The organism is Streptomyces sp. NPDC043680 (genome assembly GCF_056436685.1).
Genome location: NZ_JBWKCE010000022.1, coordinates 56,722 through 107,223, shown reverse-complemented (window position 1 = coordinate 107,223; position 50,502 = coordinate 56,722). Strand labels below are relative to the sequence as shown.

The 50,502-nt window shown below is 69.9% G+C and carries 45 protein-coding genes and 3 pseudogenes; 32 read left to right on the top strand and 16 right to left on the bottom strand.

Features of this window, described 5'->3' with window-relative positions:
- Positions 1-63: 63 nt before the first annotated feature.
- The gene (locus AC0666_RS30170) at positions 64-426 is read left to right on the top strand and encodes a hypothetical protein (protein WP_478708762.1); all 363 of its coding nucleotides are present in this window, start codon (positions 64-66) and stop codon (positions 424-426) included.
- 28 nt (positions 427-454) lie between these two features.
- A pseudogene (locus tag AC0666_RS30165) lies at positions 455-619 on the top strand (transposase); the annotation flags it as partial.
- Between the two features lie 276 nt (positions 620-895).
- Here the strand turns inward: AC0666_RS30165 and AC0666_RS30160 are convergent.
- Positions 896-1,393 (bottom strand): hypothetical protein, encoded by a 498-nt coding sequence (locus tag AC0666_RS30160; protein ID WP_468974599.1) that lies wholly within the window; start codon positions 1,391-1,393, stop codon positions 896-898.
- 435 nt (positions 1,394-1,828) lie between these two features.
- Here AC0666_RS30160 and AC0666_RS30155 point away from each other — a divergent pair, with 435 nt between their 5' ends.
- From AC0666_RS30155 to AC0666_RS30135, 5 genes are all read left to right on the top strand, one after another.
- A complete protein-coding gene (locus AC0666_RS30155; RefSeq protein ID WP_478708761.1) occupies positions 1,829-2,296 on the top strand; it encodes a hypothetical protein in 468 nt (155 codons plus the stop codon).
- Positions 2,297-2,401: 105 nt separating this feature from the next.
- Complete coding sequence (locus tag AC0666_RS30150) at positions 2,402-3,187, top strand: phosphoribosylaminoimidazolesuccinocarboxamide synthase (protein ID WP_478708760.1); 786 nt, start codon at positions 2,402-2,404, stop codon at positions 3,185-3,187.
- A 94-nt stretch (positions 3,188-3,281) separates the two neighbouring features.
- Positions 3,282-3,944 (top strand): 3'-5' exonuclease, encoded by a 663-nt coding sequence (locus AC0666_RS30145; protein WP_468973954.1) that lies wholly within the window; start codon positions 3,282-3,284, stop codon positions 3,942-3,944.
- Positions 3,945-3,994: 50 nt separating this feature from the next.
- The gene (locus AC0666_RS30140) at positions 3,995-4,636 is read left to right on the top strand and encodes a mycothiol-dependent nitroreductase Rv2466c family protein (RefSeq protein ID WP_468973956.1); all 642 of its coding nucleotides are present in this window, start codon (positions 3,995-3,997) and stop codon (positions 4,634-4,636) included.
- Between the two features lie 134 nt (positions 4,637-4,770).
- A complete protein-coding gene (locus tag AC0666_RS30135; RefSeq protein ID WP_468973958.1) occupies positions 4,771-5,604 on the top strand; it encodes a class I SAM-dependent methyltransferase in 834 nt (277 codons plus the stop codon).
- Positions 5,605-5,684: 80 nt separating this feature from the next.
- On the opposite strand, the gene AC0666_RS30130 is transcribed toward AC0666_RS30135, so the two are convergent.
- A complete protein-coding gene (locus AC0666_RS30130; protein ID WP_478708759.1) occupies positions 5,685-6,245 on the bottom strand; it encodes an NUDIX hydrolase in 561 nt (186 codons plus the stop codon).
- A 406-nt stretch (positions 6,246-6,651) separates the two neighbouring features.
- On the opposite strand from AC0666_RS30130, the gene AC0666_RS30125 reads away from it, so the two are divergent.
- The 8 genes from AC0666_RS30125 to AC0666_RS30090 all read left to right on the top strand — a co-directional run bounded on the left by AC0666_RS30125 (position 6,652) and on the right by AC0666_RS30090 (position 16,534).
- Positions 6,652-8,121, top strand: coding sequence for an NUDIX domain-containing protein (locus AC0666_RS30125; protein ID WP_478708758.1), 1,470 nt, complete (start codon positions 6,652-6,654; stop codon positions 8,119-8,121).
- Positions 8,122-8,197: 76 nt separating this feature from the next.
- The gene (locus tag AC0666_RS30120; RefSeq protein ID WP_468973964.1) at positions 8,198-9,238 is read left to right on the top strand and encodes a phosphotransferase enzyme family protein; all 1,041 of its coding nucleotides are present in this window, start codon (positions 8,198-8,200) and stop codon (positions 9,236-9,238) included.
- Entirely contained in the window at positions 9,222-10,628 is a 1,407-nt protein-coding gene (locus AC0666_RS30115; RefSeq protein WP_478708757.1) for an MFS transporter, read from the top strand. Before AC0666_RS30120 ends, AC0666_RS30115 begins: the two co-directional genes overlap by 17 nt.
- A 134-nt stretch (positions 10,629-10,762) precedes the next feature.
- Positions 10,763-11,974 (top strand): methyltransferase domain-containing protein, encoded by a 1,212-nt coding sequence (locus tag AC0666_RS30110; protein WP_478708756.1) that lies wholly within the window; start codon positions 10,763-10,765, stop codon positions 11,972-11,974.
- A 59-nt stretch (positions 11,975-12,033) separates the two neighbouring features.
- Positions 12,034-12,567: an HIT family protein gene (locus AC0666_RS30105; protein ID WP_478708755.1), complete on the top strand. Its 534-nt coding sequence runs from the start codon at positions 12,034-12,036 to the stop codon at positions 12,565-12,567.
- Entirely contained in the window at positions 12,564-13,946 is a 1,383-nt protein-coding gene (locus AC0666_RS30100) for a phosphotransferase (RefSeq protein WP_478708754.1), read from the top strand. Before AC0666_RS30105 ends, AC0666_RS30100 begins: the two co-directional genes overlap by 4 nt.
- Positions 13,947-13,979: 33 nt before the next feature.
- Positions 13,980-16,352: a methyltransferase, FxLD system gene (gene fxlM, locus AC0666_RS30095; protein WP_478708753.1), complete on the top strand. Its 2,373-nt coding sequence runs from the start codon at positions 13,980-13,982 to the stop codon at positions 16,350-16,352.
- Positions 16,349-16,534 (top strand): hypothetical protein, encoded by a 186-nt coding sequence (locus AC0666_RS30090; RefSeq protein ID WP_478708752.1) that lies wholly within the window; start codon positions 16,349-16,351, stop codon positions 16,532-16,534. Before fxlM ends, AC0666_RS30090 begins: the two co-directional genes overlap by 4 nt.
- A gap of 401 nt (positions 16,535-16,935) precedes the next feature.
- Here AC0666_RS30090 and AC0666_RS30085 read toward each other — a convergent pair whose 3' ends face one another.
- A complete protein-coding gene (locus tag AC0666_RS30085; RefSeq protein WP_478708751.1) occupies positions 16,936-18,567 on the bottom strand; it encodes a hypothetical protein in 1,632 nt (543 codons plus the stop codon).
- A gap of 80 nt (positions 18,568-18,647) precedes the next feature.
- Positions 18,648-19,075 (bottom strand): annotated as a pseudogene (locus AC0666_RS30080) (transposase family protein); the annotation flags it as partial.
- 224 nt (positions 19,076-19,299) lie between these two features.
- On the opposite strand from AC0666_RS30080, the gene AC0666_RS30075 reads away from it, so the two are divergent.
- The gene (locus tag AC0666_RS30075; protein WP_478708750.1) at positions 19,300-20,994 is read left to right on the top strand and encodes a hypothetical protein; all 1,695 of its coding nucleotides are present in this window, start codon (positions 19,300-19,302) and stop codon (positions 20,992-20,994) included.
- Positions 20,995-21,140: 146 nt separating this feature from the next.
- The gene (locus AC0666_RS30070; RefSeq protein ID WP_468973982.1) at positions 21,141-21,458 is read left to right on the top strand and encodes a hypothetical protein; all 318 of its coding nucleotides are present in this window, start codon (positions 21,141-21,143) and stop codon (positions 21,456-21,458) included.
- 333 nt (positions 21,459-21,791) lie between these two features.
- Here AC0666_RS30070 and AC0666_RS30065 read toward each other — a convergent pair whose 3' ends face one another.
- The 3 genes from AC0666_RS30065 to AC0666_RS30055 form a co-directional block, all read right to left on the bottom strand.
- Complete coding sequence (locus AC0666_RS30065; RefSeq protein WP_468973984.1) at positions 21,792-22,502, bottom strand: ricin-type beta-trefoil lectin domain protein; 711 nt, start codon at positions 22,500-22,502, stop codon at positions 21,792-21,794.
- Between the two features lie 331 nt (positions 22,503-22,833).
- The gene (locus AC0666_RS30060) at positions 22,834-23,916 is read right to left on the bottom strand and encodes a hypothetical protein (RefSeq protein WP_478708749.1); all 1,083 of its coding nucleotides are present in this window, start codon (positions 23,914-23,916) and stop codon (positions 22,834-22,836) included.
- Positions 23,917-24,470: 554 nt separating this feature from the next.
- Complete coding sequence (locus AC0666_RS30055; protein ID WP_478708748.1) at positions 24,471-24,650, bottom strand: hypothetical protein; 180 nt, start codon at positions 24,648-24,650, stop codon at positions 24,471-24,473.
- Positions 24,651-24,680: 30 nt separating this feature from the next.
- Here AC0666_RS30055 and AC0666_RS30050 point away from each other — a divergent pair, with 30 nt between their 5' ends.
- The 8 genes from AC0666_RS30050 (at position 24,681) to AC0666_RS30015 (ending at position 33,634) form a co-directional block, all read left to right on the top strand.
- Positions 24,681-24,860 carry a hypothetical protein gene (locus AC0666_RS30050; protein WP_478708747.1) on the top strand — a complete coding sequence of 60 codons (180 nt, stop codon included), beginning with the start codon at positions 24,681-24,683 and terminating at the stop codon, positions 24,858-24,860.
- 36 nt (positions 24,861-24,896) lie between these two features.
- Positions 24,897-25,442, top strand: a complete 546-nt coding sequence (locus tag AC0666_RS30045) for a hypothetical protein (protein ID WP_478708746.1) — start codon at positions 24,897-24,899, stop codon at positions 25,440-25,442.
- Positions 25,430-25,720 (top strand): AAA domain-containing protein, encoded by a 291-nt coding sequence (locus tag AC0666_RS30040; protein ID WP_478708745.1) that lies wholly within the window; start codon positions 25,430-25,432, stop codon positions 25,718-25,720. The genes AC0666_RS30045 and AC0666_RS30040 overlap by 13 nt, the downstream gene beginning before the upstream one ends.
- 884 nt (positions 25,721-26,604) lie before the next feature.
- Positions 26,605-27,027 (top strand): hypothetical protein, encoded by a 423-nt coding sequence (locus AC0666_RS30035; RefSeq protein WP_478708744.1) that lies wholly within the window; start codon positions 26,605-26,607, stop codon positions 27,025-27,027.
- Entirely contained in the window at positions 27,027-27,590 is a 564-nt protein-coding gene (locus tag AC0666_RS30030) for a hypothetical protein (RefSeq protein WP_478708743.1), read from the top strand. Before AC0666_RS30035 ends, AC0666_RS30030 begins: the two co-directional genes overlap by 1 nt.
- Positions 27,590-32,248 carry a putative T7SS-secreted protein gene (locus AC0666_RS30025; protein ID WP_478708742.1) on the top strand — a complete coding sequence of 1,553 codons (4,659 nt, stop codon included), beginning with the start codon at positions 27,590-27,592 and terminating at the stop codon, positions 32,246-32,248. Before AC0666_RS30030 ends, AC0666_RS30025 begins: the two co-directional genes overlap by 1 nt.
- 26 nt (positions 32,249-32,274) lie before the next feature.
- Positions 32,275-32,514 (top strand): hypothetical protein, encoded by a 240-nt coding sequence (locus AC0666_RS30020; protein ID WP_478708741.1) that lies wholly within the window; start codon positions 32,275-32,277, stop codon positions 32,512-32,514.
- Positions 32,515-33,163: 649 nt separating this feature from the next.
- On the top strand, positions 33,164-33,634 hold the full coding sequence (locus tag AC0666_RS30015; RefSeq protein WP_478708740.1) for an AfsR/SARP family transcriptional regulator: 471 nt from the start codon (positions 33,164-33,166) through the stop codon (positions 33,632-33,634).
- Positions 33,635-34,073: 439 nt separating this feature from the next.
- Here AC0666_RS30015 and AC0666_RS30010 read toward each other — a convergent pair whose 3' ends face one another.
- A complete protein-coding gene (locus tag AC0666_RS30010) occupies positions 34,074-34,562 on the bottom strand; it encodes a CDI toxin immunity protein (RefSeq protein WP_478708739.1) in 489 nt (162 codons plus the stop codon).
- On the bottom strand, positions 34,559-38,542 hold the full coding sequence (locus AC0666_RS30005) for a polymorphic toxin-type HINT domain-containing protein (RefSeq protein WP_478708738.1): 3,984 nt from the start codon (positions 38,540-38,542) through the stop codon (positions 34,559-34,561). The genes AC0666_RS30010 and AC0666_RS30005 overlap by 4 nt, the downstream gene beginning before the upstream one ends.
- A 456-nt stretch (positions 38,543-38,998) precedes the next feature.
- On the opposite strand from AC0666_RS30005, the gene AC0666_RS30000 reads away from it, so the two are divergent.
- Positions 38,999-40,555, top strand: coding sequence for a trypsin-like serine protease (locus AC0666_RS30000; RefSeq protein ID WP_478708737.1), 1,557 nt, complete (start codon positions 38,999-39,001; stop codon positions 40,553-40,555).
- A 206-nt stretch (positions 40,556-40,761) separates the two neighbouring features.
- On the opposite strand, the gene AC0666_RS29995 is transcribed toward AC0666_RS30000, so the two are convergent.
- A complete protein-coding gene (locus tag AC0666_RS29995; protein ID WP_478708736.1) occupies positions 40,762-40,995 on the bottom strand; it encodes a hypothetical protein in 234 nt (77 codons plus the stop codon).
- Positions 40,996-41,258: 263 nt separating this feature from the next.
- Here AC0666_RS29995 and AC0666_RS29990 point away from each other — a divergent pair, with 263 nt between their 5' ends.
- Entirely contained in the window at positions 41,259-41,474 is a 216-nt protein-coding gene (locus AC0666_RS29990; RefSeq protein WP_478708735.1) for a DUF6207 family protein, read from the top strand.
- Between the two features lie 180 nt (positions 41,475-41,654).
- Here AC0666_RS29990 and AC0666_RS29985 read toward each other — a convergent pair whose 3' ends face one another.
- A complete protein-coding gene (locus AC0666_RS29985; RefSeq protein WP_478708734.1) occupies positions 41,655-41,780 on the bottom strand; it encodes a hypothetical protein in 126 nt (41 codons plus the stop codon).
- A 132-nt stretch (positions 41,781-41,912) separates the two neighbouring features.
- Positions 41,913-44,645 carry a PKD domain-containing protein gene (locus AC0666_RS29980; RefSeq protein WP_478708733.1) on the bottom strand — a complete coding sequence of 911 codons (2,733 nt, stop codon included), beginning with the start codon at positions 44,643-44,645 and terminating at the stop codon, positions 41,913-41,915.
- A gap of 29 nt (positions 44,646-44,674) precedes the next feature.
- On the opposite strand from AC0666_RS29980, the gene AC0666_RS29975 reads away from it, so the two are divergent.
- A complete protein-coding gene (locus AC0666_RS29975) occupies positions 44,675-44,980 on the top strand; it encodes a hypothetical protein (protein ID WP_478708732.1) in 306 nt (101 codons plus the stop codon).
- Positions 44,981-45,117: 137 nt separating this feature from the next.
- Here AC0666_RS29975 and AC0666_RS29970 read toward each other — a convergent pair whose 3' ends face one another.
- Positions 45,118-45,768 carry a hypothetical protein gene (locus tag AC0666_RS29970; protein ID WP_478708731.1) on the bottom strand — a complete coding sequence of 217 codons (651 nt, stop codon included), beginning with the start codon at positions 45,766-45,768 and terminating at the stop codon, positions 45,118-45,120.
- Between the two features lie 618 nt (positions 45,769-46,386).
- Between AC0666_RS29970 and AC0666_RS29965 the strand changes: the two genes are divergently transcribed.
- Together AC0666_RS29965 and AC0666_RS29960 are read left to right on the top strand one after the other, a co-directional pair.
- Entirely contained in the window at positions 46,387-46,626 is a 240-nt protein-coding gene (locus AC0666_RS29965) for a hypothetical protein (protein ID WP_478708730.1), read from the top strand.
- Between the two features lie 153 nt (positions 46,627-46,779).
- On the top strand, positions 46,780-46,962 hold the full coding sequence (locus tag AC0666_RS29960; RefSeq protein WP_478708729.1) for a hypothetical protein: 183 nt from the start codon (positions 46,780-46,782) through the stop codon (positions 46,960-46,962).
- A 55-nt stretch (positions 46,963-47,017) separates the two neighbouring features.
- On the opposite strand, the gene AC0666_RS29955 is transcribed toward AC0666_RS29960, so the two are convergent.
- Together AC0666_RS29955 and AC0666_RS29950 are read right to left on the bottom strand one after the other, a co-directional pair.
- Complete coding sequence (locus AC0666_RS29955; protein ID WP_478708728.1) at positions 47,018-48,091, bottom strand: ATP-dependent DNA ligase; 1,074 nt, start codon at positions 48,089-48,091, stop codon at positions 47,018-47,020.
- Positions 48,092-48,504: 413 nt separating this feature from the next.
- Positions 48,505-48,717 (bottom strand): cold-shock protein, encoded by a 213-nt coding sequence (locus tag AC0666_RS29950; RefSeq protein ID WP_478708727.1) that lies wholly within the window; start codon positions 48,715-48,717, stop codon positions 48,505-48,507.
- A 421-nt stretch (positions 48,718-49,138) separates the two neighbouring features.
- Between AC0666_RS29950 and AC0666_RS29945 the strand changes: the two genes are divergently transcribed.
- Positions 49,139-49,384: a hypothetical protein gene (locus tag AC0666_RS29945; RefSeq protein ID WP_478708726.1), complete on the top strand. Its 246-nt coding sequence runs from the start codon at positions 49,139-49,141 to the stop codon at positions 49,382-49,384.
- 218 nt (positions 49,385-49,602) lie between these two features.
- The gene (locus AC0666_RS29940) at positions 49,603-50,061 is read left to right on the top strand and encodes a hypothetical protein (RefSeq protein WP_478708725.1); all 459 of its coding nucleotides are present in this window, start codon (positions 49,603-49,605) and stop codon (positions 50,059-50,061) included.
- Between the two features lie 186 nt (positions 50,062-50,247).
- Here the strand turns inward: AC0666_RS29940 and AC0666_RS29935 are convergent.
- Positions 50,248-50,376: pseudogene (locus AC0666_RS29935) on the bottom strand (IS630 family transposase); the annotation flags it as partial.
- Positions 50,377-50,502: the final 126 nt, after the last annotated feature.

Below are 50,502 nucleotides of genomic sequence, written 5' to 3'. Positions count from 1 at the left end.
CTGAGGTGTCGCGGTGCGTTCTCCTCTGGCAGGATCACCCCATGACGTTCTACAGAAAGGCCCATGCCGCGTAGACGGCCTGGGCAGGTCCGCGCTGGTCAGCACCTGCGGGACCAGCTCACCTACCGACCGTTCATCGCCGGCCTGTCTTCGTCAGCTGTTGCCGAAGTCGCCAGGGTCGAGACAAGCCGGAACTACCTGAATGTAGGCGTCACAGCCGACGCCGTCAGGATGTGGCGCGAACTCGTGCAGAACCCGTACCGCAGGCTCTGGGTCGAATACGAGCATGGCGGCTGCGGTGTGTGGGAATGCTGCGGCAGCCCCTTCGAGGCACGGGTGTTGTTGGAAGCCGTGATACTCGGCATGTCCCGGCGCCGAGCTCGCGAGCTGCGATCCCTCGTCGATCGACTCGACGACTTGTACTGAGCGAGTGCAGGCCAGACGTTAAACGACAAGGTTAGGGCGTCGGCGGTGGGTGATCGAGCGGACGATGTCCTGGCTGACCGGCTACCGCCGCCTCAACCACCGCTACGAACGCCACCCCCGCAACTACCTGGCCTTCCGCGGCCTCGCAGCCGCCCTCTGCTGCTACAAACGTCTCATCCGACTGACCACATAGGACACGGTCTTAGCTCCCGGCACGCTCCCACACATCCGGCCCACCATGGCCAGCCTGCGCAGAGCCGCCATGCCCTCCTTGGGTCGGCGCATCGGGATCTCTGCCGTGATCCTTGCACAAAGCTCGGGACCGCGCGCGGAGCTTGCAGCGAGCGGCAAACCATCCGGAATGGGGCGCATGCGGCCGAGACGGCCCTGCGGTCAGGCACGTGCCAGACGATCAGCACCGCGTGACCTGGACCACCCCGCCCCCGGGATGGTCCAGGCACACCGCCCGTCAGAGCTTCCTGATGCTGTACCTGACGCCGGTGACGCACATGGTGTTCTGGTACGAGCTGGTGATGACCCACCCGGCGGGGATGGGCGAGTTGGAGCACACGTTCATGGACGTCTGGGTGCCCACCTGCGTGATGCCGTACCGGACGCCGGTGACGCACATGGTGTTCTGGTACGAGCTGGTGATGACCCACCCGGCGGGGATCGGGGAGTCGGAGCACACGTTCATGGACGTCTGGGTGCCCACCTGCGTGATGCCGTACCGGACGCCCGTGACGCACTCGCTGCTGCGGTACGAGCTCGTGACGACCCACCCGTCCGGAATGGGGGAGTTGGAGCAGATGACCGCGGCGGTCGCCCAGTCCTGCGTGGCTTGGGCGCCGGGAACCGCCGTCGGGGCGGGGGCCGCGGAAGCGGAGGCTGCCGCCGGTCCGGCGATGAGCGCCGCGGCGGCTAGGAAGGTCGCGGCTGCGGTCGACAGCCATCGGGCCAACTTCACGAGAGGTCCTTTCACCAGTGGACGGAAGGAGAGAACCGCCGGGCCCGCGGTGGTCACGACCCTAGCTGCGAAGTGCCGTCGCGGAGTCTCACCGAAGTATCAACTTCGGTCACCGAAGGTCCTGTTACGGCCGTGACGCGACATGGGCACGCTGGGTGCGGTCCGGGACCGTGGAGACCACCGATGATCTCGCCCGGCTGAAGGCCGCGGTGGATGCGCATGCCTGGTGAACCTGACCGGCGGGCTCGGCAGCGGGAAGAGCCTGCTGGCCCGGCGGCTGGCGGTGGCGGCGGTCGTCGACCTCGCGGACGGCTTCCCCGAAGCGGGGTCCGGAAAGGGGTTCGGGGAGGGGAGTGGGGAGGGGGCCGGGGAGGGCCGGCTCGGTATGCTGCGGCGGCTCGCGGCGCAGACGGGCGGCCTGCTGCTCGTTGACGTGTGGACGGGCCCGGCCAGGCCGCGGTGGTCGCGGCCGTGCTGGATCCGGCACGGTATCCGGTGCTCCGGCCGATGCTGTTGGTCAGCAGGCGCCCCCTGGGGGCGGTCGCCGACTGGGGGGAGAACGCCCCGGTGTCCGTCGGGATCGGTCCGCGGTCCACGGAGGCGATCGAGGCGCAGGCCCGGGCGGCTGGCATCGCCGACCCGGCGGCCGTCGCCTTCGTGGTCCGCCTGGCCGGTGGGGTTGCCCCGCTCGCGGAACTTGCCTGCCGCGCCCTGCACATGGGGATCGCTCTGGACCCAGGCCCTGCGGCCGACTGGATGGCCGACGAGGTGCTTGAGTGGCTCGGGCGCGAACGGCCGGGCGGCGTTGGCGTCACGCGGTGCGGCTCCTGGCAACCGTACGAACCGGGGACGAGCGGCTGCTGTCCGGCGGACCGGAGCTGTTCGAGTCCCTGGCCGGTCTGAGCCGCGTACGGCGGGAGCGGCTGGGTCTGACGATACGAGAGTGCCAGCCGAAGCCCTTCGACTCGCCCTTGCGGCCTCGGTACTCACGGATCCGGTAACTTCCGGTTGCTGGAGGCGGCCGGCGTGCGGACCCACTTCCGCCAGTTCATCGCCCCCCGCCACATCGAGTTCGATCTCGCCCGCCTCCCCGCTCCCGACGCCGTGCCCCTGGCCCCCGACGCTCGCAACACGCTGCTCCCCGTGCAGGTCCTCGTCCGCACCGAACTCCCGCAGGGCAGTTCCGTCCACCGGCGTCTCGCAGCGGGCACCTTCACCCCGGCCCAGGCCGGACTCGGCTCCCTCCCCACGGTCGGGGAGGAGCTGAAGGAGCCGCTCGTCGAGTTCGCGACCATGCTGAACGACGTCAACGAGTACATCGACGCGGCACAAGCCCAACGCCTCACGGGCCTGGACGACGACCGCTTCCAAGCCCTGCTCGACACCACCGTCACGGTCAACCGCGTGCTGACCGAGCACGCGCGCACGGTGGGCCTGCGGCACTGCGACGGCAAACTCGAATTCGCGGTGGCGGCCGACGGCAGCCTCGTGCTCGCCGACAGCCCCGGCACACCCGACGAGAGCCGCCTGCTCTTCAACGGCGTGCACTGCGGCAAGCAAGTCCTGCGGAACTGGTACGTCGACAACGGGCTCGAAGTCCCCGTCAACCAGCTGATCGCCGAAGGCGTGCCCCGGCACCAGTGGCCCACTCCCACCCCACTGCCGGACGAGTTCCTGCCGGTGATGTCCGACCTCTACCGGTCCCTGAGCGAGACCTGGACCGGCGAACGCCGCTGGCACGCCCCAGAACTGTCCGCGGCCACGTCGGCCGTGGCCCGGGTCATCGGGCACTGACGAGAACCCACCCGGGCAGGCGCTGGCGCGTGCTCTCCTCGAAGAGCAGGGCACGCGCCAGCGCTGCCACCCAACCGAGACGAACGGCGAACTTATGGGCAGCTTGACCGACGACCCCGACTTCCGGGCAACTACGTTCGTGGTCATCGACTTCGAGACGACGACGCCGACGGGCTACCCGGCGCAGCCCATCGAAGTCGCGGCTCTCGCCCTACGCTGCCCGGACGGTGCGTGGACGGAGGCGGGCCGGACTACCTCCCTCATCCGGCCGCCCGCGTTCGCCCCGGTAACACCGGCCGACACGGCCCAGACCGGCCTGACAGCGGCCGAACGGGCAGGCGCCCCGGACGTGGCGCACGTCATGGGCGCCCTGGACCGGCGCTTCACCCCAGGCGGCCGGTACCTACTGGTGGCGCAACACGCCGCGACCGAGGCGAACGTCATCCACAACGCCCGCGAGCACTGCCCGACCCTGTCCCGCATCGACTTCCTCGACACGATCCCCCTCGCCAAGTACCTGGTCCCGGGCCTGGCGAACTACAAGCTCGACACCCTACTGGCGCACTTCGCCATCGCGCAGCCGGCCGCCCGCCACCGGGCCTACGCCGACGTCGACGTCACCGCGCAGGTGTTCCTCCGCCTCCTTGGTACTGCGCACGACGCCGCGCAGCTCGCCGACCTCGCCGCCCTGGTGAAGGTGGCGGGGCGCACCGCCAAGCGCAACGTCCCTGTCCAGGGCGGGCTGTTCGACATCTAGCCCGCCCGACAAGCCATGCAGTGCCACTCGCAGATTGGACGGTACGCATCATGACGATCACCGAAGAGACCCGCGGCGACGAGGTCCAGGTCCCGTTCTGGTTCGATCCACTATGCCCCTGGGCCTGGATCACCTCCCGCTGGCTCCTGGAAGTCGAACAGGTCCGCCCGGTGCGCGCCGACTGGCGGATCATGTCCCTCGCGTACCTCAACCTCGACCAGCGGGGCGGCAAGGGTCTCAGCGAGGACTACCGGACGCTGATGAGCACGGCCTGGGGGTCGGTGCGGGTCTGCGCTGCCGCCGCCGAGCACGCCGGACGCCCCGTGCTGGGGCCGCTGTACACGGCCATCGGCACCCGGCTGCACAACCAGCGGCGCCGCGAAGACCCCACCGTCATCACCGAAGCCCTGGCGGAAGCCGGGCTGCCGACCTCGCTGGCCGCGGCGGCCACCAGCACGGAGTTCGACCAGCGCATCAAGGACTCGCACCACGAGGCATTCGACGAGGTCGGCCTCGACGTCGGGACCCCCGTCCTGCGGATCGCCGGCACGACCCTGTTCGGCCCCGTCATCACCCCGGCCCCGCGCGGCGAAGCCGCCGGACAGCTCTGGGACGGCCTGGCGTTGGTCGCGGCGACGGACGGCTTCTTCGAGCTCAAGCGGAGCCGCAACGCCAAGCCGTCCTTCGACTGAGCCAACTGCGACCCGACCGGCTCCAGGGACACGCAGAACACCCGGGTCGGTGCCGCCGACCCGCGCCCCGAGCGGATCCAGATCACCTCCACGCCCGCCACGTGCGGCACCCGACCAGGAGAACGAGGAACCCGTTGGAGTACGACGCCCTCACCGGCTGGGACGACGACACCACCGCCGAGACCTACGCCGCCTTCACCCGCGCCTACCCCATGTACAGCGCCTCCAGCCGCGACCTGGCCGCGCGTGCCGGCCTCACCCGCAGCCGTGTGATCGTCGACCTGTGCGGCGGTACCGGTACGACGGCCGAGGCGATCCTCGCCTTGGCGCCGCCCGACGCCAGGATCGTCTCTCTCGACAGCTCCGCCGCCATGCAGCGCATCGGCCGCCGGCTCCTGACTGACCCCCGGCTGACCTGGGTCAATGCACCCGCCGAAGATCTGGCCGACCATGTCCCGGCACGCAGCGTCGATGCCGTCGTGTGCAACTCGGCGGTGTGGAAGACCGACGTCGCTGCCGTAGTCACCGCGGTGCGCCGTGTACTGCGGCCCGGAGGCCGGTTCGTCTTCAACGTCGGCGGCGCCTTCGCTGGGGTCACCCATCCCGACGCGCTGCCCCCGCCGACCGGGCCCTCCCTCGGCGCCCTGATCGAGGAGATCGCCGCCCGGGACTACGGCATCGTGCAGCCGACGGCCGCCGTCGCTCCGAAGCTCCCGCTCCCCGTGATCACCGGGCTGCTGGCCGATGCCGGGCTGCATGTTGTCGCCGCGGAGGTCACCGGCCAGCACACCACGACCGCTGAGCGGGTGGCCTGGCTGTCCATCCCCGTCTTTGCCCACCCCGAGGGCGCCCTCTCCTACGAGCAGAAGATGGCGATCCTCGCCGAGGCCACCGCCCAGACCAAGCCAGACGACGTCACGGTGACGAGCTGGCTTGTGATCGTCGCCGAGGTCCCGGAGGAGGTATGACACCGAACGCGCTCGCCCCTGCCTCGTCTACGACGGAATCTTCCCTGTCCGCGCAACGAGAGCTTCCGGAGTCGGAGGGGCTACCTGATTCCGGTCGAGGTGGTGACCGCCCGCGCGATCCGGGGTCCGACGATGCGCTCCGCCAGATCCAGCGGGTACCAGGCGGCGCCGGTCACCTCGGACTCCTGGATATGCCCGACCTCGGCGTCGGCCGTCGTGAAGACATAGCCGAAATCCAGGTGGTAGTGGTCCGGCTCGTCTTTTGCGGGCCTGGCCGGCACCCGGCCGAACTCGACATAGGCCGGGTGTGCCGGGACGGGGACGACCTGGCCGGGGTCGATGCCGGTCTCCTCGGACAGCTCCCGCAACGCCGCGCCGATCAGCGTCGCATCAGTCGGCTCAAGATGCCCGCCCGGCTGCAAGGTGATCCCGTACGCGAGGTGCTCAATCAGCAGGACCTCGGCGCCGTCCCGGACCAGCAGCGCTCCGGCGGTGACGTGCATCGGGAAGGTCCGCCGCGAGGCGAACCCCCGGCCTTCGGCCAGGAGCCGCAGCGGCTCCGCCAGTTGTCCGGCCTCCTGCGGGTAGCACTCAAGGTAGGCGGTGAGCACTCCCGCGATGTCGGAATCAGTGATCGCCACGGGTCATCGCCCTCCGTTCGGCCCGAGGAGAGGTCCCGCCGACAGGGCCGCTCGAGGGCGGCCACCAAACACGTGCACAGTCAGCTCCACAAGGGTCGTGACGTACCAGAAGCCCCGCACTCTACAAGTCCGCCGGGCCCCGTACGCACCAACTCGCCCGTTGGCATGCGGCGCTTGGGTACCTCGGCGATTCGGCCAACCGCCCTTGGTGGCAGTGCCGTTGCGGGAGCTGGGTCTGTGCAGATTCCACGGTTCCTCGAACGCTCTATCCCGGGACTTCAGGACCGACCGAAAAACCTGTGTTCGATATCGGGGACTGCGTCGTTGAGCCTCGCGAACCAGCCGTGACGACTGACAGGGGGATCGACTTGACAGCCCCCACACCAGCGAAGGTGAGACGACGCCCATGTCGCCCAGCTCTACCGTGATCCGCGCAACCGTCGAGGCGTACCTCGGCCGGCACCCCGGCGAGCGTGACGCCCTGGCGGGCCTTCTTTCCGCGCTGGACCGGCCCGTCGACGTCACCACCCGGACGACGCTGCCCGGGCACGTCACGTGCAGCGCTGTCGTGATCGACCGGCAAGGGCGGGTCCTGCACATCCGGCACCGGGCCACCGGCGGGCTCATGCTCACCCCGGGCGGCCACCTCGAGCCCGGGGACCGCACCCTGCTTGCCGCGGCGCTGCGCGAGGTGTCGGAGGAGGCTGGGATCGCGCCGGGTGCTCTGTGCCTGACCCGGCAGCTGCTCGGCTCTCCAGTCGACGTCGACGTTCACGACATCGACGCGAACCCCGCGAAAGGGGAACCGCCTCACCGCCACTACGACTTCCGTTACGTCTTCTACCTTGCAGGCGAAGAGCCGCCCGCGATCACGCTGCAGGACGAAGAGGTGTCCGGCGCCCAGTGGCTCCCCCAGCCGGAGGTCACCTCGCCGACACTGCGCGCGAAACTTCTTGCGGCACGGCTGGACGGCCAGCCCGAACCGGTGAACGCTTCCGCGCTCATTCACAACGGGCACGGCCATTACCTACTCCATCTGCGCGACCACAAACCCGGCGTCATCTGGCAGTCGGGAGCTTTCGCTCTTCTCGGCGGCGGCCGCACCCACGATGACCAGAGCCTGGAGAGCACGCTGCTGCGGGAGCTGTCCGAGGAGGCGCCCGACCTCCACCTCGAGGATTTGAAGCCCTACGTCGTGGAGACCGCCACCAGCATCGATGGCCTCAGCGTCCCCATCCAGGTCTTCGCCGCCCGGTGGCGCGGCAACGCTGACCGCCTCGCGCTGCACGAGGGCGTGCTGCTGCGCTGGTTCACCCCCGATGACCTGGACCGGCTGCGCCTGAGCCCCGCCACCCGGGACCTGATTCGCCGGCACGCGGCCGAGAACCCTCCGGACAACAAGCAGGCCGCGGCTCCCGCCGTGTGGAACGGGGGCAGCCGGACGGTGCTGAACGGCATCGGAGTCCACCTCCACCTCGAAGACGCCGAAGGCAGGGTGCTTCTCGGGCTGCGCCACCCCAACTCGAAGTACGCGGGAGACACCTGGCACTACCCCGCCGGCCGGTGCGAGCAGGAGTCGGCGCTCGCCTGCCTGGTCCGCGAGGCGAGGGAGGAGACCGGTCTCGTCATCGACCCCGCAGACGTGGAACTGGCGCACGTGGTCCATGTGGTCGACACCATCGGCGCGCTGCCGTTGATGCAGCTGGTCTTCAAAGCCCGCCGGTGGGAGGGGAAACCGGAGGTCCTCGAGCCCGACAAGTGCCTGGCCTGGAGCTGGTGGCCGCGGCATGAGCTGCCGGACCGGATCGTCCCCTACACCCGAACGGCCATCGCTGCGATCGCCGAAGGCCGCCCCTACTCCCAGCTGGGCTGGTGAGCAGGATGAGCACACCTACCGGGAACGGGCGGCGAGTCCGGTCCGTCCGCAAGCCGGCACTGTCAGGGGCGGCGAGATGAGCGCCGAGTCCGACGTCATGGTCGTGGCCGGGATCTTGACGCTGCTGTACCGGATCACGCCGGCCGCGGTCAGCGAGGGGCCGGCGGGAACGGCGACCCGCAACTACGTGGCCGAGGACCGCGAGAGCCGGCGGTGGTTCGTGAAGGCCTACCCCCGTGGGACCGACATGGAGGCAGAGCGGCAGGCCTTGGCCCTGGGCGAGGCGGCCAGGGCGGCCGGGGTTCCGGTGCCAGCCGTGCGGCGGACGGTGACGGGCGACCTGATCGTGTCGGCCGGTGGATTGTCGGTGTCCGTGACGGAGTACGTCGCGGACGCGGAGACGGCCGAGGGCGGGCTGTCCGGCGGCCGGTGGGATGCGGTCGGTGAGGCCGTCGGCCGTCTGCACCGGGCCCTGGCCCGCCACCCCGTCGGCCCGCCGCGCCCGGTGGCGGCCCGCGAGGTGTGCGACGTCGCGCGGGCCGGGCGGCGGCTGGAGGAACTCCTCGCACGGTGGGCCGCCGTACCGCCGTCACCGGAAGGGTTCGCCGCCTGGTGCGCCCAGACCGCGCAACAGCGGCTTGCCGCCCTTCCCGAGGTGGCGGCCCGCCTGGAGAAGCTGCCAGCCACGCTGACGGCACAGATCGTGCACGGGGACCTCGCCTCCCCCAACCTGCTGCTGCGCGGCGAGGAGGTCGCCGCGGTGATCGACTTCCGGCCCCCGGGGCATCGCAGCGCCGCGTGGGAGCTCGGCCGGATCGTGCTGGACCCGCGTACCGTCCTGGGCCGTCCGGACGCATGGATCCCCGGCCTGGCCCGCGCCGTTGGCGCCTACCGGGCCGCGAACCCTGAGCTTGCGGCCGAGGACCTCCTTTCCGTGCCGCGCGTCGCCGCCGGGTATCTGGCCTGCTCGGTCTATCCCCTGTCCGAGCCGCTGGACGACCCCGCCGCGGTGACCCCGGTGCTGGAGGCGTACGGGCGCGCCCGGCACGAGGCCGCGGGCGTGCTGTGGGAGCGCCTGGACGAAGCCGAGGAGGTGCTCCGTGACGTCCTGCGCTGAGCCCCCCGCCCCACCCGCCTCTTCCTCTGGTGCCTCGCTGTGGCGGCACCGGGACTTCCGCCGGTACCTGACCGGACAGACCGCGAGCGTGGCCGGCAGCTCGATCACCCAGATGGCGCTGCCGGTGCTGGCGGTGCTCCACCTGGACGCCACCACCGCCCAGGTCGCGTGGCTGGCGTTCCTCGGGCAGCTTCCGCCCGCGCTGCTCGCCCTTCACGCCGGCGCGCTCGCCGACCGGTACTCCAAGCGCCGGCAGATGATCACCGGTGACCTGGTCAGCGCCGCAGTGCTCGCCACGGTGCCGGTGGCGGCCGCGCTGGGCACGCTGACCCTGACGCAGCTCATGATCGTCGCCGTGGTGCAGGGCGCGGCGAGTGTGCTGCACGACGCGGCGGCCATCAGCCTCCTGCCCAGCCTCGTCGACCGGTCCTTGATCCAGCGGAGCAACAGCCGTGTGGGGGCGCTGTTCGCGGTCGCCGCGACTGCCGGAAGTCACCTCGGCGCCGCGCTGACCGCGGTGCTCGGCCCCGCCCGGGCCGTGCTCGGCGACGTCGTCTCCTTCCTGGTCAGCGCTGGATGCACTGCCCGCATCCAGGCCCGAGAACCCGCCCCGCATCGCCTGGAGGCCCGCCGGTTGCGAGAGGAGATCGGCGAGGGCCTGCGGTACGTGCACGTTGATGAGCGGCTGCGGACCCTGACGCTGGTCAATGCCAGCACATCCTTCGCGCTCGGGCTGCTCAACACCTTGTGGGCCCTGTACCTGCTGCGGACGCTCGGGGTGAGCGCGACCGCCTTCGGTGTGCTTCTCGGCCTGGGCGCGCTGGGCGCGGCCGCCGGGGCACTTACCGCCCCGGCGCTCGCCCGCCGGTGGGGTCCGGGGCCCATAATGCTGACCGCGCTCGCGATCACCCCGCTGACCCAGATCCCGATGCTGCTCGCCTCCCCCGGCCTTCGCTGGCAGATCACGATCGGAGCGGCGCTGTTCCTGCAGCTCGCCTGCGCCGGCGCCGCTGGCACTACCCAGCGATCGATTCGTCAGATCATCACCACGGCAGGGATGCAGGCACGGATGCAGGCCGTGAGCACGTGGCTGACGTCCGGCGCCCGCCCCGTGGCCGCGCTGCTCGCCGGCGGCCTGGGCACGTGGATCGGAGTGCGGCCCACCCTGACCGCCGGGACCAGCCTGCTGCTCGTCCCGCTCGTAGTCCTCGCCCGCTCCCCACTGCGCGCGCTGCGGCACATGCCGGACCAGGTGCCCCCCGCGCTCCGGACGGGCGGCGATCCCGTGCCGTCGCCGCCCGTACCGAGGACGGCCATGCCGGCCGTGCCCACGCCCGCACGTACGGAAGACGACCGTCACGACTGCCCGCCCACAGGAGATGCCACGTGAACAAGGTGCCGAACGCCACTGCGGTGCCATCTGCCGTGCCCGCTCCCTCCGAGCCCCTGGAGTGCACCCGGGGCAGCGAACCCGCCCAGTCCGCCGCCTCACCACCATGCCGACTTCCGCGAAGGACTCCGCTCATGCTTCTTGATCTCCACGAAGCGACGAGCCGTCGGCGCGCCGGCATGGTCGACCGGCTTGCAACCGACGGCGTGCTGACCGACAGGCTGCTGCGCGACGCGCTGCTTCGCCTGCCGCGCGAGGCCCTGCTCCTGCACGCGTACGTCCGGGTCAGCGGCCCGGGTGCGGACCCGATCGACTGGCGCCTCCTCGACGGCTCCCACCCCGACGACCAGGAGGAGTGGCTCGAGCTGATCCACAGCGACGAGTCGATCCTGCTCCAGCGCGACGGTGAGCCCCTCGACGCAGTCCCCCGCGGTCCGGTGACCGGCGGACACATGACGTCCATGTCCACCTACACCCCCGCCACCGTCGAAGCTCTCCAAGCCGTGGAACTCAGCTCCGGCCACAGCTATTTGGAGCTCGGCCCCGGCCCCGGCGTCTCCCTGGCGCTCGCCGCCGCCATCACCGGCCCCGGACTCGCCACCGGCGTGGAGCAGGACGCACACATGACGGCCTTCGCGCAGCGGAACCTGGACCGTCTCGGTGTCGGCGCGACCGTTGTTCAGGGCGACGCGCTCGAAGGGCACGAGCCGCGGGCACCGTACGACCGCATCCACTCGGGGATCGGCGTTCCCTGCGTCCCGACGCCGTGGGTGGAACAGCTCGCACCCGGCGGACGGCTGCTGACCACGCTCGCGACCCGCACTCCGAGCTGGCCCGGGCAACTCCTGGTCACCCGTACCCCGGCCGGCACGATCGAGGCGGTCCTGCGGGGCCGGCCGCGCGGGTACCGGCCCGTGCTCGGCTACCGGTGGCTCAGCGCGCTGGACCACCGCGCCCGCATCAAGGCCGCCCCCGGCAGACCGCGACCGACCCGGCTCGCCCCGCCGCCGGACGACGCCTACGGATTCTGGCTCGCCGCCGCATACCTCGCGCCCGGTCTGGTCCGGGACTTCCAGGCCGAGACCATGACCATCGTCGCGCCCGAGGACGACTCCTGGGCCGTCGCCGGCCCCGGCGACGGGACAGTTCGCGTCTGCGGACCGCGTGACGTGTGGGCCGAGCTCGAGGAGCTCCACGCCCGCTGGCAGGAGGCTGGCCGGCCGGAGTCGTACACCGTCGACCTTACCGCTGGCACCGGCGCCCAGACCGTCACGTCCGGCGCGGGGCCGAAGGCGCTCACTTGGACGCTACCGACCCTCGCCGGCGTCCCCCGGCCGAGTTCGTGACCTCGCCCGCGCGAAACGCCCTTACCCCGCCCACCAGTCGCTCAGCGAACGGAGTACCGATGCCCCAGCATCGCCACCCCCTTCCTCTCCAAGCCGACAGCTCCTCCGTGCCGGCCGGCTGGCCCGAGGACTTCCTTCGCCACCGCTTCGGCGACGGGTGCCCCATGTGTGCGAACGACTACACCTCGATCGACATCAGCTGGGGCGTGCTGCTTCGCCGCGGTGAGGTAGCCAACGCCTCTCTGTGGCGCAGCGGGCGCGTCCGCGGCTACTGCGTGCTCATCCACCGCGGCGCCCCGCACGTCGCCGAGCCCACCGACCTGCCGGACGCCGATGCCGCCGCCTATTGGCGCGACACCCTCGCGCTCGGCAAGGCCATGACGGTCTTCTACGAGCCGGTGAAACTGAACTACTCCACCCTCGGCAACGTCGTGCCCCACCTGCACAGCCACATCTGCCCCCGGTACGCCGGTGACACCGATCCGGCCCCGGGCGGGCCGCTGCCGTGGGAGTTCCTCGACGGCGGACGCCAGGACGAGGCGCAGTTGCTGGCCGACGCCGCCGCGCTGCGGACCCTGTTGGGGGACGCATGACCGGCGGTCAGCGGCACACCGAGCCGCTCGACGTCCACCTGATCGCCGTGCGCGACGGCGCGGCCGGGCAACCCGAGGTGCTGCTGTCGCGGCGGGCCGGCGACGTGTACGCGGCGGGGTGCTGGCATCTGGTCAGCGGGCATTTGGACGGCCCGTGGGAAGACGTGGTCACGGCCCTGGTGCGCGAGACCCGGGAAGAGGCCGGCATCGTCGTCGACCCTGCCGACGTCCGCGCGGCCGTCACCGTGCACCACCGCTCCCCCGCCGGCGGCGCCCGCCTCGGGGTGTTCTTCGAGGTGAAGCGCTGGCAGGGCATCCCGGAGGTCATGGAACATCGGGTCTGCGACGCCATGGAGTGGTTCCCGTTCGACAACCTGCCGGAGCCGATGGTCGCGTACTGCCGGGCCGGACTGGACGCCTACCGGGCTGGCGCACGGTTGGCCGTCCATTTCCAGGAGCCTGGCGACCCGATCGCATACGACCCGGACGCTGACCGGACGGTCCTGGTCCCCGACCCCGGCAGCCGAGAAGACGTCCCCGAGGAGGTGCGCGCCTTCGCCGAGCGGGCGGTGGGCCGGATCACCGCGTGGACGGATGTGTCCTGGGCTCGTGAGGAGAGCCGCGTTTGGCGGGCGAGCGGCGCCGAGGGCGGCGAGTGGTACGTCAAGATCCACCAGAACGGCCGCTTCCATCAGCGCGAAGTCGGCGCGCTCCGCGGCTGGGTGCCCTTCCTGGGCGAGGCCGCGCCCCGGCTGGTGGCCACCGACGAGCGGCTGCGGGCCGTGGTCCTCACCGCGGTCGGAGGCCGGTCCCTGCACGGCGCCACGTTCTCGCCCGAGCAGCAGTGCCGGATCTTCCACCGCATCGGGCAGCTCGCAGCCGCCATCCACACCAGCGCCGCACCGCGCCCGGCCGCCGGCTTCCTGCCCCTGGGAAAGTTGGAGCGGCACCTGGACGGCGCCCGGCCCCACCTCGCGTCCGGGGATGAGGAGTTCATCCGCACCACTGCCGAGAAGGCCGTCGGCCTGCCCGCCTTGGAGGCGGTCCCCACGCATGGAGATCTCCAGCTGCGCAACCTGCGATGGGACGAAGCTGCCGATGCCTGCTACGTGATCGATTTCGAGCGGTCGGAGGAAGGCCCGGCCATCCGGGACTTCGTGCGGCTGTCCGATACCTGGCACGGCCGCCCCGACCTACTCGCAGCCGTGATGGACGGCTACGGCCGTCCCTTCACGCCGGAGGAAGAGGTCCAGCTCGCGGTCCTTTCCGTCCTGGACGCGGTCTCCGGCATCTCCTACGGCGCCGCCCACGGCGATCCCGAGCTCGTCGAGCGCGGCCTGCGCACGCTGGCCCGGCTCCGCGCCGCTCAACGCCCCTGACCACAACACCGACGTACGAGGAGCAGCACGTTGATGTACACCGCCCGCGACGAGTGGGAGCAGCACTTCAGCGACGGAAAGGGGTTCCGGCAGCTCGGTGAGCGCGAGCGAGAGCTCCTCGCCGAGCACGCCCCCGTCCCCGACGGCGGGGGCCGGGCGCTCGACGTGGGCTGCGGCACCGGGGAGCTGGCCGCCTACCTCGCCGGCCTCGGGTACACCGTGGACGCCATCGACTTCACCGACAGCGCCCTGGCCCGGGCCCGGGAGGAGCACGGTGACGTCGAGGGCGTCCGCTGGCTGCACGTGGACATCGAGCGCGACGACCCGGTCCCGCTGCACGACGCGGAGTACGACCTGATCACGCTCCGCCTGGTGTACGCGTTCGTGCAGGACCGCGGTCGCGTCGTTCACGGACTGGGTGAGCGGCTGCGGGACGGCGGCGCACTCGTCGTGATCACGCCGGTGGTGGAGAACACGCCCGAGGAGCGGCGCGGCATCGCGTTGGACGAGGACGAGATTGCTGTGCTCGCCGCCGGCTGGGAGACAGTGGAGCGGCTGGACGCGGACGGCCTGGCCGTCATGGTCCTGCGCGGCCCCTGCCACGCCGACACCCGGGCCATGGAGAAGCGGCCGACCACCGGCCACGCGCTGACCGGCGCCCTTGCGGTCGTCACCGACGGCGCCGGGCGGGTCCTGCTCGGCCGCTCCCGGCGCGGCATGCTCGAGCTCCCCGGCGGCAAGACGAGCGGTGCGGAGGACTTCGCAACAGCGGCAGTCCGCGAACTCGCCGAGGAGACGGGCCTCGTCGCCGACCCGGCGGACGCGCATGTCGTGACGATGCTGGTGGACGACAGCCACGGCATCCCGAGATTCACGGCCGTCGTCCGCGTCACCGCGTGGACAGGAACCCTGACTAACAGGGAACCGGAGCTGTTCGATCGCTGGGAGTTCTTCGACCTGCACGCGCTCGCCTGCGTCGGCCCCGTCTTCGCCCCGGCCGCCCAGGCACTGGATGCCGTGTGGCCCGGCGTCATCCCGGCCCTGCCGCCCGTGGTCTCCTACCCGCTCGCCGCCGAACGGCCGCCCGTGCCGGGCGAGCCGGCCGAGGCCGTCCGGCTGCGGCGGGCGATGGCCGAGACCGTGATCGGCGGCGGCTGGGCCCCGTCCGAGCCCGTCCGCGACGCACTGCGCACCGTCCCGCGCCACCGCTTCGCTCCGGAAGTGGGCCTGGCGGACGCGTACGACGGCGGTGACCGGGCCGTCGTCACACGCCGCGACGAGACCGGGACGGCGATCAGCTCGGTGTCCGCGGCCTGGCTCCAAGCCCGCATGATCGAGCACCTGGGTCTGGCGCCGGGCGCAATCGTGTTCGAGGCGGGCTCCGGCGGCTACAACGCCGAGCTGATCGCCCACGTCACCGGCCCCGGCGGGCGCGTGGTCACCGTCGACATCGACCCGTGGGTCGTGCGCCGCACGCGCGCCGTCACCACCGAAGCCGGCAGCGGACGCGTCACCGCCGTCGAAGCCGACGCGGCCCTCGGCGCCCCCGCCCACCTCGTGCCCCGCGGCGGGTTCAACGGCAGCGTGATCACCTACAGCTGCTGGGACATTGCCCCGGCCTGGCGTGAGCAGCTGGCCGAAGATGGGCGCCTGGTCCTGCCGCTGGAGATCGGGGGCTACACCCGCGCGATCGCCTTCGAGCGGCGCGGCGAGGTGCTGCACGCCTGCGGATGGACCTACTGCGGCTTCGTCCGCGACCAGGGACAGCAGGCCCGCACCATCCCGCTCGTCCCCCTTCTCGACGGCGGGCTGACGCTCCGCTTCGAGCACGGCACCGCCGCCGACACGACGGGCCTGGAGCAGGCGCTGCGCGGACAGCGGCACGAGGTCGCCACCGGCGTGACCATGGGGGCGAACTCGTACTTCGGCTCACTGCAGCTGTACGCGGCCACCACCCTGCCCACCTTCTGCCGACTGGCCGCTCACCAGGCCCCGGACGAGGGCATGACCGCCATCGGGAAGGACCGTGACGCGCCCGCGATCCTCGGCGACGCCTCGCTCGCCTACCTGACCCACATCCAGACCCAGAACGGCGACCGCCCCGAGGACAAGGCGTGGGAGTGGGTCGTCCACGCCTTCGGCGAGCAGGGCCCCGAGCTCGCCGAACAGCTGACGGCCACGGTCCGGGCCTGGGACCACCACGTGCGCGCCGACGACAACGACAAGCACGCCGATCCCAGCCTGACCGTCCACCCGGCCGGCACGCCCGACCACCTGCTGCCCGCCGGCGACGTGGTGGACAAGACGTCCTCCCGGCTGGTGTTCCGGTGGCCGGGCCGGGAGGGGCACCTCCCGGCCCCCACGCGGCCCACGGACACGCTCGCCGCAACCACGGGAGAAGCATGATCGTCTGGCTGAACGGACCGTTCGGCGGCGGCAAAACCACCCTCGCCGCCGGGCTGCGCCGCGCACTGCCCGGCGCGACGGTCGCCGACCCGGAGGACATCGGTCATCTGCTGGGGCACACGCTCGCCGGACACACCCTCCGGCCCAAGGACTACCAGGACCTGCGCTGTGGCGGCACCTGACCGGCACCTTCGTCGCCGGCCTGGTCCGGCACAGCCCGCAACCCCAAGGCCGCCCCCGGCAGGCCCCGGCTCATCGACGCTCCCCTCGACGAAGCAGTCGGCCGCCTCGTCGCCCACATCCGGGACTTCAAGCCCGAAATCGTGGTCACCCACGACGCGGTCGGCCAGTTGACCGGCTTCCCTGTCAACTTCTTGTGTTCAGATTCTTTGGCTACTCGAAGGGCCCTCGGTGTGCCGCCGGGCAGGATCCGCGAAGCGCGCGAGGAGGCCGCCTCCGAACTGGCCGGCATCCGGTACGTCGGATACCTGTCCGTCCCTGGCGAGCCATGCGCGCGTGTCCGCTACGCCGCCGCCCTCACGAGCCTCGGCCCCACCACCGCTGACCCGGCGACCGGTCGCACCTACGTCCGGACCCTGGCCACTCCGGAGCAGGCCGTGCAGCTCTTCGACTGGGGGCCACCCGCGGCCGAGCAACTCCAGGCGGTCCACCAGGCCCGAGTCCTCCTCGGCATTCCCCGGGCCGGGCACCAGCCCGTCACCGAGGTCAGCACCCCGACCGCCTGGTAGCTGGGGATGTCCCGCAGCGCGGCCCGGCCTTCCTCGGGCGTGCCGGCGGTCTCGACCATGGGGTGGGCTTCGATCAGTCCGCCGTACAGGCACAGGACGATCAGGAGTTGGCAGACGCGGTCGGAGAACTCGCCGAAGCCGTACTCCTGGCCGCAGCCGCAGGACGGGTCGTGTGCGTGGACGTCGAGCTCCACCTCGTAGGGCTTGCCGGTCAGCGCGTACGGGGGGAGGGGGTGGCCCGGGCCGCTGGGGCAGGGGTGGGTGGTGTCGAACAGGTTGATCCAGACCTTGACGGACGTGGCCGCGAAGCCGGTGTACTCGGCTTCCAGGGCCTTCTCCAGGCGCTGGTGGGTCGCGTAGGCCTTCTCGTCCACGCGCTTCCAGCCCTCGCCGAGCCGGTGCCCGGCCAGGTGAAGGAACCGGTCGGTCAGCAAGGACAGCTCCTCGGCCGTCGGGAGCGTTTCGTCCGCCGTGCCGTACGTATCCGCGGGCACGTCCGGTACGGCGGCGCCCTGGTGGCCGGTATCGGCGTCGTCGTGGGTTGGCCAGACCTGGGTGAGTTCCTCACCGGGTTCGGCGTGGCGGATGAGCGCGAGGTCGGACAGGGTCATCCCGAAGTGCGAGTGGCCGTCCCACACGCTCAGCCAGGGCACGTCCGCCGGGCCGGTGCTGTGCGGGTGGACGTCGGTGACCTCGACGCAGACCTGTACCGGTTCGGGGAACTGGGCGCCGGGCCCGTACCACAGGGCCAGGACCCGGGTCCGGGAGCCCAGGAACTGCCGGGCCTGGCGCACGGCGTGCCGGCTGTGGTCCGAGGGGATCCACCAGCCGTCGCGTGCCCAGGCGTGGTCGGCGTCGACCAACAGGGGGCCGCCCGCGTCGTAGAGCGTTTCGGCGGCCTGCCGGCGGGCCTCGGCCCGCAGCGCCGCGCACTGCTCGCCGGCCGGGGCGGTGCTGCCCAGGCCTTCGGCGTCCGGCCCGGTGACCGGCGTGCCGTCCCAGGCCGGGACGCCGGGCGGGGTGAAGGGGAGCGTGCCCAGGATGACGGCGACCTGGTTCGCCCGGTCGATGCTGTGGCTGATCCGTGCGTCCGCGCCGGTGGCGGCGGGACGCTCGTCGTCGTCATGCGCTCCGTAGCGGCGCTGCGGGTCGTCGGGTTCCTCGTCCAGGTTGTGCCCGAGCAGCATCGGCAGCAGCTGGCACTGGCGGAGCTCGGTGAGACCGCTTTCGACGTTGGAGGCGTCCCCAGTGACCGTGAACGGCTTCATGATCTGGCCGAGGCCGTCGCTGAGGGAGTGGACCAGGTGGTAGGGGGTGCGGTGGCGGTCCCGCTCGCAGGCCTGCGTGGTCAGGGCCACCGCGAAGATGGTGAGCTTGCCGGAGGGGTCGGCAGACCAGGGGTCGGGCAGACCATCACCGGTGAGGTCTCCGTCCGAGCCGATCCGCGCGTTGGCGGCAGCCGGCATCGTGGCCAGGACGGGCCCGGCGGCGGGGTCAGCGAAGGCGGAGAAGTCCGGTGCGTCCGGGCTTCCCTTGAGGGAGAAGGCGCGGAAGTCATGTGGCGGTGCCAGCCGTGGTAGTGGCGGACCTGGTAGTCGTCCAGACCGCATTCTTGCTTGGCGGTCTGGAAGCATTCCTCGACCGCCCATCGGGCGCCGGCGATGCGGATGAGCTCGTTGGGCGTGGTCTGGGCGGGGCAGTAGGCGCTGTAGTACGAGGTCTCCTCGGGCCAGCGGACACTGCGGCAGGCGATCACCCAGTGGCGGCGGTCCGGGCGGTGCCAGGGCCGGACCTCGACCCTGGCCCAGTCGTAGATGCGCGGGCCATGGGCGCCCTCACCGCAGGAACGACGCTTCCACTTCTGGCGCGGCAGCCCCGTGAAGAGGTCGTGGACGGGGGGTCGATGGCCCAGCGGGTGACGACGGTGTCATGGCGAGTGGTGGCCATGACGTGGAAGAAGTCCGCCTGTCGAACAATACGCACAGGACTGCGATGATCTGAGGGCCAAGACCATGCCCGGCCACGTCGGTCGGCCGGGGCCGATCCGCGGCAAAGGAGGATCACCGCACAGTGCGCATCCCGTCCCGATCTGACCGGTGCAGACAGGCGTTCTTTGGGCAGGCCATCGCGTGACCACGAAGACCACAGGCCGAACGGCCGTGATAGAAGCGTTACTTGACGCTGCGGCCAGACCCGTAGTGATCAACCTGACGGGTCCTGTCGGCAGCGGGAAGTCGGCGATCCTGGCCGAACTCGCCACTTCTGTGCCCGTGGTGGACGGCATCTGCAACGAGGACGACCTGGACCGGCTCGCGCTCCCGGCCGGAGGCCCGGTTGTCGTGGCCAGCCGTCGTCCGCTGCCGTCGTACCGTGCGTGGCGTCCGGGGGTCGAGGTGATCGGTGTCGAAGCCGGGCCGTGGCCGGACGAGGAGATCGTCCTCTTGGCCGACGGGCTCGGGGTCACCCATCCGCACCTGCGTGACGGCGTGCTGCGGCTCGCGGGCGGCAACGTACTGCTCGCCTCGGCTCTCTGCCGAGCCCTGCACGCTGCGCCGGGCAGCGTGCCAGCCGCGCTCGACGCCGCAGCCGACGCCGCGGCGCGCAAGGTGTGCGAGCGGCTCGGGGACGAGGTGGCCGGGATCGAGCGGGCGCTGCTGCTGGTCGCTGCCGTGGGGCAGTGCGACGCAGAGCTGCTCACCCAACTCGGTGTGGACGGAGCGGTGTTCGACCGCCTTCGCGCATGCAGCGTGGTCGTCCCGGACGCGCTCGGACTGGCCGTGGCCGACCCGTTTCGCACCGTTTTCGACCAGGCCCTGCGCTGGCGCACGCCCGTAGCCTACCGCTCGGCGCGGACGCTGGCCGCCGCGCACCACACGAGGCTGATACCCGCCGAGCACAGTGGCGCCGCAAGAGGCGATCGCATGGCCGGATCGCTGTTCGCGTCGTTGGATGGGCCGGTGCGGCGGTTGTTCAGCCCGGTGACGACGCCCGTGCACGTCCGTCCGGCCCGCGCCGACGACGCGTCCGACGTCGGCCGGCTGGTCCGCGTGTGGGCGGAGCGCGGCGGCATGGACGTCCGGCGCTCCGAGCGGCTGCTCGGGTCGCTGTTGCACGCCGTGCCCGAAGGCGTGCACGTCGTGTGTGACCGGGAGGACCGACCGGTCGGACTCAGCAGCACCGCGCCGATTCACGACGCGACCGTGGCGGTCCTCGAACCGCTGCTCCAGCAGCACGCGGACGCCGCGTCCGGCGGTGGGCTCTTCATCGGCCTCGCGGTGTACGAGGAGCGGCAGGAGGCGGCCCGGTCGGCGCTCTTCCGGCACTTGCTGTCCACCGCCGTCGGCCGGGGCCGGCTGGTCACCTCGACGCCCTCCCCCGAGTACCAGGCGCTCTACGAGCACGTCGGGGTCCGCGCACACGGGCAGCTCCGCCACGACGTGTACGGCGGGGGCTCCGCCTGCCGGGTGTACTCACAGGACTTCGCCGGCGAAGGCGGGGTGCCGCCCTGGCTGGAGCGGCTCAGACTTCCGTCTCCGGCCCCGGTGCTGCCCGACGACGCGGCCTGGCTCAGCCGCCGCATCCGTGAGGCGCTGGACGCCCTGCACCGCCCGCAGCTGCTCGCCCGCAGCCCGCTGCTGCCCGTGGCCGGCGACCCGGCCGCACTGCGCGAACTCCTCGAATCCGGCGTGCAGCACCTGCTGAACAGCACGGTCGCGACGGAGACGGAAGCCGGGCGCATCCTGTCGCAGTACTACGTGGAGCGGTGCGGCGGGCACGAGTTCATCGCGAACCGGCTGCACCTGAGCCGGGCCACGTACTTCCGCAGACTCAACCAGGGCCTCGCCCTGCTCGCCACCGTCGTCCTCGCCAAGTGCAGGCCGGTGACAAGCTGACATCGACAGGTGTCCGCCACCCCTCCTGCGGGCCGCGGACACCTGTCCGTCCCGTCAGACGGGCAGGACACCACTGCTGGTTGGCGAACCCCCAGATGCCCAGGTGCGCCTTGCCGCAGGTGCGCCAGCCCAGATCGTCCGGGCACGTGCAGAGCGGGGATGACAGCACGTACGAGGTGGAGGACCAGCTCGGCGGCTCGGAACACCGCCGGACGCGGACGACCTCCCCGGAGGCCGTGGGCGCACAGCCCGACGGCGGTTTCGCCCGGCTGTGGGAGGACCACCGGCAGTCACTGTCCCCCGAGGGCTTCCGCGGTGTGGACTTCGACGGCGTGGACCTGGTCCTCCTGGACGCCGACGTCGCCGACCTCGTGCACAGGGAGCTGAACGGCGGGCTCGACGACAGCGGCATCGCCTGCCTCCGGGGTTGCATCGCCGACCTCGAAACAAGATCGTTGCCCTGATCGACGAAGAGTGCTGCGCCTGTTACTTCACTGCCCGCCTGTGCCCTGCTCGCCCTTGTTGGGGCGGCCTTCGCACGTGTCGTGCGAAGCCATGAGGTGATCGCGATGTAGTCGCCGTCCGTGTGGCCTTGCCGGGCGTCGACGCGGTACAGCAGGGCGTCTGTGTACCTGCACCTGGCCCCCAGGGTGCCACGACCAGAGACCGGGCGGGGGCCCGGGTGGCGGGCGTGACGAACGGGTACACGAGCGCACCGCGGTTTTCTGGCGGGCCGCTGACGCAGAGGCACGGCCCCCGGTGGGGGCCGGGGGCCGTGCTCACGGGCGTCCGGAGGTTCAGAGGCCGAGGGCCGAGCCGCGCCAGTTCTGGTACGGACGGGCGTCGGAGCAGTCCCAGATGACGAGGCGGTTGCCGAAGAGGGTGCTGAGCACGTCCACGCACTTGCCGGAGTGGACGCTGCGCAGCTTGCCGCCGGCCAGCAGCTCGAACTGCTGGTTGGCGGCGCCGTGGCAGGAGTTCAGGCCGAGGCGCGAGCCGTTGTCCGTCTTGGCGTACTGGACGTCCAGGCAGTGGCCCATGGAGCGGATGGTCTTGTCGGGCTCCAGGACCCACATCTGGTTGTTGCCGCCGTGGCAGTTGTAGAGCTGGACGATGGCGCCGTCCTGGGTGCTGCCGTCCTTGACGTCCACGCACTTGCCGTTGGGCACGGCGACGATCGGGCCGGAGCCCGCCGGCGGCGGCGGGAAGCAGTGGATCTTCACGAAGGACTGGTACGTGTCACCGCCCTGCCAGACGGGGACGGGCTCCGAGGGCCCCTGGGTGATGTGGCAGAGAGAGGACGGGTACCCTTCCGCCGCGGCCTGCGCGTAGGCCGAGTTGACGGCTATCTGCTGGACGAGGTTGTACGGACCCCAGCCTTCGCCGGTGAAGTACTTGTCCGTGGTGGGCACGGTGGCGAAGGCGGCGGCTGTGGCGCCTGAGGGCATCACGAACAAGGCCGCGATCACGGCCATGAGGGCCGCTGCGAATGTGCGGGCCAACTTCATTGTCGGTCCTTCCAGTGACGGACGTGACTGAGGTGTACCGGTCCGGAAGGGGTGCTCCCCGTCCGGATCCGGCGGGCATGACGCTACCGACCGGACGGGCCGCCGCAGTCTCACGACAGTCTCAACCCTCCTTTCGTGCAAGCAATCTGAGTGACCGCCGGACGCCTGGGGTCGGCTGGGCGCGGGAAGTCGCGGCTCGCCGCCGCGCTGGACGCGGCCACGACGGGCAGACGGACGCTGCCCTCGGGCCGGAGCTATCTCCTGGATCCCGGCCTCGGAGCATGACCCCGTCACCGAGGACGGGCAGGTCCGTGTCATCAAGGACGGACCGCTATGTCGTGGCCCGTCGTGACGGTGTGCGCGAGGTGCTTGAGTCGACGGACGACCGCAGCGGGCGGGCCCTGCCGGTAGAGAACTGGGACCACGGCCGACGCGTGCGCCTCGCACATCTCAGCCAGATGCGCGGCCCGCAAGCCTGCTTCGTCCACCAACGGACGACCGTCCACGCCGGGAGGCGACGAGTGCAGGTGCCGCGCCACCACCATGCCGCGGTTCTCGCCCACTCGGATCGAACCCGATTGAACCCGATCGAATCCGAGCGCACCGCGAAAGCGATCGCGGCCGGCCACAGCGCGTCCCTCCAGTGCACGCCCACCTCGCGGCACAGGGCCTTCGCCGCGGTGCGCGCGGTGGGGTCGTGGCGGTCGACGGCGTCGACGAGTGCGGCCAGGTTCGCGCCGGCGCCCAGGTGCCGGAACATCGGGTGGCGGTCGGAGGGCGGCGACAGCCAGATCCAGGAGCGGGTCAGCGGCTCGCCCCAGCGTTCCATCACGAACGGCCAGCCGCCTCGCTCGCGCAGCGCGCGGTCGAGCCGGGCGCGCAGGTTCGCACCGCAGGTCAGCGCGAGGACGGCCGCGACCGCGTCCCATCCCGCCGGGGCGGACAGGTCTTCGTGCAGGAGTCGGTCAAGCTGGACGGCGAGGTACGGAAGGTCGGTGCGGTAGGGCTGGTCGCCGTCGAAGACGCACGCGGGGCACACCGGCGCGGCGCTCGGCGAGTTCCCCAGCAGGTGATGGGCGGGGTAGCGGTCGCCACAGATCGGGCACGGCGTGGTGGAGCGCTCCTCCATGCCCCGCACCCTGGCCAGCCGAGTCCGCCCCAGCCCGGCGTCCAGGCGCCGCGCGGTCGCGCGGACCGGCTCGCTGGCACAGTCGGCCAGACCGTCCTCGAAGTCGTCCACGGTGGCGTTCCCGGCCGGGCACATCGCCATCAGGTACAGCGGCTGGGTCAGATCGCACTGCTCGGGGTCGTCCGGGTCGCGCTCGGCGCCGTCGTCCTCGTCGTCGGCGCGCCCCACCGAGAGGCTCAGCCCGGCGACGGGCCCGGCGTAGGAGGTCAGGCCGAAGCACTCCAAGGATCGGCGGAGGAGGTAAAGGTGACCCACGGCGATCGGCGTTCGGTGAGGGTAGGAAGGAAGCTGCTCATACGCCATGCTCGCACCCCGCCCGTCCGGGACGCATCCCGGATAACACGCGCGACCTGCGCGGTTACAGCGAAGTCGGGAAGCCGCCACTGACCCGGGCCCGGACGCCCGCCAAACCCCATAGCCACCGCAACCGGCTGACCAGCAACACACACGCCGATGACACCGAACACACCGCATCAAAATGTCACCACCAGGAGAAAACCCACCCCTGAGCAGCGAAAACAACGGCAACCCGAAATGACAACTACCGCTGCGACTCAACGACAATCACCCGCGGTGTCGCAACCCCAGGTCAGGAGCATGACGACTGCGCAGTTTCAGTGATCAGCGACAAGTCGTGTCCCTGCCTGAGCCTTCATAACACCCCAGCACCAACCCGCTTCGGGCACGTCGTGCCTGTCCCTCTCGGACGACTCGATGTCTCCGCCCTCACCCTCCGGCGCAGGCCCTCAGCCGCCCACAGGACGGCTGAGGGCCATGAGTCAGCTGCTCGGGGTGGTTGCTGCTGTGTCGTGGGTTTCGATGTAGCCGTAGCCCGCGTGGGGGCGCGCGGCGTGGGCGGCCTTGAGCCGGGCGTAGTTCGCCGGGATCATCTCCGCTTCCCAGTCGGCCAGGGTCCGCAGGCGCGTAGCGAGGTGTTCCTCGCGGCCCTCGAACTCCACCGGGCCTTCCTGCGGTGCACGGCCCGCACGATGTACGCCAACCTGATGGCCGCGATGGACGCCGTCACCGGGTCGGTGCCGAAGACGGTGCCCGAGGCTCATCTGCGGGCGGCGTGGCAGAGCCTGTTCGTGGTGGTGCCCGTCGTGTCGACCACCTTCGCTTCGCTGGACCGGGTGTTCGGGCGGCTGGGGCCGGAGGCGCTGGGCTAGCTGTTCGTCGACGAGGCCGGGCAGGCGACCCCGCAGATGGCGGTGGGCGGCATGTGGCGGGCCCGCCGTACGGTCGTCGTCGGCGACCCGCTGCAGCTGGAGCCGGTCGTGGTGCTGCCGTGGACGGCGCAGCGGGCGCTGCGCGACGACTTCGGTGTCGCGGAGGAGTGGGCGCCGGGGCGTACGTCGGTACAGCAGCTCGCCGACCGCGCCAACCGCTACGGCACCCTACTGCCCGCCGAACTCCCGGACGGCCGCCACGAGGTGTGGGTCGGCTCGCCGCTGCGGGTGCACCGGCGGTGCGACGACCCGATGTTCTCCATCAGCAACGCGGTGGCCTACGACGGCCTGATGGTCCAGGGGACGGCGCGGCGCGAGCCGTATGTCTACCGGCCGACGAGCAGCTGGGTGGACGTGGCCGGGGCGGAGGCGGACGGGCGCTGGATCCCGGAGGAGGGCCGTGCGCTGCGGCGCATCCTGGAACGGCTGGGCGAGGAGGGCGTGGACCTGGCGCGGGAGGTGTTCGTGATCAGCCCGTTCCGACAGGTGGTGGCGGGCGCGAAGCGGGCGTGCTGGACCTGATGCCGGCGGAGCGGGTGGGTACGGTGCACACGACGCAGGGCAAGGAGGCCGACGTGGTCATCCTGGTCCTGGGCACGGACCCGCGCCGCCCGGGCGCCCGCGCGTGGGCCGCCTCCCGCCCGAACCTCCTCAACGTGGCGGTGAGCCGCGCCAAACGCCGCCTCTTCGTGATCGGCAACTTGGAGTCGTGGCGGGACCAGCGCTTCTTCAACACCCTGGCGGAGTCCCTCCCGTCCCACACCTGGCGCCAGCCACAGCGCGAGGGCGACCGCCCGTAGACGGCTGGTACGGGGACACCCAGCCCGCGGACCACCGCCGGATGCGCTGCACGGATCCGGGTGGTAGCGCCAAAACCTCGTCCGCGAACGGTCCGTCCTGCGCGCGGGCATCCGGGAAAAGCAGCACGAAGCCAGAGCCGAGGCGGCTCATCCCCGCGGGCGCGGGGAGTAGATGACCGCCGGCACAACGACCGTGTCAGCTGCGGGGTCATCCCCGCGGGCGCGGGGAGCAGGGGCGCAAGGGGTTGGTCGGTGTTCGTTCGGTGGGGTCATCCCCGCGGGCGCGGGGAGCAGGACGTGCAGTAAATCCCCAGTATCGAAAGACAGGGGTCATCCCCGCGGGCGCGGGGAGCAGGCTTACTGACCTGCGACTCTATCTGGGCGATGGGCCGTTTTTCAGCACTTCCATCGAATCCGGCAATCAACGTGTTTCATGACAAATCATTACGTCCGAGCCAGCACAGGCGGGTGGCGGGCCGACGACGGCGAGGCTGACAAGGATCGCGGCCCAGGGCCGCCGGCCTGCCAGGAGCATCCGATGATGGCGAACAGACGCTGAGCGTGTGGAATCGCCTTCGGCGAGCCGCCCCTGACCGCATGGAGGTTTCGGAGGGCCTCCACCGCCTCCGCGCGCAGCCGGTCCGGGCGACAGGGCTGGTGCGCATGAGCTCCGGACCGGTCTGCAGGCCGAGAGCACGCATGCTCCGTCGATGAACGCGCAGATCACCGAACTGCTGTCGAGGGTTCGTGTGCCGCTTACTGCCAAGCCGCCGGCACCCGGCGGGTTTCGACACGCAGGCGGCCATGACCCCCAATCAGGTGATTTGGCGATCAAGGTAATGTTCCCTGTGGGGTGTCAATCACCCTGAAGGGGGACGCAGAGTATGGAACTGGCCGCAGAGATAGCCGCGTACCGAGCGGGTTCCGGGGATCCCAGACGCCTGGTGGGCGAGTTCCGGCGGACTGTGCTGCTCGCTCCCCTGACGGAGGGTGCCACGGACGCCGAGGGCGGGTTGATGTCAGCCCTCTCGGGCGGGATCCGCTGGTTCTACGCGTTCACGGACGAGGAAGCGCTCGCCCGGTTCGCCGAGGCCCGCGGGGAAGCCGGCCGCGAATGGCCCTACCTGGCGATCCTGGGTGCGCGTCTGGTCGATGCGGTCGTCCCGGAGGTGGACGGCCCGGCCGGGGTTGCCGTGAACGTGGCCGACGCGGACGGGTCGATGCTGTTCCCGCCCGTCGCCGGGATCGTCCCCGACGCATACGCGGTGGATATCCAGGCCGAGACCGAATCCGGGGAGGTGGCCTGATGGCCGGCGATGGTGGCCTTGAGGTATCCCCGCAGGCGGTGGCCGCGATCCAGAAGGGTCTGCGGGCGGCGATTTCGGAGCTGCGGGAGTCGGGGGATGCGGCCGGGGCCTCGCAGGGGGCGGGGTTCGAGAACCTGTCGATGACCGCGATGGAGACCGGGCACGGGGCGTTGTCGAAGGACTTCGAGGACTTCTGCGAGCGCTGGGAGTGGGGCGTGCGCAGCCTCATCCAGAACGCCTCCACCCTTGCCGGCAATCTCGGCATCGCCGCCGGGACGATGTGGGAGGAGGACCAGTACGTCCAGGGCGCGTTCAAGGTCGTGGCGAACGCCGCGTACGGGAACCCGCACGCCAGTGAGGACGAGATCGAGAAGAAGTCCTGGGGTGACATTTTCAGCGCCGACGTCTACAAGCCGGACTACAGCGCCGAGTCGTTCAAGAAGAGCGGTCAGGACATCAAGCAGACCTGGTCCGACACCAAGGACACGGTGACCTCGACGGGGAAGATCGGGTCGCTGAAGGACCTGCTGGAGCAGACGAAGGGCGACGGGGGCGGTAACTGATGGGCTGGCGGGACTTCGTACCGGACTCGATCGAGGACAAGGTCGAGGACGGGGTCGAGAAGGTCGGCGACTTCGTCGAGTGGAGCGGTGACAAGCTTGCCGACGCCGCCGACGAGGTCGGGCTGGAGGACGCCGGCGACTGGATCCGCGACAAATCCCGTTCGGCCGCCAACCAGCTCGGCGCCGACGTCTCCGAGCTGGAGCTCGGCCAGACCGAGGACCCCAAGAAGCTGGTCTATGGCAGCGTCTCCAAGATCCGTGCGCAGGTTTCGCACCTGAACGACTTCAAGGCGGCCTTCGAGTCGGTCGGCAACGGTCTGAAGACCATGAGCCAGCCCGAGGGCCTGAAGGGCAAGACCGCGGACACCTTCCGCGAGAAGGTGGCCAAGGAGCCGCCGCGCTGGTTCAAGGCCGCCGACGCCTTCGGCAAGGCCGCCGATGCCATGAACCGGTTCGCCGAGACCGTGGAGTGGGCGCAGGGCAAGGCCAAGGAGGCCCTGGACGACTACAACAAGGCGAAGAAGGCCTCTGAAGACGCCCGCACCGCGCACAACAAGCTCGTCAAGGAATACAAGGAAGCCTACGAGGCGAAGAAGGAGACGCTGCCCCCCAGGCCGGGCGACTTCCACGACCCCGGCACCTCCATGGCCCACGCCGCGCAGGAGAAGCTCGACAACGCCCGCAAGCAGCGCAACGAGGTCGCCGAGACCACCGCCGCAGCCGTCCGCGCCGCCCGCGATGCCGCCCCGCCCAAGCCCTCGTACACCGAGCAGCTCGGCGACGGCATGGACTACCTCGACCTCGCCACCACCCACCTGGTCGGCGGCGTCGTCAAGGGAACCGCCGGCATCGTCAACTTCGCTCGTGCCCTCAACCCGCTGGACCCCTACAACATCACGCACCCCGCCGAGTACCTGACCAGCCTCAACTCCACCGCTGCGGGCCTGGTCACCATGGCCAACGACCCCATGGGGGCGGGCAAGCAGATGCTCGACGAGTTCATGAAGGACCCCTCCGAAGGCATCGGCAAGCTCATCCCCGAGCTCGTCGGCTCCAAGGGCCTGGGCTCCCTCAAGAAGCTCGGCACCGCTGCCAAACACCTGGATGACGTCAAGGGCCCGGCCCGGGCCAGGCACACGGCGGACGGTCCGCACATGAGCGAGACGCCCGACGTCGCCAAGCGGTACGACAACACCGACCCGATCGACCTGGCCACCGGCCGGATGTTCCTGCCGCAGACCGACATCGTGCTGCCGGGCACCCTGCCGCTGGCCTTCGTCCGCCGCGCCGAGTCGGGATACACCGCAGGCCGCTGGTTCGGCCCCACATGGACGTCAACGATCGACCAGCACCTGGAGGTCGATGCCGAGGGCGTCATGCTCGTCACCGAGGACGGGCTGGTCGTCGCGTACCCGCATCCGGCTCCCGGCGTCGCCGTCGTACCGCTGTCGGCCTCCGCGCCCCGCCACCCGCTGGAGCGCACCCCGGACGGGGACTGGACCCTCACCGATCCGGACACCGGGCACGTCCGCCGCTTCACCCCGCCTGCCGGCGACCCGGACAGGGACGGCATTGCCCCGATCGCCCAGCTTGAGGACCGCAACGGCAACCTCGTCACCTTCGAGTACGACGCACACGGCACCCCGCTGGGCATCACCCACTCCGCCGGCCACCGCCTCCGCTTCGACACCGCCGACGGCCGCATCACCGCCCTCCACCTCGACGGCGGCCCGCGCATCCTCGCGTACGGCTACACGGACGGGAATCTCACGGAGGTCGTCAACTCCTCCGGTCTGCCGCTGCGCTTCACCTACGACGACCGCGCCCGCATCACCTCCTGGACCGACACCAACGACCGGTCCTACTCGTACGAGTACGACGAGCAGGACCGCTGCGTCGCGGAGGGCGGCGGCGACGGGCACATGGTGCTGCGCCTGGCCTACGACGCCGTCGACGAGGCGACGGGCCACCGCGTGACCGAGACCGTCACGGGCGAGGGCCACACCCGCCGGTACCTCGTCGACGACCGGTACAGGATCGTGGCCGACATCGATCCGCTCGGCCACACCACCCACTACATCCGCGACCGCCACAACCGTCTTCTCGCCCGGACCGATGCACTGGGCCGCACCACCGCCTACGGCTATGACGACGGCGGCAACCTGGTCAGCGTGCTGCGTCCCGACGGGCGAGGCACCACGGCCCGGCACAACGAGCTCGGCCTGCCCGTCCACATCAAGCGGGCCGACGGCCAGGTGGTCCGGTACGCCTACGACGAGCGCGGCAACCGCGTCGCGACCACCGACTCGATGGGCAGGACCACCCGCCTCGGCTACAACGAAGCGGGCGGCCTCACCTCCGTCACCGATCCCCTCGGCCACACGACCACCATCCGCTGCGACCGCGCCGGACTCCCCGTCGAGGTCACGGACCCGCTCGGCGCCACCACACGCTTCGTGCGGGACGGTTTCGGTCGCCCGATCACCATCACCGACCCGGCAGGCGCCACCACGCATCTGCAGTGGACGGTCGAAGGCCGGCTCGCCCACCGCGTCCACGCGGACGGCGCCGCCGAAAGCTGGACCTGGGACGGCGAGGGGAACTGCACCAGCCACACCGACCGGCTCGGCGGGGTCACCCGGTTCGAGTACACCGAGTTCGACGTCCTCACGGCCCGCACGGGCCCCGATGGCGTACGCCACACCTTCCAGCACGACGCCGAACTGCGTCTCACCCAGGTCACCAATCCGCAGGGCCTGACCTGGAACTACACCTACGACCCCGCGGGGCGCCTCACCTCCGAGACGGACTTCGACGACCGTACGGTCACCTACGCGTACGAGCCCACCGGAGCTCTCGCCTCCCGCACGAACGCACTGGGCCAGACGACCACGTTCGAACGCAACGCACTCGACCAGATCGTCCGCAAGGATGCGGACGGCAGCGTCACCACGTACGCCTACGACCTCACGGACCAGCTCGCTGAGGCCCAGGGCCCCGACGGCACGACGGTCACCCTGCTGCGCGACCGCGAAGGCAGGCTGCTGTCGGAGACCGTCGACGGACGCACGCTGACCTACACCTACGACGACCTGGGGCGCCGCACCAGCCGCACCACCCCGACCGGCGCGACGACGACGTGGACGTACGACCCTGCCGGGCGCCGCACGGCGATGACGGCCTCCGGCCGCTCCTTCGACTTCACGTACGACGCCGCAGGCCGCGAGGTGACGCGGCGGATCGGCGACTCCCTCGTCCTGACCCATGCCTTCGACCCCGCCGGACGCCTCACGGCCCAGACGGTCACGGGTCCGGCCGGCGCCCGCGTGCGGCACCGCGACTACAGCTATCGCGCGGACGGCCACCTCACCGCGGTCGACGACACCGCCGGCGGACGGCGGGACTACGAGCTCGACGCCGCCGGGCGGGTCACCGCGGTCCATGCAGCCGGCTGGACCGAGACCTACGCCTACGACCAGGTGGGGAACCAGACCTTCGCCTCCTGGCCGGCAGAGCACCCCGGCAGCGAGGCGAACGGCGAGCGCACCTACGACAGCAACCGCCTCACCCGCGCCGGGGCCGTACGCTACGAGCACGACCGGCTCGGCCGCGTCACCGTGCGCCGCAAGACCCGTCCCTCCCGGAAACCGGACGTATGGCGCTACGTGTGGGACGCCGAGGACCGCCTCGTCTCCGCGACCACCCCTGACGGCACCCAGTGGCGCTACCTCTACGACCCACTGGGTCGCCGCTCGGCCAAGCTCCGCCTGGCGGAGGACGGCGAAAGCGTCGCCGAGCGGATCGATTTCACCTGGGACGGAAACACGCTGTGCGAGCAGACCACCAGCTCGCTGGAGCAGCCCCACGTCGTAGCCATCACCTGGGACCACGAGGACATCCGGCCCATCGCCCAGACCGAACGCATCCTCGACGCGTCACAGGAAGAGGTCGATTCCCGGTTCTTCGCCATCGTCACCGACCTGGTCGGGGCTCCCACCGAGCTGGTCGACGAGTCCGGCGACGTGGCCTGGCACACCCGCTCCACGCTGTGGGGCCTCACCACGTGGGCGGCGAACAGCACCGCTTACACACCGCTGCGCTTCCCGGGCCAGTACGCCGACCCGGAGACGGGCCTGCACTACAACCACTTCCGCCACTACGACCCCGAGAACGCCCGCTACCTCACCTCGGACCCCCTCGGCCTCACCCCCGCGCCGAACCCCTTCACCTATGTGGCCAACCCGCATGCGTGGACGGACTACCTCGGCCTGGCCCCGGACTACGTCCCGATCTACCGCACGCCGAAGGGTGCCCACGCCCAGTACGAACTGAACCACGGGCCGAACCCTGCCAACCACCAGCCGGGGGTGGACATCGGCGGCGGCATCATCTCCGACGGCAAGATCTACTTCGGCGAACGGGCAGTGGCCGCCGAGTACGCTGGGCCGACCGGAGCGAACTTCGCCAAGGGCATGGTCAAGTACGAAATGCACCCGAAATTCCTCGAAGAATTCGTGGACCACGTGAAGGTCCACGACCGGAACGGGCCGGGTGGCGCCGTCCGGCTCGAATTCGAGATACCGGTGGAAAAGCTCGACCGGTTCAACGAGCTGACGCAGCGGCGCAGCTGGGTCGACGTCTATGGAGGACCGAGTTGAGATTCCACGACCACCAGGAACTCGATGTGACAGTCGTTGCGGTCGCGCCCGTGGGCGCGAAGGTCGAGGTGGACGGCCACGAGGACGTATTCGGCTTCATCGACCAGGTGAAGCACCCGTCCTGGTGGGACGCGAGCGTGGCGCCGCCCCGCGCGGGCGACAAGCTCCACGTCTGCGTCCTGGACCCCACCCGCGAGCCGTACCCCCGACTCAGCGCACTGCAGGACGACATCGACATCGCCCGACGCCTCCGCGGGGAGGCATAGCCGGAGCCCGTCAGGGAGTCTGCGGTCGTCAACGGCAATCGGGAGTCATCCCCGCGCACGCAGGGAGCAGGACGGCGACAAATACCACGACAACTGCTCGAGCAGGCGTGGAAGCAGGACGACGAGGACGAGGCCACGGCGCTTCTGGACAAGGCCGTGCAGAAGATGTTCGCGCTGCTGTCACCCGCTCGGGAGCTGATGAATCGCGTGGTGCCCGACGGCAGCAAGAACTACGGACCGGAGTTTCGCTACACGGCGCCGTGAAGCGCCCCTATCCACCCTGTGAGAGGAACGATGGACCGCTCGACATCAGCCTCCTCTCCCCACCTGCGGCTGCTGGGTCAGTTCCTGCTGACGTACGGCGCGGAGGCGGTGAACCTGTCCGGGAACGCGCAACGCCTGCTGGCACTCGTGGGACTGCGCTCGTGCGTCAGCCGGACGGTCCTCGCGGGCACGCTGTGGCCGGAGGCCACCGAGGCGCGCGCCAGGGGCAGCCTGCGCAGCGCACTGTGCACGCTTCCCCATGGCGACCGGAGACTGGTCATCTGCTGCAGGAACACGGTCTCGCTCGTCGACTCCGTGACCGTGGACGCCCGCGTGCTCGCCGACACGGCGCTGCGTGTGGTGCGGTCGCCGGGGGGCATTGGGGGTGGCCAGCGTGGAGGCGGTGCCGGCGGTCCTGTTCGGCGACGGGGAACTGCTGCCCGGCTGGGACGAGGACTGGGTGCTGCTCGAACGGGAACGGCTGCGGCAGTTGCGCCTGCATGCACTCGACGCGCTGGCAAACGGCCTGGCCCGGGAAGGTCAGCACGCACTCGCCCTGGAGACCGCCCTGACGAGCGTGCGGACGGAACCGTTGCGGGAAAGCGCGCACCGAGCGGTCGTCGCCGCGCATCTGGCGGAGGGGAACGTGCACGAGGCGGTGCGTCACTACGTCGCCTTCCGGCGCCTGCTGCACGAGGAGTTGGGCGTACCGCCCTCGGCCCTGTTCGCCCGCCTGCTCCAGTCGGGCGGCGAACGCCGGCACACGCCTTCCCCGCTTCGTGAGGAGCGCGGCCGTACGCTTCAGACCCGCCGTGCCGCCTCAGTAGTCGGAGCGGACGGCCCGCGACCTCCGTGAAGAGGCCCGGCGAACACGCCGCAAGCCGGGGCAAGCCCGGTACTCCACCCAGTCGGCCAGACCTGGACCTGCAGAGGCCGCCATGCCGCGAAGCTCCATCGACGGCGACAACTCCCACGAGCCGGCGGATCTTCTCGCCGGTTGAGATGCGACTGAACCGGTCGGTCAAGCCGAGTTCATCCCCGCGTGTGCGGGGAGAAGGCTCCGCGACCTGGGACTTTAGTCGGGCCGTTAGTAAGCACTTTCACTGAAACCGGCAATCCTGCCAAACCGGCGCCCCCGTCACCGACGGGCAGAACCTGGTCCTCCAAGTGCAATCGACCCAAATGCCCCCAGGGATCAGCTATAGCGAGGCGGGGTGAAGTCTCTACGACCTCACCCCGCCGCACAATTTCAAACGGGTCTGACTGCACTCCTTGCCGAGTCTTGCCGCTTGCTGCTATCCCAGTCGCACGTTTGCCACGGTCAACACACCTGAGAACGACATTTCCATGAGAATCTGGTCTTGGGCGGAGTAGATCCAGAAATCGGGGCTGACTTCGAGTATTTCGGACGTCGACGAGAGGAGAGTCGTTTTGCTCAACCTCAGGCTAGGCATGACGACGCTTCCCCACATGACGATTAGATCCCCGTCCAATGGCATGAAATGATGGATCGCCTCGTTCACTGTGCGAAAGTCTGCCTCTTCGAAGCAAGCCAGGACATCAGTCTGCGCTCCGGTCCAATTGATGGAGCCATCGGCATTACGTGGATAGCTCGCCAGGATTTCGCTCTCGTATCGCTGATGGGTTTGGAGGCTCAGCAAAACCACATCGGCTCGTCCTATCCATTGCCGACGCGGACCGTGCGCACCATCGACGCGGGCCATTTTGACCATGGACGGTGGCAGCAGATCAGGCCTTGTACCGTAGAGATCTTGCAGGCTCATTGGATGCTGTCCAGAAGCTTCATGAACTCCGCTTCCGTTCCCTTCCACGGGACCGCCCACTTCCGTCGAGACTCACCCTTGCCGACTTCCACATTGATGTGGGGCCCCTTCTCCGGGTCCCAGTCCATACGGAACCGCTTGAACTCCCCGTTTACACGGGTCGTGAACCCTACCACCTTGCCATACGTGCTTGTGGCGGCCTCCATACGGCTGACGTAGGGAACTCGCGTCGTCTGATCGATCTCCCCCAGCAGCTCGAGCGCCTTGTTACGAGCCGGCTCATAGCTGTTGAACGTGTCAAGGACGATTTCACACGGTGTGGAGTTGTGAACGAGGACCGGTGTGGTGCCAGCGAGCACGAAGTACGTGTGGAGGTCGTCCACAGTGAGGTCATAAGCCGATCGCAGACCGGTCCAGTCGTGAGTAGCGCCGATCTTGACGGCATCTCCGCTGGGCGCCCGCAGGGTGTCACCGGCTCGCAGATCCCTTGCTTCGATCCAATGCTGACGGTTCTCAGCCCAGTAGGGGTGACCATCAGTGGAGGTGACGGCGGAGCCGTCTGCGAGGGTGATGTCGGTGAAGTTCCGGTCATCGGGTGTGTGGATGGTCCGGGTGACGCTGCGAGATCCGCTTTCGCCAGTGGCAGCATCGGCGGCGACGACGAGGTCACCGACTTGGATTTGCTCGATGGATTTATCGGATCCGTCCGCCATGAGGACCCTGGTCCCCGCGGGGAAGCTGTGGGGAACCGAGGAGACCAGGCATTCGACGGCTCGCCGCCCTTGGCGTGCGTCCTGCACGATCTCGACGCCGTCGTCCAGCTTCGTCAGGAGCTTGAACTTGCCGACCGGCAGAACACCGACGGCGGCCATGGTGCAGCCGAGGAGTGTTGGCTCGTTGATGCATGCCTTGATGTCGTTGAGTCCCGTGACCTCCCAGACGATCGCATTGAGAACCGGATCGATGGGGAACTGGATGATGGAGTTCCCGGGGTCCTGGGCACACGCCATGATCGGCGCCATCGTCTCGCGGGTGGGGTGGGGAACGCAGATCCTCTTGGGCTTGGTCTGCTGCTGCTGCTTGCGTTGCTCTTCGGCTCGGCGGAGGGCTTCGGCTTGTTCCTTTTCCCGCAGGACCAGGACGGCCTTCCAGGCTTCCTTGGCCTCACCTTCGGCAGCTTCCTTGCTTTTGCCGGCAGCGATGGCTGCGTCCCGCGCCTTGCTGGCGGAGGCGTTGGCCTGTTCTGCGGACTGGCGTGCGTAGGCGGCAGAGAAGCTGGCCTGGGCTGCGGAGTTTTCGGCAGCGGTGGCGTCTTGTTCTGCACGGTTGGCGGCGTTACGGGCGGTGGTGGCGGACTTTGCCGCGTTGGCCGCGGAGGTGGTGGCGGCATCGGCGGATGCCTTGGCATTGGCCGCGTACTGGGTGGCGGCCGTGGCGGACTTCTTGGCCTCGTCGGCGGCGGCGTCTGCTTCTGCCTTGGCCGTTTGAGCCTTGGCTGCTGCTTCGGCGGCGCGCCAGCGGTTCTCCATCGCCTTGGCAGCGACCTGCTGGCCCTCGGCCAGCAGTCGTTCGACGAGGTTGATGTGGTTGGTGGCCAGGTCGTCCTTGCGCTGGGCCATGTATTGGCCGGTGCTGACGAACTCGTGCAGGAGGTCCGGTGATCCGACGAGGGCGACCTTGGCGGCGGCCTTGACCTCGGGACCGCCGGTGTTGGTCAGAGTGGCGGCGATGACCTTCTCGTCGGTGACGCGTTCGCCGTACTGGGTGACCTGGAGGAAGGTGGCCAGGGCCTTGCCGCTGCCGTTGGCGAGGGCCTTCTTGGCTGCTTCCTTGACGCTGGGTCCGCCGGTGTTGGTGAGCCGGGCAACGTCGACCTTCATGTCGTCAGTGGCGGCCGTGTACTGACCGCTGCTGTAGAAGACCTCGATCTGTTCGGGGGTGCCCTTGAGGGCCTCGGTAGCCGCGGTGCGGACGGAGGCGTAGGGGCTCTGAGCGCTCAGCTGGACAACACGCTGACGTACGTCCTGTTGGCCAGCTTCTTTCCAACGGGTGCGCAGGTAGTCCAGGACGTCCTGGTCAGTACCTGCGAGCGCGCGGGCGGCGGCTTCCTTGTGCCAAGAGCCCAGCAGTTTCATAGCCTGCATGGCGAGCTGACGGCCCTTGGCTGCGGTCGCCTTGACGTCCACATCAGGGCGGGCGGCCTCTTGAGCCAGCGTGGTGGCCGTGTCGTTCAGGGTGAGAGCCTGGACCTGCGTTGAGGCCGCGGCGGAGATCTGGGCGTCGCTGCCGGCCTTGATCGACCGGGCGCGCTCGATGGCCGCGTCGGTACGGCTCTGCAGGTCGGCTGCCTCGGCCTCACGAGTGAGATCGAAGGTCTCCTTCGCCTTCTTCACCGCTGCCACCGCTGCTTCAGCGGCCGTCTTCGCCGCGTCGGCGTTCTTCTGTGCCTGTGCCGCGTAGGCTGCGGCGATCCCTGCCTGGCGGGCCGCCTCTTCTGCATAGTCAGCGGCGTTGTTGGCGTGGGTGGCGGCGCTGTTCGCCGCGTCACGTGCCCCATAGGCAGCATTCGCCGCGCGCTGCGCCAAAGCGGCGGAACGGTCGGCCGCAGAATCAGCGGCGTTCGCGTGACGACGCGCCTCAGCCGCGGCCTGGCGGGCCTCGGACGAGTGCCCTCCGGCCGCGTCCGCATAACGGTTGGCTTCGTCGGCCGCATCGGCGGCGTCCTTGGCATTTGCCGAGGCTCCCTTGGCCGCCTTCGAAGCGAGACCCGCAGCGGCGGAGGCCTTGCCTGCCTGGTCGGCGGCCTTCGCCGACTCTGTCGCGGCCTGTGCCGCGGCCCGCGCGTTGGCCGCGGACTGACGTGCTGCTTCCGCCTGACCCGCATTGCCGGCAGCGGCTATCGCCGCGTTGTATGCCGTGTTCGCCGCGTCCTCCGCGGCCGCCGCAGCCGACGCGGTCTGCATCGCAGCCAACGCGGCACGACGCGCGGCACGATTGGCCGCGTTCGCCGAACCTATGGCCTCCTGAGCCGCCGAGGCGGCCGCACGAGCGGCGTCGGCCGCCTGCTTGGCCTTCACAGCCGCACGCTGGGAGTCGTTCTTGGCAGCTGCGGTCTCCTGCGCGGCCTTCTTCGCAAGCTCCTTGGCTTTCTCCGAGGCGTCGATCGCCTTCTCCGAAGACTCCTGAGCGGCCTTGGTGGCCTCATCGGCCTGCTTGCCGGCCGCCTTCGCCTGCTCGGTCAAATCCGCGATGGTCGCGTATTCCTGATCCCGGTTTCGGGCGACGAACTGCCCGACCTCCAGGAACTCAACCATGTCTTCCGGGGTGCCCTTCAGCGCGACCTTCGCCGCCGCCTTCACATTCGGACCACCAGTACTCGTCAGCCGGGCGACGTCCACTCGGTTGTCGTCCTTGCGGGCTTCGTACTGGCCCGAGGCAAGAAACTTCTCACGGTCCGTGAACGTGCCCTGCAGGGCGGCTTTGCCCGCATCACGGACGCCGGGTCCACCCATGCCGACGATGCGAGCGATGTCGACCTTTCGATCCTCGTCCAGGGGGTAACTGAGGCCATAGTCGAGAAGCTCCTGCAGTTCAGCCGGAGGCTTACCCCAAGCCTCCTTGATGGCCTCACGAACCCCCGGGCCACTCGTCGACATCAGCCGAGCCGCATCAACGCGGTTGTCGTCGTGCTGGATGACCGGGGCCTCGTCCAGGAACTTCCGGATCGCATCGTCGCCACCCAGTAGAGCCTGCTCAGCCGCCTCCTTGATACCGGCCCCGCCGGTCTCCCAGAGATCGACAACCTGGGCACGCACACCCGCTGAAACCGGCGCAGAAGACTCGGCCGCCGTAGCGGCGGGTACCCCGAGCAGACCAGACAGCAAACCAGTGGCTAGCAATGCGTTCAATGCGCGTTTGCGCGCAGAGACGTGCTTGAGTACTCCCGAACCGGAGGTTCGGAAGCGTATGCGCCGTTTCACGGCAGCCCCCTAAGACTGGAAGTGGTCAAGGCACGCAAGGCTGGAATTCGCCAAAGATAGGCGCGCCGCCGGCTTGCGTAGCCGCTCCACAAGCCGGCGTTCGCTCTAAGAACGGCCGACTTGGAGCCGCATGATCGTACAGCTATCTGGACACCAGTGACGGGCCCCGCTTCCGCGGAACTCCACTGCCGCCTGAAATGTCCGACTCAGCGATCAACCCGCACCCATAGCGGAGTTTCGCCGGCGCAGACCCACGCTCACGCGAAGCCTGTCAGCGTCAAAAGGTTGCACTGACGGGTCGCCCCTTCTGTGAGATGTTGATCACCTCTAGCCGTTGGGGTGTGGATCTTCGATGTGATTCAATCTGCTGAAAACTGACGGGACCGCTATGTCTCGTCCTGTGAAATTCTCGAGAGGGCCATAATGGCTATATCCCGCCCGCGTAAGGCCTTGTTCGTGGGCCTGGCGTCGGTACTCACGGCGACCACGGCGGCAGCCGGAGTCGCCTACGCCGTACCCGGAGCCGTCACCGCCACGGCTTCCGGCGACATGGCATACGCCATCGAGGACTTCGGCTACCCGAATGCCGCGAAGATCGAAGCCGAAAAGGGTATCGTGCTCAAGCGCGGTGACGGCAACATCGTCCTGACCGCATGTGACGGCACGCAGGACATGATGATCAACACCCGCTCCGGGCAAAAGGACTACTGCTTCGACGTCAAGGCGAAGCCTGGCTACCTCAACTTGGCCGTCCCCGACGCATATGGCATCTGGACCGAGTCGTACCCGGTGAAGACCACCATCGAGGCCAACGGCGCCAAGACCGTCATCGACGCCCCCGCCAACGACTTCACCAGCTATGGGGAAGCCACTGGGGGCTCCGTGCGTTCCACCCTCATCGAACTACGCGTCACCGGCGAAAACGCCAACCCCCCGGCTCCCTCGGGCGATGCCACTCTGGCCTTCACCGGCAAGATCACCATCGGTGACAGCAAGCGGGCGTGCACAGCGGCGCTGGTCGACCAGTACTGGGTTCTCACGGCCAAGCACTGCTTCGCCGACAACCCCGCCGACACGAGCACCGTCGCCGCCGGGGCGCCCAAGGACAAGACCACCGTCACCGTGGGCCGGACCGATCTGGCCACTTCCGGCGGTCACACCACCGAGGTAACCCAGCTCGTCCCCCACGCCGACCGCGATCTCGTGATGGCCCGTCTGGCCAAGCCGGCCACGGCCGTCACCCCTGTCGCGCTGTCCGCCACCGCGCCCACAACCGGCGAGACCCTCACCGCCGTCGGCTTCGGCCGCACCCGCACTGAGTGGGTTCCCTCCAAGCTCCATTCGGCCGCCTTCACCGTCGGCACTCTGACCGCCACCAGCTTCCCTATGACGGCGAAGACCCCCGCCGACGCGACTGTCTGTCAGGGCGATGCAGGCGGCCCCGCCGTGCGCACCGAGAACGGCAAGCCTGCTCTGGTCGGCATCACCGGCCGGTCCTGGCAGGGCGAATGCCTCGACAGTGGCACCACCACGACCGGCGCGTCCGACGTCCGTATCGATGGCACCCAGAACTGGGTCAAGCAGGTTCGCTTCACCACTGCCTCGATCAAAAACGTCAACAGCAGCCGCTGCCTCTACGTCCCCTGGCAGACGCCCGGCAACGACGCTGTTGCCCAGCAGTACGACTGCGCCCCCGAGTACGCCGACCAGCTGTGGAAGGTAGAGCCGGTCACTGGCGGCAGTTACCAGCTGCGTAACGTCAACAGCAACCGCTGCATGTGGGTCCCCTGGCAGACCCCCGGCAACGATGCTGTCGTCAAGCAGATCGACTGCGACTCCAAATACGCCGACCAGCTCTGGAAGGTAGAGCCAGTCACTGGCGGCAGTTACCAGCTGCGTAACGTCAACAGCAACCGCTGCATGTGGGTCCCCTGGCAGACCCCCGGCAACAGCGCTGTCGTCAAGCAGTACGACTGCGACTCCAGGTACGCCGACCAGCTCTGGAAGCTCTGATTCAACCGCGGAAGCCACCCCCTCAGTACGACAGGGGGTGGCTTCTGGCATGGTCGGCTGTACCAGAACACCCTCCACCGTGGTGGAGGGCCTTCCGCGCCGCCGCACGCGCCGCCGCCGAAGGCCGCACGCTGGCCGGCCACTGGGTCCGCGGCCACTGGGTGCTCGTCGGCGCTGGCGTAGTAGTGGTTGCGGCGGACCCAGCGTCAAGGAAGCAGCCAAGAAGGCCCTCGCTGACCATGCTCGGCAGGAGCGTGATCCCCCGGCGCACGGTGAGCGGGGTCGGTGAGGTCCACGTCCTCGGCGTTCTCCAGCCCGGCGGCCGGGAGGAAGACCCGGATGTCGGCCGGCCGGTGCGCGACCCCGATGGCGACGCCGTCGTAACACACCCGGCGCCAGCCCTGCTCGTCGGGCGGGTAGACGATCAGCGTCGCGGACATGCGCCCAGCCTGTACCCGTCGCTCCCCACTGGCACCCGGCCGCGCGCGAACGGGTGACGCCCGCCAGCCGCCGCAGCTCGCGGACTGCCGCACCGGCGCCTGCAGCCGCGGAGTACGTTCGGAAGTACGGGGTGCAGCCCTGGCCACGGGGGCCGCACCCCGACAGCGTCCCGCCGGGCGTGCCGGGCCGGAGCCGGTTCCACTCCCTCGTGCGGGTGAGGCCGTCAGCGAACCGTCTCCGGTCCCCCGCCGTCGCAGCGGTCATGAAGCCGATCGACGAGCAGCACATCGCGGAGCCTGGCCTGGTGGTCCTGGACATCACTGGCGGGGACGAGGACACCGTCCGGGCCGTCATGGCCGCACTGGAAGAGCGCTGGGCAACCTCGGGTGTCGGCCCGGTGCGCCGGGATCCCGGCGAGCCCGGTGTCCGGGCGCGGATCTACGCCGACGTCCTGCGCCCGGGTCGGGACGGCCCGTAACCACAGTGTCTGGGCAAGCCCCTCGTGAGGGCTTGCTCAGGTCGCCTAAGGCTTGCCCAGTGCTGAGCGCTCCCACAGCGGCCGGCCCTAGCCGCTCCCACCGCAGTGTGCGCAGTGTCCCAGGCGGGCGATGCCGGGCGCGCGCGCCGATGGTGTCGGCGGCATCGAGCAGCAGCCTGGTCAGCCCGTCAGATGGTCCTCGTGGAGGGCCAGGTCCTGGCGCTTGCCGACCATGACGTCCAGTGCGATGTCGGGGCCGAGGGTCCGGGAGTCCCAGCTGATGCCGCGGGTGGCAGTAGCGATCATGTCGTGCATTACCGGCCAGCCGATGCGCTGGGTCGTACCGCGCGGGACCGCCGACTAAGGGTCTGGCACAGCACCGCCGCCCCGGCCCCCGCACGTCGTGTGCGGGGGCCGGGGCGGCGTCAGGTGGTGGTTCTACGGGTTGGTGAAGTAGCCGAGCAGGTCGGTGATGACGTGGTTGCTGCCGCCCCAGCTGTTGGAGACGCTGACCTTCCCCGATCCGACCGGGGTGGTCACGTGGTTGGGGACGGTGGCGCCGGGGAGCGTGTTGAGGCTGCTGGCGCCGGGGAGTGTGCCGCCGAAGGCGTACGCCGTCAGGAAGCCCGGGCTGGTGGTATCGGTCGCGGTGACGTTCAGGACCGCGCCCACCGCGTTCGCTGGCAGACCGGAGACCGTCGTCGTGGCGCCCGGGGCGAGCTTGCCCGTGGTGCGGGTGTCAGCGAGACGCTTCGGGACGACCGGCTTGAACAGGGCCTTGCCGTCCTTGCCGTAGTAGCCCACCGCGTCCAGCACCAGGTGCGTGGAACCGGAGTTGGTGAAGAGGGTGATCGTGCCGTCCGGGCCGACCGGCACGATGGCCTGGTTCGACTTGTCCTTGCCCGGCTCCACGTTCAGGTTCGAGGTGGCGGTCCGCTTGGCCGGGTAGGGGTATGCGATGACGTGCGCGTTCTCCGTGGCGCCGGTCCCGGTCAGGTTGAGGGCGACGGCGGTGGCGTCGGCGGGGACGCCGCCCACGCCGGCGACCTTGACGGTGCGGGACTTGCCGCCGGGCAGCGCGCCGCCGGTGGTGCGGGTGTCGAGCAGCCGGGCCGGGGTGAGCGGGGTGAACCGCTGCCCGATGTTCGGCTGGTAGTAGCCCACGAAGTCCACGATGATCGACGCCCAGCCGGAGTTGAGCTGCATCCAGGCATCCCCGGAGCCGCCGACGGGAACGGTGACGGTGTTGGAGGTAGTACTGCCGGCGCGGACGTTGATGTTGGAGGTCGCGGGACGATCCTGTCCGTGGGGCCAGACGGTGAGGTGGGTGTCCTCAGAGGCACCGGTGACGGTCACGTTGAGGACGACCGCGGACATGCTGCCCGACAGCGGGTGCTCCGGCTGGCTGAGATGGAAGGGCAACTGCATCGCGAGCGGCACGCCGCCCGGCATGGAGGGCGTGTCGTCGCGGCTGTCGTAGAACCGGAACGGCTCTACTGCCACGTAACCGGACGCCGCGTAGTCGGCCTTGAACGTCTGGCTGGAGGTGGACGTGGTGCCCTTGGAATCCTGGAGGGTGAGGGTCACCTTGTAGTCGCCGGGTGTCCGGTAGGTGTGCGTGACCTGGGACAGGTCGGAGACCTGCTGGGTGGTGCCGTCGCCGAAGTCCAGGTCGGCGCGGCTCAACGGCCACGGCGTCGCGGTGGCCGACGGGTCGACCCGGACGGTCAGCGGGGAGATGCGCTCGGTCGAGCTGTCCGAGGCGGGCAGGACCTGGGCGGCGGTGAAGGCCGCGGTCAGCGCGCCGGCCGGGGTCACCTTGACCGGCTGCTCGGCGAAGACCTTCTTCCCGGCCTCGTTGGACGCGGTCACCTTGACCACGCACGCGCACGGAGAGCTGTAGACGTGCGAGGCGACGGCCTCGGCGGCCTCGCCCTGACGGGTGACGACCGGAGCGGTCCCGTCACCGAAGTCCACGCTGTACGACATGCCGGCGGGCCAGCGGCTGTTCGACGAGGCCTTCGCCTCCACCTTGGTGCCCACCGGTGCCCACGGCTGGTCGACCGACATGGTGACGGTGCTCAGACGGTCGTGCCCCTCGTAGGCGCCGCGGTCGAGGAACCCGCCGTCCTTGCCGGTGTTGGCCACGGTGGGGTCGTCGATCGGGTCGTAGCCGTCGAAGTCTGGGGAGGTCAGCGCGCCCGGGGCCGTCGCGTCGGCGGAGTCGACGACGGTGGCGTTGACGTCCGCCGGGTTCAAGAAGTCGTGCAGACCCTGGCCGGTCGCCGCCCGGAACTCCGCGAGGGTCTTGTACTCGGTGCCCGCCCAGTTGTAGGGAGCCGCCGTTACATCGGGCTGGCGCACGAGGACGTTGTAGTCGGCGCGGGTGCCGGCCGCCGCGCTCTGCGTCACCAGGACACCGTGGCGCGCTGCGGCGGGCGTCGCGCAGGGGGACGAGGAGGTCTCGGCGCGGACCACGTTGTTGAACACCGAGGTTTCGGTGGAACCGCCACTGACCGAGATGCCCTCATCGCAGTAGCTGGTGACGGTGTTGTTGGCCAGGGCCGTGCGGGGGGCGTCCACTACGGTGAGCGCGGGCCGGGAACCGTTGCGGAGAACGTTGCGGCTGAGGACCGTGCGCTGGGCGCCGGCCCTGATCTGCGCAGCGATGATGTAGCTCCGGCTGACACGTACGTCCGCGCTCCCCGCACCAATCACGAGCTCGCGCAGGAGCAGGGAAGTGTCCATGGTGATGTCGCTGGAACGCTCGACCAAGGCACCACGCGTCGTCCTGATCCCACGGAAGACCAGGTGGGAGGCGCCGTCGATGGTCAGGGGGTTGACCAGTTCCACCTTCACCCTCGACGGGCTGACGGCGTCGCTGCTGAAGGTGATCGGCTTGCCCGGCTCCCCGGAGCGGTCGATCGTGACGGCTCCGGGGTAGGAGCCCGCCGCGATCCGGACGGTCTGGCCCGGCTTGGCCGCGTTGGCCGCCGGCTGGATCGAGCAAAACGGGGCGTCCTGCGTTCCGATGCCGGTATCGGAGCAGTTGGCGCTCTCGCCGTTGTTCACGAACAAGTCGGTCGGGGCCTCGGCGGCGGAAACCGCCGGTATGCCGAGGATGGTGACGAGGCCCGCGGTGAGCAGGACCGCCGCACGAGTAGGACGCACCAGCAGTATTCCTTCGAGGAAAGGGCTGCGTGGATCTCGGTTCGGTGCGGCATGACATGACGCCGAACGGCCTGTTCCCCCCAAAGGACGTCAGGCGCATGAGAATCCACAAGACGGTGCTCATGATGCCTTGCCGGGACGGCTTTTGTCACTCCAGAATTGAACACGCTCAACATTCCTTTACTGGAGTACTAGGGGTGGTGTTTCGGCTTCAGGCAGTGGTCCGCGGCCAGGAGGGCGGCGAGGCGCTGGGCCACGGTCTGGGCCTGGTGCCCTGGGGGGTCTTCGGGCCCTTGGTCGCGCTGACCGCGAAACGCGGTGATGCTCTGAGCTGAGATCCCAGTGTCAGCCCTTGGATGCTCGGCGACCGTTGCCGATGCGGGCCGAGGCCCACGCGACTAGACGCTTGCCGAAGGGACCGAAGATCACTCCGAGGGCTGCGAGCACTGCACCAGCGGCAATGATCCACTCCTTAACCTCGCCCGCGATACCAGAAGGTGCTGTTGACGGTCATAGCGATATGGATCGGTGGTTCCGTGCGGGCGATGACGTTCTCGGTATCGCCCTGGTACGTCTCGACCACCAGGTTCAGCTGGTACTGGCCGGGCTTTCGCGGGGTGAGGTTCCAGCGCCACTCCACCTTGTCCCGTGGACTGGCGAGCAACTGTCGACTTGATCCGATCGGATCCGCCTTGACGGCCCCGCGAGGCTCGGACAAATGTGCCCCTTGGACTCCGCCAACGGGCAGCTCGCGAGTTTCCTCGGCCCCTTCGGGCTCCTCGCGGGGTGATGGGTTCGGGGATGGGTTCAGGTCGGGAAGGGGGTCGGGCGATCGGAACGGGTCGGGGCCGGTGGGCATCGATGGGTCCGGGTCGGGGAGGTCCGCCTCGGCCTCGGGGCCGGCGAGGGTGGCAGAGAATTCCACGGAGTCGCCGACGTCCACAGGGTCAGGCGGGTAGTACGCCAGCACCCCAGTGAACAGCGCGGCCCGGTCACGAGCTGCCTTCTGCTGGAAGACAACTTGGTCCTCGCTCCCCGAACCTGGCTGCAGGAAGATCTCTGGTGGCGCTGGTCGCAGCAGCACGAAGCAGAACACGGCGACGATCGCTGAGGCGGCTGCCACTACCCATAGCCAGAACCGCCGTGTAGCTCGGGGCACAACTGGACTCTAGCCCGCGACGCGCCAGATTTCGTTGGACCAAGCCGTGTCCGCCAGGCCGGCTTGACCAACCATCCCGCCGGTCTCTACACCACTCGCGGGGTCCAACGCCTCGGCGAGGCACCCGCCGTCCAGGAGTAGCTCCCCTCTCAGCCAGGCGATCGGCTGGGCGTCGCCCGAACTGCTACGAGGCCCCAGCCCGGCGGAGCCGGGACCGCTTCCGGCAAACCCTGGACTGGAGTCGCAATCACACAGTTCGAGCGCCAAAACAAATGGGGCAAAGAGCGACAGTGGCCGTTCTCAAGAATCGCCATCACTCCATCACCGGGCCGGCTGCGTCCCCGTGTTCGGCGCACCAGTCGACCGGGACCAGGCCGCCGCAGTCGTACCGGCGGCACCCGCACCCCTCGACAGAGCCGGCGAACGGCACCCCATGCCGGGCCTGGCGGCGCGGGACGTTCAGGTTTCGAGGGATTCCCCGGCTTTCTCACGCCCGAGGCGGGGAGCAGGTCAGCCACGCCGCGCGCGGTCCACTCCTGAGGGGGACTGCACTGCGTCGAGGGGCGCCGACACGATGGTCACATGACGAAACGTGTACTTACCGTGACAGCCCTCACCATCTCGTCCACAATCCTGGCCATGGGCGCCGCCTCCGCGGCGCCCGCACCCCTCTCCAGCGCCCCGGCGGCTGCAGCTGCGCCCGCGTTCGCAAGGGCCTCTAGCACTGCCAAACCCCTCGACCTCGGCACCAAGATTGTCCAAGTCGCCGGAATGCTCTTGGGCACCGTCGTCGGCGAGACGGTCTCGGAAACGCGGCTGTAGGTCAAGCGCTCGGCGCCCCGTTCCGCAATGGGGCACCGAACGCTGCGGTGCTGCAGCCCGGATGCCGACAGCCAAGGTGGCTGGAGACACGACCGCAGGGTCCCTGGACACCAGGCATTGAGATGCCCCCGAACCCGACTGGCGAGGAGAGCCATGGGCATCAAGGACCAGTTCCAGGACAAGGCAAAACAGCTCAAGGAACAGGCACAGAAGGCCAGGGCAGGCGCCCATGATGAAGCCTCCGAGGGCGGCCAGCAGGCCCAAGAGCGCGCCTGGCAGGGACAGGAACAGCTCGAAGAGACCGCAGACGAGGCCGGCGACCGCTTCCAGAGCTGACCGCCAGCCTGCGCAGGGGCCGGCCACCTACCGGTGGCCGGCGCCTGCCGCGTACTCAGCCCGCCGCCGCGACAGCCCCCTGCCCGAAGGGCGGAACGTCGCCCACCGTCACGTCCAAGCGGATCCGCCGGAACCTCAGCGGGTGACGGAACACGCCCTGGTCAATCGCCCTGTCCGCGCTCACCTCCGCCACCAGCTCCGGGCGGACCAGCGTGACGTCCAAGACGTCACGGCTCCCCCACGCCGAGGCAAACCTGACGCCCGTCCAGGGGTGCCCGGCACGGGCCGCGGCAAGGTGCTCGGCAACCTGCCGGGCCACGTCCGGGCGCAGGGGCACCGTGCGGCCGACCGCGCGCAGCCGGCCGTCCTGGTCGTGGCGGCCGAGGACGAGGAGCTGCGGGCGGGCGAGGGTGCCTGTGATGGCGCCGATGATCGCCTCGGTAGTGTCCCTGCGGCGGATCTTGGTCCACCCGCGGTACGAGGGGTGATAGCGGCTGGTCAGGGGCTTGATCACGATGCCTTCGACGCCGGACACGTCCGTCCAGGACTCCAGCCACTCCCGCGCCGTGGACAGGTCCGTCGTCATCGGGCACAGCGTCCACGGGGCCGTCAGCCCGTGCTCGGTGAACAACTGCTCCAAGCGGGCGCGGCGGTCGGCGTAAGGCAGGTTCAGCAGCTCCACACCGTCCTGCTGCAAAACGTCGAACGCCATGAAGTAGGCGGGCAGTTTCGCGGCCAGAGCGGCGGCGCCGCGGCTGCGGGCGGCGGCCCGGCGCTGCAACGCCTCGAACGACAACGCGCCGCTCTCCGAGTCCCACACCAGCAGCTCGCCATCGAGGACCAGATCGTGCGGCAACTGCTGCTTGGCGGCCGCCACCAGGTCCGGCCAACGGTCCTGGACCAGCGACCCCCGCCGCGTCTGGAGCAGCACCCGGCCGCCGGGGCCGGCCGGGGTGAACAGCAGCGCCCGGTGCCCGTCGAACTTCTGCTCAAAGCGACCCCCGCGCGCAGCGCGGTCGGCCCCGGCAGCCGCTCCGCGGCCTGCGCCAGCATCGGCTCCACCGGCGGTCTGAGCACCATCCCCACCGCCTCCTCGCTCATCTCTTCCAGAGTCGGCCAGAGCAGCCACGAGCGGGCGGACCGGAGCGGCCGCCGCATCCTCCGTCCGAGGGGCGCAGCGGGGCCGTCAGAGCCGGTCTGATGGCCCTGTGCGGCACGGTAGCGGCGTGCGCCGCCGCTGGAACCGGCCCGCCCCCGGCGACACGCGAAGCCTCCGGCAAGAACCAGAGGCCGGGCGCAGCCGGACAGCCGCACCCGCCCCGGCACGGCCGCGCAAGACCACACCACAGACGCCCGCCGCGCGCCACGCCGCCAAGCCCAAACCCAACCAACGCCGCCGTCACCGCGCTGTGCCACTAGACCGATGTCCTGTGCCAACGAACCTTGAGCGCGTGCCATCGACGTTTGCGTGCGGCACGTCGGCTCGGAGCGAGTCGGCTCCGGGCCGCGGCCGTGCTGTGCAACGGCGCTGGTGCGGCAGACTCATGCCTCCGGCATGACCTCGTCCGCCTGCATGCCCTTCTGGCCCTGCACCGCGACGAAGGACACCTTCTGCCCTTCCCGCAGGCTCTTGAAGCCGAGGCCCTGGATCGCCCTGAAGTGTACGAAGAGGTCGGGACCACTTTCGGGGGTGATGAAGCCGAACCCCTTCTCCTCGTTGAACCACTTCACGGTGCCGTTCTGGCGCTCAGCCATGTCCACTCCTCAATTGCGTACGTCGGTTGGGCGTAGAGGACGCCCAGCGAGTTGATCATCCCTGCTCGAAGAGACCGATGAAGGGATAAAGGGCGACTGGCTGCTATCGCGTTGTTCGGCTGGATGACGGCGTGCGCCGCGGACTCCACCGCCTTGATGGCCTCGCCGTACGCCCGCACCGGGTCTGGGTGCCGCCCGTACGCCGACCGCCATGCGGAGGTGAGGTGCTCCGTGGCCGACCCAGCCGCCGGCAGCGCCGCGGTCTCCAGGGCGTCAGTCCCCGCCGGCCCCGCTCGTTCACCCGCCGTGACCAGGACGCGGAGCCGGCTGCGGACCTGGTCCTGCGCGAGTTCACCGTCGATGCCCCCAACCGGCTGTGGACTGCCGACATCACCCTGGTCCCTACCGGTGAGGGACCCTGGTGGCTCGCTGCGATCCGCGATGCGTTCTCCAGCCGCATCGTGGGCTGGCACACCAGCGAGCGGGCGGACGCCGACTCGACACCGCCGACCGCTACCGGATCGAAGCCCTGGGCCTCTACCTCACCTGCTCTGGCGTCCTCGCCACCTGGTCCGTGGAGGAGTCCCTGGACCTCGAGCACGGCCTTGCCGCCCGCCGCTACGCGATGTCGGGAGACCGCCGTGCCCTGCACGACCCCTTCCTGTGACTGCTGCTCGGCTGCTGCCGTGAGGCTCACATCCTATTTTCCCAGGTAGGCTGGGTGCGCTGCGTGGCTGTCACGTGTGAGACGAGGGGCTTCGGCGACGCCCTGGTGCTGCTCCCCTGGTCGGGTCCGTGCTGAAGATCCGGATTCCACCCTCAAAGCCAGTCTTCATATGTCAATCTCACTTCGCTTGTAAACCCTTCACGAGATTGGCTGCCACCATGCCCACGAAGCACGCCGCACGACTGCTCACCGCCGTGATCATCGCCGGATTCGGCCTCACCGCCTGCTCGCAGACGAATACCAACACCTCGGAAGCCAAGCCGGGTTCGCCGTCCGCCGCAGCGAGCACCCCCGCGGCGGGCGCGAGCGCCCAGCCCACCCCCAGCACCACGCCGAGCATCGTGGTCAACGGCAAGCAGAAGCCGACGGACCTACCCGCAGACCTCCCCCTGCCCCAGGGCGAGTTGACCTCGGTCACCGGCACCACCGGCGCCTACGTACTCACCTACACCACCTCCGACACGACCTCCGCGCTGGCCGCCTACACCGCCGCCCTCGAATCCGCCGGATATGAGGTGGACCGTTCCCCGACGGGTGTCGCGGCCATAAAGGCGAACGTCAACGTGCAGGTCACCAAGACCCCGGCGGCGCTGCAGGTCCAGCTCGCCGTGGAGTAACGGAGCAAAGGAGTGGTCGCGGCCCCTGGGCTACCAGCCCTCCCACCATGAGTACGAGGACCGCGCGCCGCTCTATGCGGAGGTCTCAGCAGACCCGGTTCGCCGCAGGCATCGCAGCCCTTTACTCGAACATCTCTAGAAGCTTCCGCTCCACCGGGACGCCCTTGACTCCGGATTACTGAGGTTTCAGGGTGGGGTCGGTGGTGCGAGGGTCAGACCGGTGGCGGTGAGGCAGCCGTCGATCAGGTGGGGCCGGAGCTGGATCCTGCGTAACTCGCGCCGGAGCTTGCGGTCGAGGTCGTCCGGTGTGCCGAAAAAGCCAACGCCTTCACCAACGAGCAGCACAGGAACTGGCATGGCCAGCCAGACCGCCTTCTCATCTACCGCGCCACCCCCCGCCCAGACCACGGCCGCCAATAGAGGAACAAGCCGCCTTACGGG

Bases quoted from the DNA above. Each gene is read 5' to 3' on its own strand.
- AC0666_RS30170 (WP_478708762.1), top strand. From the start codon at position 64: ATGCCGCGTAGACGGCCTGGGCAGGTCCGCGCTGGTCAGCACCTGCGG.
- AC0666_RS30145 (WP_468973954.1), top strand. From the start codon at position 3,282: ATGGGCAGCTTGACCGACGACCCCGACTTCCGGGCAACTACGTTCGTG.
- AC0666_RS30140 (WP_468973956.1), top strand. From the start codon at position 3,995: ATGACGATCACCGAAGAGACCCGCGGCGACGAGGTCCAGGTCCCGTTC.
- AC0666_RS30125 (WP_478708758.1), top strand. From the start codon at position 6,652: ATGTCGCCCAGCTCTACCGTGATCCGCGCAACCGTCGAGGCGTACCTC.
- AC0666_RS30120 (WP_468973964.1), top strand. From the start codon at position 8,198: ATGAGCGCCGAGTCCGACGTCATGGTCGTGGCCGGGATCTTGACGCTG.
- AC0666_RS30110 (WP_478708756.1), top strand. From the start codon at position 10,763: ATGCTTCTTGATCTCCACGAAGCGACGAGCCGTCGGCGCGCCGGCATG.
- AC0666_RS30105 (WP_478708755.1), top strand. From the start codon at position 12,034: ATGCCCCAGCATCGCCACCCCCTTCCTCTCCAAGCCGACAGCTCCTCC.
- AC0666_RS30100 (WP_478708754.1), top strand. From the start codon at position 12,564: ATGACCGGCGGTCAGCGGCACACCGAGCCGCTCGACGTCCACCTGATC.
- fxlM (WP_478708753.1), top strand. From the start codon at position 13,980: ATGTACACCGCCCGCGACGAGTGGGAGCAGCACTTCAGCGACGGAAAG.
- AC0666_RS30090 (WP_478708752.1), top strand. From the start codon at position 16,349: ATGATCGTCTGGCTGAACGGACCGTTCGGCGGCGGCAAAACCACCCTC.
- AC0666_RS30085 (WP_478708751.1), bottom strand. From the start codon at position 18,567: ATGCCGGCTGCCGCCAACGCGCGGATCGGCTCGGACGGAGACCTCACC.
- AC0666_RS30065 (WP_468973984.1), bottom strand. From the start codon at position 22,502: ATGAAGTTGGCCCGCACATTCGCAGCGGCCCTCATGGCCGTGATCGCG.
- AC0666_RS30050 (WP_478708747.1), top strand. From the start codon at position 24,681: ATGTACGCCAACCTGATGGCCGCGATGGACGCCGTCACCGGGTCGGTG.
- AC0666_RS30045 (WP_478708746.1), top strand. From the start codon at position 24,897: ATGGCGGTGGGCGGCATGTGGCGGGCCCGCCGTACGGTCGTCGTCGGC.
- AC0666_RS30035 (WP_478708744.1), top strand. From the start codon at position 26,605: ATGGAACTGGCCGCAGAGATAGCCGCGTACCGAGCGGGTTCCGGGGAT.
- AC0666_RS30030 (WP_478708743.1), top strand. From the start codon at position 27,027: ATGGCCGGCGATGGTGGCCTTGAGGTATCCCCGCAGGCGGTGGCCGCG.
- AC0666_RS30025 (WP_478708742.1), top strand. From the start codon at position 27,590: ATGGGCTGGCGGGACTTCGTACCGGACTCGATCGAGGACAAGGTCGAG.
- AC0666_RS30010 (WP_478708739.1), bottom strand. From the start codon at position 34,562: ATGAGCCTGCAAGATCTCTACGGTACAAGGCCTGATCTGCTGCCACCG.
- AC0666_RS29995 (WP_478708736.1), bottom strand. From the start codon at position 40,995: ATGTCCGCGACGCTGATCGTCTACCCGCCCGACGAGCAGGGCTGGCGC.
- AC0666_RS29990 (WP_478708735.1), top strand. From the start codon at position 41,259: ATGAAGCCGATCGACGAGCAGCACATCGCGGAGCCTGGCCTGGTGGTC.
- AC0666_RS29985 (WP_478708734.1), bottom strand. From the start codon at position 41,780: ATGATCGCTACTGCCACCCGCGGCATCAGCTGGGACTCCCGGACCCTC.
- AC0666_RS29965 (WP_478708730.1), top strand. From the start codon at position 46,387: ATGACGAAACGTGTACTTACCGTGACAGCCCTCACCATCTCGTCCACA.
- AC0666_RS29960 (WP_478708729.1), top strand. From the start codon at position 46,780: ATGGGCATCAAGGACCAGTTCCAGGACAAGGCAAAACAGCTCAAGGAA.
- AC0666_RS29950 (WP_478708727.1), bottom strand. From the start codon at position 48,717: ATGGCTGAGCGCCAGAACGGCACCGTGAAGTGGTTCAACGAGGAGAAG.
- AC0666_RS29940 (WP_478708725.1), top strand. From the start codon at position 49,603: ATGCCCACGAAGCACGCCGCACGACTGCTCACCGCCGTGATCATCGCC.